Here is a 57,671-nt window from a genome sequence, read left to right on the forward strand (position 1 = left end):
TCGCGGCTCGCCCCGGGACAGTCGGTGCACCTGCCCGACGCGCCGTTCCTGCACCTGTTCGTGGCCCGCGGCGCGGTGACACTGGAGGGTGCCGGCCCGCTGCATACCGGCGACGCGGTGCGCTTCACCGCTACCGGTGGCCAGCAGGTCACCGCGAGCGAGCCCGCCGAGATCCTGATCTGGGAAATGCACGCCAGCGTCCAGTTCCGACCCTCGGTGCCCATCCACCGTCAGGGGAACCATTCCGCGCAGTACACCATCGGAGCCCGAGACGACAGATTCATCGACCGACGCAGCCGCTGCCACGGCGGCTCCGCCAGAACTACGTCCGCGTCACCGGGCCAGCGCGCCGAACCCACGTCTACCTGCTCTACAACGGCAGTACGAACTGTGTCGTCACGTGGAAGACGCGCTGGGTGGGAACAAAGACAGCGGTGGTGGCTACCATCCAGATCGCCAACGATGACAGCACCTACAAGAGGGACGACAACGCGTACGAGTACTACGCCGGCCCTACGAAGGTCAGTGCCCGCGGCAAGTGCATCTAGTATCAACCCGAGGTGGCAGGCCGCCGCCTTCGCCCGCCTGGCCGCGGCAGTGGCAGGAACTGATCCCGATAAAGCCATCCAGATTGCCAACCGCGCCGAATTCATCGCTGCCACAACCAGTACCAATCCAAAGCGTCAGGCCACCGCACTTGGACATATGGCCGAAGCAGTAGCGAACGTCGACCCTCGCCGCGCCGAAATGGTTGCCTCTGCCATCAGCGACCCAGAGCGACAAGCCATCACCCTCATTGACGTGGCTCTGGTGGTGGCTAGCGCCGAGCCGGACAGCGCTGATCGACTCGCCAGCCAAGCCAAAAATGTCGCCTCTACCGTGACCGGCCTGCGGGAGGCGGCTCATATCAAAGCCAAGCTGGCGACTGGCAAGCCAAGCCGAATCCATCGCCACCACCCTCACCAGCTCGTCACAGCAGGCCAATATCCTCACCCGAGTAGCCGCAGTTTTCGCCCCGAGACGGGCACACGCCCGGCAAGACAACGGCATCCCTCCTACAGTGGGTATTCGGCTTCGATCACCAATCGCCCACCGGAAAATCGCAGGTCATCACCGTTCCCATGTTCGACACGCCCCGCCCCAGGCGCCACAAAATTGGGCCGATCGACCAACGCCCGCAGGGGCGTAGCGATCCCTCAGACCGGATACGTACCCGCGATGACCAGGCGTTTCCCAGTTGCCCATGTTTGCGTGTCCTGCCCCTGCTACCAAGTGTCGTAGTCGGCATCCGACCGCGTCACGTTTTTCTCGGCTGGTCACGCACGGTCGATCACGGTTAGGTTTGCCGAGTAGATACGATCGCCGAAATAATCGTTGCGGTCACGGCATTCGGTCACGGCCCGCTCGGTGTACCGTTTTGCTTCCGCCATTTCGTTCAGTCGGAAGCAGTTGAGTCCGAGCAGCCCATATACCTTCCCGAGATAGCGGCGACCGGCCTTGCGGTCATCGGCGAGTTCGTCGAGCAGTTCGTGTAGTACGGCATTGCTGCCCTGGTAGCGACCCGCGTCGCTGAGATCCTGTGCGAACGCGATGCGCTCGCGGCAACGCGCCAGTTGTGCCCCGATGTCCGTTCCGGATTCGAGCTCCCTCGCGACGACGACCGTGTCGAGGTTCTCGGCGTAGATCCACGCCCCTTCCCGATCGCCTGCGTCCTCGCATCGTCGCAGGGCGTCCTCGGTGTAGTGGGCGGCTTCGCGGAATTCGCCGCGGCGCATCGCGTTGACGCCGAGCAGGCCCATGATCTTCGTCAGCAGATCGTCGATTCCAGGGCCAGTCGAACCGTGCAATTCCACAAGCAGTCGCTGTAGCGTCGCCGCGCTGTCCGCGTGCCGACCCTCGTTGCTGAGCTGTTCGGCCTTGACGAACTGGTCGTGCCAGGCATTGACCGGATTCGCGTGCCCGGCTGGCATGAGAGTCGCCATGGCCTGCGGATAGCCGTTCGCGGCGAGGATCTGGGCTATGGCCAGCAGCGTTCCCACCCACCGTTGGACCGCTTCCCGGTCCTCTCTGACAAATTCGGGGACTGTCTGCCACCTCGGGAACGACGCGACGATCGAGGTGCTGTGGTCACGGCACATGCTGACGAACGCCGCCATGTCACCCGCCTGATACGCAGCGAACAGTCGGCTGCGGAGATTCTCGTTCACGACGACCTCCCGGCTACCGCGTCGCGCATCTCGGCCAACAAGTGGCCAGCGAAGAGACCGCCGGGCCATCGGCCCACGCGCGCATGCCGAGCGGCGATCCGCACCGCGTCTCCTGAGGTTTCCGTCGGCTGGTACCAGGTGAGGTTGTTCGCCGGGAGATCGAGGGCGACCGTCGCGAATGGCGTTCCGGCCGCGGCGATTACGTTGACCACGGCTTTGGTGCCCGAGCAGACGTCGAACCGACCTCGCAGGCTGATCACCACCCACAACGCGGCTTCTATGGCGACGGTTCGCAGTACGCCTTCCGCGAAGTGGCCCACCGGCGCGACGTCGGCGGCGAGCCACGAGAGAGAACCGACATGCGTCCCGATCGTCCGCTCCAGCTCGTCCGCATGGGCCAGCACCCAGCCGCTGAAGAGCACGGCCTCGGCTTCGCAACTGCCGACGACCACCACGTGGCAGCCGGTGCTGTAGAACCTCTGGTAGGACACTATCCACGCCGGTCGTTCGCGCCCAAGGCGCAGTGCATCCATCCAGCTCAGAGTCGCGGTCGCGGCGGCCGGCGGCCGGTCCAGCCGCATCGCCGAGTCGGCGGGTATCAGCACGGTGTCCGACCGCACCACGGGTAGCGGGAAGGTGCCGGTGACGATTTGGCTTCCGTCGTAGTGGATCCGGGTGGGCGCGCCGAGACCGCACAGACCCGTGTAGATCACCGGCAAATCGGCCGGGTCGGTCGCAGTGACATCCAGACGGCGCAGGCACTCCAGTGGGGTCTGGACACCGAAGATCTCGGTGTCCAGTAACGCCCGCCACACGATGTCCGGCCGGTCCTGCAACAACATCGTCAGGTGATGTTCGGTCGAGCCGTTGGTCACCGTGGGCCGGTCCGCCCCGACCAGGACGTCGTAGTTCGCGATCCCGGCCGTCAATGCCTCGAGGGTGCACCAGGCTCGGGTGAGGTAGTCGTCGGCGTCATCGAGCAGAATCGCGGTTCGGCCGAGAAGTTGCAGTAGTCCGGTCAGGCGTATGCCCTGCTCGAACTCCGCCCGCTCCGCGAGGGTACGGGGTTCCTGGGGCAGGCAGCTGAAGTCGTACCAGAGGTGCATTCGCGCCAGCAGCACGGCCAGCAGCGGGCGACCGGCTACCAGGTCCCGGACCACGGTGAAACCGACGTCCGCGTGGGCGGCTGCAACGCCGTTGTCGGCGGTGATGCGCTCGAGGTCGCTGATTTCAGCGTGGACCTCGGCCAGGCCCGCCTCATCGAGTGTCTGCCGCAACACGTTCACCACGAGCGACTCCGCCAGCTCCGATCCCGCCGGGCCGACCGCGGTGTTCGAGTTTCGGAGAACCTTTCTCGGTGTGTGCAACCCCCGCCGCTCCGCGACGTAGATGGCCTCGCACATGGCTGCGACAAGTTGCCAGGCCGCCAGCCGAGCCTGCGTGCCGTCCGGGTCGGGAGCGGTGGGCGTGAGCCATCGGTGGGATAGGAAGCAGTAATAGTGGCCAGGACAGAGCTGGGTGGTCAGCTCATCCCGGCAGTCCTGCATGCGCTCGAAACGGCCGCGGCCGATGAGCACAAGCAGTGGCAACCAGCTCGTCGCCGGTACGTTGGACGGTCGATACTGAGTCACCAACGGTGGCACGTCTTCGTCAGCTGCCCAGCCGACAAACACCTCCGGTGGCGCGCTCAAAGGATACGACCAGACAATCCCGTCACCGCCGTCCTCCGAGGCGATCGTGGCATTGAGCAGATCACTGTCGAGGGTCCACTGGAGGTGTCCGTCGGGAAAGGCCAGCGGCCGATGCCTCAGTTTCGGCGCCTGCTCCAGCAATCGCGAAGTCCGAGGTGTCAGTTTGCGGAGCGGCTCGCGTTGCGCGTCCAGCCGGGCTTGGGCGAATGTCTGAAGGGGCACATGTCCTTTGGCCACGGCGGCGGCCAACCAGCGGAAGCCGATCTCGTCATATCGCCGGGCTCCGCTCGCTCTGGCGTATTTCAACGACCGGCCCGCGGACTCGCTCCGGCCGTGCCCCGCCAACAGCCCTGGGCTCGCGGCCAACGTCTCGGGAGGCACGTCGCGCCAAGGGCTGATGTCGATCGCATCGAGAATATGGCCAAGGGGGTCGTCGGTCGATGTCAAGACTTCCTCCCCGGTCCGATTCATTGCCCCTGCGTCGAGGGTAGCGGCAGGATGACGGGCATGGACTTGTCAGACGCGCTGTGGAACGAAGCCGTTACCGCCTCCGACTACACCGGGCCGGATGAGAAGTATCGGTTAGCGGTGTTCGAGCAGTACAAGCTGTGCGTGCAGATGGCCGACCAGGTCAGCGCGCGGCGCAACCTGGCAAACACGTTCTTCCTCTCGCTCAACAGTGCCGTCGCGGCCGCGCTGGTCGCGGCTGCGGGCGGGAAACTGGCCGATGCCTCGGTGTGGGCGTTGCTGGCCGGTGTGCTTGTTCTGCTGGCCCAGTGCACGGCGTGGTTTGTGATCGTGCGCTCGTATCGGTTACTGAATGCGGCCAAGTTTGCGGTGATCGGCGCGTTCGAGGAGCGGCTGCCGGCGTTCGCTTACTCCCGCGCTGAATGGAGTGCCCTGGGCGAGGGCCGTGACTGGCGCAGGTTCCTACCGCTGACCCACGTTGAGCAGTGGGTACCGGTCATCTTCGCCGTGGCCTACCTCATCGGATTCTTGGCACTGGTTGCGTGAGCCGGTCTTCGCACACTCCGACGCCATCCGCACAAACAGGTCCCACGCGCCCCGTAATGACCGAACCAAGCACCCAGACCAAAGCCCTACTCCCCTCGCACCGCATGAATTCGTCCTTCCCGACATCCTGCCCAGACTCGACGAGCCGCCACGGCTGTCGAGGTTCACCGGCGCCCTGTTACGCGCCCGCTGTCCCAGTGCAGCCAAAACGTTTGCGACGCAATACCGACGACATCCCGATCGAAATCCAGTGCTCGCACGTGATCGCGCTCCAGCCAGGACTCGTGGCCCACGTGCCGACTCGTCGTCGCCGTCCACCACCAGCCCGGGAAATGTCCCCGCCCGACCAGCGGAACGGGCGCACCGGCCGCGCATCCTCGAACCCCACTTCCGCGCACGAGGACAGCCGCAACCGGTGCCCAACACCGACCGCGTCGACAACATCCAGCTCAACCAACTCCGGGTGGGCGTGCAATGCCCCACGCCACCGCGCCGGTATGCCCGCAACGCAACCGATATTCGATACCAGACCGCGCGAACTGCACTGGTGACACGAGAACGAGCAAGATCCACTGACAAAAAGGAAGATCAACTGTCACAGGACACCGGCCGCCCCGGTACCAACTCGACATTGACACTCACCTGGCTGTCCGTTCTCGTGCGGACTGGCGTAGTGGGAGCGCACGATCTGCGGTTCGCCATTCGCCGTCTCGGTGTCATCAGCCGCACCTTCTCATCCGAGTTTGCGGATTTCTGGCCAATCATGACGGAGGCGGGAATGCGGTCGGGCGGCTCGTTGTCCGGAAACTGGACGAAATCTGCCAGCGGAGGCGGCGAAGCGATCAGGGCGGGTCCGGAACCCGCCAGGTCGTAGACCTCCAGCAAATCGGTGTGCTGGGCCTCCCGCGGCTCTGCCCGTTGGAACTGCGCGCGATTGAGGCGCACCGCGAGCCATCGACCCGTCTGGTCCCGGCCGGTCGACACTCCATTGGGTAGCAGGGGTGCGGACTTCGGCGCACGAACGGAGGTGGAGCCGGTGCGGTTTCGAACGTTCCAGACGGCGACCGCGCCATCCTCGGTCACCACGGCGAGTGCGTTGCCGTTCCGGCTGAGGTTCAGCGAGGAAATCTTCGCGGTGGTCGGCGGTAGCCGCCACGGCATCGGATCACCGCCGATCAGACCTGTCCAGCCCGTGACGTCGCGGCCCTCGGCGACCGCGAACTCGGACCCGTCCCCGTTTGCCGCCCCGAATGTCGCCTCATGCCAGAGATCGGTGCGGTAGTCGGTGACGGACGACATCCGCACCTGCTGATACAGCAGGGCCGTCCGCACCGCGGGGTTGTCGGCCGACAGCATCGCCGCGTCGGTCACCACCGTCAGCCGCGACAGCAGGTGCCGAGCCAGCAACGCCCGGATCACCGGCAGCATCGGCCACTTGTCCGCATCGAGGCCCTGACTGCCTTCGCCGCCGCGATCCGCACTGCGATTCAGATCACTCCAAAGGTCGGCGACAGCCAGGACCAATAATCTCCGAGGCGAGTACAGCGCCGCCGCAATTCCCGCCCAGCGGTGCGATCTCAATTGTTTCCAAGCGGTTCGGATAACACCTGGACCATGCTCACGGCGCCGAATGGGCCTCGTCATCGACCTCCTGGGCCGAGGTGCGCAGATAACACCGACGGGAAATCCATCGGAATGTAAAGACTTGATTTATTCGTAACATTTTTGGTCCGACCTATCCCCGCCCATGGGGATATTTGCCAGCTGCGCATGGGCATGGCAGTGCAACAATCTGACACTGCATGGCATGGCATGCCAAACGCCACCACGTAGCCCTTTAGGACCACCGCATGACCGTCAACGCGAACGTTTCCGAAATCGCCGAATTCGAGCTGCCGTCACTGGTGTTCCCCTTTCGATCGGCGCAAGTGCGGGCGGACGCCACGGAACTGCGAGCCCGCACTTGCACATGGGCGCAACGGCAGGGAATCATCGGACTCCGTGGCGCCGCCCGGCTGCAGAACTCCGATCTGCTCGACCTCGGCATCGGCATGACAGGGAGCGCGGACGCGGAACAGGCCTCCGTGCTGCTCGACTGGTTCCTATGGATGTTGCTCTTGGACGATCGCGTCGACAACGGGCCCTGGGCGTCCGACGGCGTACTCGAAGAGTTCACCAGATCGGCCAGGGCGATCGTCGAGCCTGGAGTTGTCGCCACTATCTCGACCGATCCGATGCTTCGGGCGTTGGCCGGCGATCTGTGGCCGCGAACTGGCGGGCTCGCCGGTTCCGCCACGATTGGACGGCTCGCCGGACATGTCATCCGACACCTGGATGCGCAGTGCGCCATGCAGGCCCATCATCGCGGTGAACGCGATCTCAACCTCGATGATTATCTCGAACTGCGTCGCGATCTGTTCGGCGCCGACGTGTTTTTCGACCTGATCGAGATCGTCGATGGCCTGTGGCTACCGATGGCGGGTGCCACCGGCGCACTCGTGACGCGGTTGCGGGCCTGCGCGGGGGACGTCGCGGCCTGGACCAACGATGTGTTCTCCGTCGAGAAGGACCTGGCACTGGAGGAACCCGCCAATCTGGCCATCCTGTTACGCCGGGACCGTGGTGGCTCATGGCAGGATGCCCTCGACACCGCCGGGACAATGATCCACGATCGGATCGCCCAATTCATCACGATACGTGGTGAACTATCGCGCACCGCCTCCGTTGCGCAAGCCCGGTCGCTGGAAAGCTTCGCCGATCGCCTGCAGGCCACCATGCAGCTGTGTCTGGACTGGCACCGGACGACGAGCCGCTACCACTGGCAGCACGCGACCGGGACACCGGCGAAGACACGAGAGATGATCAGCACCAGATCCACCCCGCCCAGCCTGCTGATGGCCGGATTCGAACGTGACCCCTACACGATGTACCGCCTCCTGCGAGACGAGTTTCCCGTTGTCCATGACGAACCCGTCGACGCCTGGCTGCTCAGCCGGTACGAGGACGTGCGATTCGCCCTGTGCGACCCACGATTCAGCTCACGCAACTATTCCTGGCAATTGGCTCCGATGCTCGGGCGCACTGTCTTTCAAATGGAAGGCCGTGAACACACCGCCCATCGGACAGCAGTGGTACCGGCGCTGCGCGGCCGCGGATTGGCCACCCTGGACCGCGCCATTCACACCGCCGCTCACGACTTGGCCGCCCGTGTTCGTGTCCGACTGGACCAGCGGGGCCGAGCCGACTTGGTGCAGGATTACTGCAGGCAGCTGACGCGCAACATCATTGTGGCAGCTCTCGGTCTGCCAGCGCAGGACGCGGCCCAGTTGCAGGAATGGTACGAGACCGGGTTCGCCTATGTGACCAATGCCCGCCAGGAGCCGACCATCCTGGCTGCCGGAATGGCCGCCGGCGCAGCGTTGTTCGCCTACCTTGCCCCGCACATCGCGGAACGTCGCGACCAGCCCGGGGACGACCTGTTGTCGATCCTTTGTCAGTATCGAATCGACGGTCACCTGCTGTCCGACGATACGATCAAGGGATACTGCGGCACCCTGCTCGCCGGCGGAGAGACCACCGACAAGGCGATGTCATCACTGCTGGCCAATCTGATCGACTATCCCGATCACCTGGCAGCAGCCCGCACGGATCCGCACTTCATCTCGGCGGCCTGGGCCGAATCGCTTCGGCGCAACCCGCCGTTCCACTCCGCCACCCGCCAGACCACCACCGAAGTCGAGCTGCCGTCCGGAGTGATCCCGGCGAACGCCACGGTCATATGCCTGCTCGGCGCAGCCAACCGCGACCCACGCCGGTTCACCGACCCCGACCTATTTTCACCAGGACGCACCGACGGCGCTGTCGACCGAGAATTCAACGCCGCCTCTACCCACGTGTCCTTCGGCGCAGGCCGGCATTTTTGCCTCGGTTCCCACTTGGCCCGCGCCATAGCCGAAACCGGCACCAAGGTCCTGCTCGACACCCTTCCTCGGCTGCGATGGGCCGAGGGTTTCACGCCGAAAGAGACCGGCCTGCTGTTGCGCTCTCCCGAGTCGTTACTGGTGCAGAACTGACCAGCTCTTTCCAGATGAGCGACATCGAAATCAGCGATCAGCTGGCCACCATCACTGCCTGCTGGCGGCTGCGGCACGTTCCCAGCGGGGACGTGTGCCCGGTCATAGGCACGGTTGTGCGGCACCGAGAGCAGCGGATTCATCGATGGTGACCGATGTTCCGTCGACGTGTTACAACCGGGCCGCCGAGCTTTTGACGCTGGCTCGCCAAGCATGCGAGCCGGTGCTGTGGGAGGCGGTCGGTTCACTACCGGAGCCGTTGCGCCGGATGGCGGGCTATCACTTCGGGTGGTGGGACGTAACCGGAGCCCCGGCGACGGGTGATCCTGGAAAGTCGTTGCGAGCCGCAATAGCGATCGCCGCGTCCACCGCGTCCACCGCGACCGGCGTTCGCCCGGCAGCGGCCGTGCACGCGGCGGCCGCAGTCGAGTTGGTGCACAACTTCTCCCTGATTCACGACGACGTGATGGACGCCGATCCCGTGCGGCGGGGGCGCGCGACCATCTGGAAATTGTGGGGGACCGCAGACGCAATCCTCCTCGGTGAGGCCCTGCACGCGCTGGCGATCCCAGTGCTGGTAGCTGGGATGCCGAAGACCGTGCTGGATGACGCGCTGGTCCGGTTAACCGCCGCGGTGATCGAGATGTGTCGCGGCCAACACGAAGATTGCTCATTCGAAACTCGCCGGACGGTCTCGGCGGAGCAGTACCTGCGGATGGCGGAGGGCAAGACCGGAGCGCTGATGGGAAGTGCAAGTGCACTGGGTGCCCTGTGCGCCGGGGCAGACGAGCTGACGGTGGCGGCGATGGATCGCTTCGGCCGCGAGCTCGGGCTGGCGTTCCAGTTCGCCGACGATCTGATCGGAATCTGGGGCGACCCGGCCGTGACCGGCAAACCCGCCGGCAACGACCTCGCCCGCCGCAAACGATCCCTGCCCGTGGTAGCCGCATTGGCATCGCGCACCGAGGCTGCTGTGGAGTTGGCCCAGTTGTACGACTCCGATATCCCGATGAGCCCCGCGGATGTCGTTCGAGCGATGGAGTTGGTCGAGGCAGCGGGTGGACGGCGCTCGGCGCAGCAGTACGCCGACCAGAAGATGACGGAGGCAATCGGCGTACTGCGCGACCAAAGGCGCGCCCGCGATCTGATCGCATTGGCCGACCTTGTGGCACACCGGAATCGGTGAACCAGACTATGTTCGTACGCCTGCCCTGCGGTCGCGGTCTGTGCACCGATACGGAATGCGCATTCGTTTGACATTCGACACAAAGGCCGCCATCAGTTCTCGATCAGCCACCGACCAGGCCGACGGCCTCCGCATCGCCTCGTGGGTGAACGTCTTCGCTCGGGCGCCGTAGAAGTCGAGCCGGTGGAAGACCAGCTTGGCGGTGTCTGGTATCGGCTGCCCGGAGAACACCTGGATGAGCGTGAACAGCAACTTGGTCCCAGGACGGTAACCGCGATCGAGGATGTCGAGTCGCATTATTCGGCCTCCCCGCGGAGAAACGATGGTAAGCGCCGCCTGCTGGAGCACCGCGCGCGCGTCGACGTGCTCGGGATCCGCGGAGTTGAAGGCGGCGACCAGACCTGAGGTGTCGCCGATCACGATCATCCAGCATCGGCTTCGGTGTTGGTGATCGCTTCTCGCACAGCGCTATCGATCTCATCCGCCGTCACCGCATGCCCGTAGTCGAGAACGGGGATATCCCATGCCTCATTCCATCGGCGAGTGCGTATCGCGGCCAGCACACAGCACTGCTCGCGCTGGCGAATCCCGCGCTGGACACGGTCGCCGGTCTGTTGGTCGGTGCGGGCAGCAGCGCGTTGGCAACCGATCCCGCCCTGCGGTGAGCCCGGTCCCTCGCGGCGAGGGCCACGAAAGGTGCCTGGTCGGGTGGTGGGACGACCCCGGTCGAGTGACCGCGAGACAAATCGGTCAACCGATGCCGAGCCCGAATGGGTGGTGGGGACCCGTGCCGGGTTCGGGAAAGGTCACGGTAGGTGATGAGCGAGGACGAGCTGGATCGGTGGGCGTTGGATCGGTTGCCGTTCCCATACGCGGAGGCGCTGCGGCTGCGCGCTGCCGGTGTCAGCGACGAGGTGATCGCGCAGGTGCTGGCCGTCGATGTCGATTCCGTGGGGTCGGTGTTGCAGATGGCTGAGATGAAACTCGCCGCGATCCGCACCCAGGAGTGAGGATGACCGTGCGTGTGCGCAACCCGCTCCTGTCGCTGGTCGCGATTGATTATTCTGAGACGATGGTGGCCGCGTGGCCGTTGATCGGGCGGGCCGAGGAACTGGACCGGCTGCGGGAATCCACCGCGCCCGCCGCCCGTGGTTTGGTGCTGGTTGGGTCCGCCGGGGTCGGAAAGACACGTTTGGCGGGTGAGATCCTTTCCTGCTGGCGAGGTCAGGGACGGCGGTGTAGGTGGTTCGTGGCCACTCGCTCGGCACGGTCGGTGCCGTTGGGGGTGTTCGCCGAGGTCGCCGAGACCGGCGACGGTGATTCGCTGCGCCGTATCCGTTCGGTGGTCGCGGCGCTGACCGACGGCGGGGGTGGGGGTCGGGTACTGCTGGTGATCGATGACGCGCACCTGCTCGATGAGCAGTCCGCACTCGTACTACACCAAATCGTGCGTCATGAGCGCGCCGATGTGCTGTTGACTATGCGCAGCGGCGAGCCCAGCCCGGATGCGGTGTCAGGGTTGTGGAAGGACCAGCTCTTGGCGCGGCTGGATCTACAGCCGTTGTCGCAGCTCGAGACCACCGACTTGCTCAACCGTGTGCTGGGCGGACAGGTCGAATCCTCTGCGGCAGTAGGGTTGTGGCGTTTCACCCGCGGCAACGTGCTGCACCTGCGGCACCTGGTCGACGGTGAACGTGCTGATGGCCGGTTGACCGAACGAGAAGGGGTGTGGGTCTGGGAAGGGCGCCCGGAGATCTCTGCGCCGCTGGCCGAACTGATCGACACCGGCATCGCCCGGCAACCGGCGCCCGTGCTGGCCGTGGTGGACATGTTGTCGGTAGCCGATCCGCTCGAGGTCGAGGTGCTGACGGCGCTATGTGATCCGGACGCGGTGCAACTCGCCCACCGAGCTGGTCTGATCACTGTCGACACCAGTGGCGCCCCAGCGCTGGTGCGGCTTGCCCATCCCCTGCTCGGCGAAGTACACCGGGCGCGCAGCTTGCCCGCCCGGTTACAGGCGCTGCGAAGCAAGGTCGCACGCGAGCTGGAACTCCAGGACAACTCTCGCGGGCCGATTACGCTGGTTCGGCGCGCTGTGCTGATATGTGAATCCGACCTCGCACCCGACAGCGACCTGCTGATCGAGGCTGCTCGCGCGGCGCTACGGCTGTCGGATCCGGTCACCGCGGAACGCCTAGCGCGCCGCGCCGTCGAGGCGGGCGGCGGCCGCCGGGCACACCGCGTGCATGTCGGTGGGTTGGTCGATGCGCAACGGTTCCGGGAGGCATACGAGGTCGCCGTCATGCTGACGGAGTCCGCTTCATCGCCGCGAGAACGTGTTCTCATGGCCATTTTCAGTGCCGTGGTCAAGGCCACGATGGTGTATAACGCGGCTCTGACGTTTTCGGCCGCCGCTCAGACCAAACCGGTGCTGGCGGTCGAGGCAGCACAGGCGGCGCTGAACTCAGCAGAACTGTTCAACGATGGCTACGAGTTATTCGCTGTCATCGGGCTCACCGCGGGCAACGCGATGCTCGGCCACTACAGCGCCATGGCGGCATCTGCCGAACGCGGATATGTGATGGGCCGAAACTCTCAGCACACTGCCACCACCGCACTCCTGCACGGCTTTTATCACCTGGGTGGGTCTGCACCGGCGGCTATCTCGCCCAAGCTACCCAGCTGGTCGAACGACTCACCCACGAATCCTTGGAGTTCCCCCTCGCCTATTCTTACTGGTCGTTCATCGACGGACTTGTCGCAACAGCCCGGGGAGATCTGGCCTCGGCTGTCCAACGGTGCCGAGAAGCGCGAGCGGTGAGCGTGTCCGCAGAGTCCACCTGGACACAAACCTCCGCGCTGCTGTACCAGGTCATCTCAGTCGCTATGAGCGGCGACGCCGCGACTGCGGCTGCGTTGCTGGAGGAATACCAGCCAGCGGGTCCAGTCGCTGAGGCTCTGCGTCCACGCAATGTCCACCTGCTCGCCCGGGCATGGGCAAGCTCTGCAGCTGGAGTCACCAGCCGCGCTGTCTCACTCGCTGTCCAGGCTGCCGAGATGGCGCATAAACAGCAGTTCCTCGCCCACGAAGTCCTTTGCCGCCAAACCGCGGTGCAGTTCGGCGACCAGAACCAAGCACGACGACTCACCGAACTCGCCGCGACCGTCGAAGGACCACGTGTCGCGGCCGCCGCACTACACGCCACCTCCCTCGAACACGGTGACCCCGACGGTCTGTGTGAGGCCGCCCAACTCTACGAGCAGTTCGGGGATCGGATCGCAGCCGCCGACGCTGCGGCGCAAGCGGCGAACTCGTTGCGGGCCCGCGGTCTTCGTGGCGCGGGCCTGACTGCGGCGGCATCCGCCGACCGGCTCGCCGCGGCAACGGGCGCCACCACCCCCGCGCTACGCGCGCTGCAGTGCCCGAGTCCGTTGACCGCGCGGCAACGCGAGGTGATCGCCTTGGTCGCCGCAGGCCTGAGCAACCGTCAGATCGCTGAGCAACTCTTCACCTCGGTCCGCACTGTGGAGGGCCACCTGTTCCGCGCTTCCCAACGCACGGGCATCAACAGCCGCGAAGGGCTTGCCGCACTGGTGGATCGCGGCCCATAACGATATTCAGCTTCGATCATCAATTGCCCACCCGAAAACCGCACGCCGTCCCCGTTCCCATGTTCGATGTACCCGCCGGGGGCACGAACCTGCGGCAACCGGACCAGAACCGTCACGCCACCGCTATTTCCCGATGACCAGCAGTGTTCGATGTTGCAGGAGGTTGGCGAACTGGTCGATACCCCCTCCGGACACCAGCGCTAATCCCACAGGGGGTCACACCAACGATTGCGAGCTGTTGTTGGTGTTGGTAGCGCACCTGGAGGTCGAGCGCTGCATACTGCTGGATCTTGTCGGAGGGATTCCCGGCGGTGAGGACAGCGCGGATGTCGCCGACAGATTCGATCAGTTTCCTGATCTCGGTTTCGGTGAGCCGGTCTATTTTGGGGAGATTCTGCAGCTCGGCTCTAGCGGCCGCTTTGTCGGCTTGTGCGGTGTTCATGGCTGTGACGAGGGCTTGCGGGTCAACGCCTGCTTCTATCGCGGCGAGATGGCGGGTGAGTCTGGCTTCGGCGTCGGTGGACGCGTTGTCGCAGTGTTTGGCGATGGGTGTCGGTGTCGTCGGTGTGCTGGGTGGCAACGAGGGCGGCGATGGTATCGGTCCAGCCGTTGGGTAGCGGGCCGCCCGGCAGCAGACGTTGCATCGGTTTCGTCGGGAATCGCGGATAGCACGATCAACCCGTCGTGGCAGGACAGCATCCAGTCGCTGATCTGGCTGATTATCCAAGCCCCGAGGTGGTGACCGCGTACCGACGGTGCGAGCTGCGCGGTCAGCACCACTAAACATCGTTGATCGGCGTCGCCTCGAGCTGGTGTTGCACCTGGTTATCGAGCCATTCCCGATCGAACAGCGGCGAAAACTCCGCAGCCCTTGGGAGTAGGATCCCAGGATGTCGGCACCGTGCACACCAGTCCATGCAAGCGTCGATTCGCTGGTGTTCATGCTGCGATAGCGCATGAGCGGCCCACTCAGACTCAGCGTCTCGTGTCCGTCGCTATGGGCTTGTTCGGCGATCTCTCGCAACGTCGGCATCGCTACAGCCCACAGGTATTGCCCATTTGCCGCACGGTCGAGCGAGGTGATCCAGAGCCCTGCACGGCCAACCGGTCACAGCGCGGGCCGAGCGGATTCGCGCATCCGATCCGCTGTTCCCGGCGGCAGGTAGAACAAGGAGTGGCCCGCCGGAGGCACGTGCCGCACCGGTGCCGACCGCGACGCCGACACCTTCGGCAGTGAGACCACCGCGCCTGAAGCACACCGGGACGCCGGACCTGATCCGTAGCGGGCAGGGAACCGATTCCTGTTGGCCGACATCCATATTCATGGCCTGGGCGATCTCGGCGGTGAATACAGCTTCGGCGACGAGCTCGGTGGCACGCGCCGAGCACACGGGACAGAGGATCGGCGAATTTGGTTGTGGCCCAGCACGGCGGTCCGCCGATCGGTGGTCGATTCTCGACCGGTCACCGGCACAGCGGCCGCACGGACGGCCTGCGGACGGGTGACCGCTTCCCGCGCGAAATGACCACCGATGCGAGTGATTCCGTGCACCACCGCGAGTGCGGGGTGCCGGGTCGGTGCCTCGGGCTGCAACGGATCTCCTCTGCTCGGCGGCCGCTCGGAGGTGCTTCAACCGGCAGATTCGCCGGACGCGGGCCGCCGACATCGGACCCTACGGCAGCCGCGCGGCGGGAACATCCGTCATAGCCCGTGGGAATATCCGCGTCGGACGGCGAAATCCCGCGACTGAGCGGGGAGTGTGCATTCTGCACAATGTCGTGCGGACGCATAGGATCTCCTGAGTGCAGGGTCCCCTTACCTCCGTATTCGTCGGTCGAGATGCCGAGGTCGAGCGTGTGGTAGCGCTCGGTCTGCAAGCGACTGCGGGAAAGGGGGTGGTGGTGCTCGTCGAGGGCGAGCCCGGTATCGGTAAGACCGCGTTACTCGATGCGGCCGTTGCTCGATATGCGGCCGAGGGCCTGAGTGTGCGCAGGGGAGCCGCGATGGAGTTGCAGCGGCAGGTGCCGTTCGCGGCGGTGTGCTCCTGGCTGGACAGCGATCGGGGATCCGATCCGGTGCGTGCACTGCTGCGCAGTGGGGATCGAGCGGGCGACGGTGCGGCGACGCACGAGTTCGCGATCAGCGAAGCGATCCTCGATCTGGTCGATACCTGGTGTGCCGCAGGTCCGGTCGCGTTGGTCATCGACGATGTGCATTGGGCGGACCGGCAGAGTCTGGCGGTGCTGCACCGGCTCTGTGGTGTTGTGGACGGTCTGCCCCTGCTGCTGATGCTCGCGGCGCGTCCACTGCCGAGGGACACCGGATTCGTCGCGTTGACGGCCGAACTCGCGGAACGTCGTGCACCGACGCTTCGGCTCGGCGCGCTGCCCGAACCTGCGACGACGGAACTGGTTCGGCATATGGTCGGTGCGATTCCAGGGCCGGGTTTGATGCGGCAGGTGGTCGGTGCGGGCGGGAATCCGCTCTACATCACGGAATTGGTGGCCTGCCTGTTGCGCGACGAGGCGATCACGGTGGTCGCGGATATTGCTGATCCCACCGATTCCGCCGATGATGAACGTCCCTCCGCATCGCTGGCGGAGGCGATCACGCAGCGGCTGGAATTCCTGTCACGTTCTGCGCGGCAAGTCCTTCCGATGGCCGCGGCACTGGGGCCGACGGTGTACGTCGCGGAACTGGCCGCGGTGCTGGACAGTCCGATCCTGGAAATCTGGAATGTAGTCACCGAGGCGACCGACGGCGGACTACTCACCCGTGCCGACTCCGAACTGGTCTTCCGGCACGATCTGATCCGTCAAGTGCTCGCCGATCAGCTGCCCGATTCGCTGCGCGCCGGATTGCTGCGCCGGGCCGGACAGATCCTGCTGGCCACCGACGCGCCGATCGAGCGGATCGCCTACTACCTGCTGGCGGGGGAGAACGAGTTCGACAAGCCGACGCTCGACTGGCTGGTCGCGGTGGCCGACAAGTTGATCGTGCGCGTGCCCGAGATCGCGGTGCGACTGTTGCAGCGCGCGGCCGGCACGGCGGACCTCGGCATGCGTCCGATACTGCTGCGGCTGCACACCCAGGCGCTGCTGTGGAACGGTCGCGCGGTCGAGGCCGAAGCCCTGGTGCGTACGGCGTTGTTGAGCCGGCCGGAGGACGATATCGAACTGCGGTGGTTGCTGATGCAGGCCTGCCATGCCCAGGGCGATCAGCTCGAAGTGGTGGCCGTTGCCGAAAAGACCCTGGTCACACCGAATCTCACGGATGCGGACGCGGGCCGATTTCACGGGATGAGCGGACTGCACAACTTCTTCCTCGGTCGATTCGATGCGGCGGAGGCGGCAGGTAAGCGGGCGCTGGCGATCGGTGAGGCCACCGGGAACCCGATCGCGACCGGCTACGGGCTTCTGACGTTGGGGGCACTGCGCTTTATCCAGGGCTATCTGGACGAGGCGCTGGAGCTGAGCAGCCGCATTCTGGCGGTCTTCAACAGCGGATTCGGAACCGACCAATTCGATCCCTATGTGGTCCACGCGCACTGCTTGATCGAGCTCGATCGGCTTACCGACGCGGAAGCGTTCCTATACAAGGCCATCGGACACAATCGCCGGATCAACGGTGTGTATCTCGGTACGAATCTGTCCGCCCAGGCACGGTTGTATCTACTGGATGGTCGCTGGGACGATGCGATGGTCGAATGCACCACGGGTCTGGCGGTGCCCGACATCCTCGGGTACACCCCGATTCTGCAGAGCCTGGCCGCGCTGATCGGAATCCATCGCGGCACCTTCCAACCGGATCCGGACGATATTCTGCCGCCGACCGACCAATTCGGGAGCAGCGGCTACGCGCAGTTCTATCCGTGGGTCAAGGCATTGCTGCTGGAGACGCGCGGCGATCCGCGTGGCGCGCTGGATCTCCTCGTCGATGCGCAGCGGCGATTGGTCGACGGTATGGCGGCGCCCGCGCTGTATTACATCTACCCGGATATCGCCCGGCTCGCCGCCGACCTCGGTGACGAGGACGCTGCCCGTACGGTAGTGGCAGCTTCGACAGAGCTGGTCGCGCGCTGTCCGACACCATCCCGAATCGGCACCGCTCTGCTGTGCCGCGGTGTCGCCGAGCGCGACCCCGCGCGCCTGCTCACGGCCGCCGCCGAATTCCGACAGGCGGGACGACCACTCTACGAGGCGCAGGCATACGAGAACGCCGCCGTACTGTTCGCCGCGGACGGGCACGGTTCGGATGCCCGCAGCGCCCTGGATGCTGCGGTCGAGCTCTACACCGGCCTCGGCGCGTCCTGGGACACCGCCCGCGCCGTCGCGCGCATGCGCCCGTACGGAATTCGCCGCGGCGTCCGCGGACCCCGCAACCGCCCCAAGTCCGGACGCGCCGCCTTGACCGATACCGAACGCAAGGTCGCCGCCCTGGTGGCCGAGGGCTTCTCCAACTCCGATATCGCCGCCCAGATGTTCTTGTCGCGCAGGACAATTCAGTCCCACGTATCCAACATCCTGGCGAAGCTCGGCATCGCATCCCGCCACGACATCGCCGCCGCACTGTCCGGAAAGTAACGCTGACCTCAAAGTCCTTGCGGCGTATAGCAGATCGACGCGGTGCGGATGAACACCGACCGGTCAGGATGTCAGTTCGTCCAGAGCCGCAAAGAACCATCTCCGACCGAGTCCTACGCCGGCGGTGCTGAGCAACGTAGCTTCCCACCTCTGGTTCGGCGTGGTGAACACGGCCTGGAACGGACCGTATCGCTCGTCGGTCCAGGCCAGCTGTATGTCGATGCCGCGGTGGCGGATCAGCTCCCGATGGCAGGGATGCGGTTCCGGGGCAGCGGGAATCCGGAGGCCCCCCTTGCCGGGCCGCTGGGCGATGAGCCTGAGTTCGACACCCCGATCCCGACCTCCGGCATAGACGACTTCGATCTCCGCTCCGCCGCTTTCGAGTTCGATATGCGCACCGCTGTCGAGGTCCAAGCCGGCCAGCACGACGGGGATGTCCTGATCGGCTCCCCACCCGGTGGACGACCAGCGTGCTCGGTGCGCGCCGCGCCGAAATTTCCAGTAGCCAACCGGTACGACCAGTTGCGCAGCAGCGGCGTGACGCGCCCAGTAGCTCAGCTGTGCATGTGGAGTCGCTGCGATCTCATCCGCTACAGCGGTGTCGACCGGATGCAAAGCCTGGTAAAGCTCCAGTATCTCGCGCTCGGTGAACGCGCCCTCCAGCACGGATAGTTCGATGGTTGTTCTACCCAATCGTGCGGAAGCAGCTCGATTGCACAGGAAATCGACTCCGAACCAGACGACATGGATGTCGTCGATGGGTACGGCATGCGTGTCGGATTTCCAGAGACTGGGTTGGTCGAACGCAGGGAATGCCCAATCGTAATAGAACTGTTTGACGCGCAGTTTGCGATCGATCCCGGAAACTTCGAATCGGTAGGAGGCCAGGTAGTTTCCGTCCCGCGGCCCACGGTCTTCGATCGGCTCGACTGGTACTCCGGGAGGAGCCTCACGACGCAGCGTGCCGGAGTGCAGTTGGCATTCGGCGGGCAAGTGTTCAGGCATCCATACGACGAAGTTGCACCAAGCCTGTGCCTCCGCGGGATTTACCGTTGGTGTCAGATCGTCAAGTTCGGACGCGTCCGTGCACGTACGGTGCTGCCACATCGGCTCGCAGTTCCTGTCTCATTCGAAGATCGCCGGCGTCGGCGTCATGATTGCGTCGGGATCGTATCGGCGTTTGGCTTGCTGGAACGTGTCGTAGTAGTCGGCGTACTGACACCGCCAATCAGCCGGACCGAACTCCGTCGCGCCGAGCGGATAGAGCGTGCCACCGATGTCTCGTGCCAACTCGTACCAACGGCGATTGGTCGCCTTTCGGGTTCGAACATATTCTGCGTCCACGGTCTTCCCGAAACTGTCCGAAGAAACCGCGACCATGCACAAGTGCCGACCCAGCGCAGGGTCGGGCAGGCGTAACCCCGGCAATCGAAAGGCGTTTCGATGTTTGCGGAACAGCAGCACAGTCGATGATGGGCTCCACTCACGTTCGCCGATCTCATCGAGTATCCCCAGGGTGACGTCCTCGAAACTGCTTCCCGGCCCTGGGTCGGGTACAAAATTGTCCGACCACAGTTTCAGGGAGTCGGCCCAACCGTGACGTTCGTATTCGGCATAAAGACGGTCGATCGAAGCGGCCCGATCCACATAGCTCAGCTCCGTGATCGCGGCTGGCTCCCGGCTCAGACCACGCATCAGGTACTGGTCTTCTGGCGGATTGCCGCTGGTGTAGTAGACGTGGGCGGTGAGCTCCGCGGTGGGCCCATCCGGCTGCCATTTCCAACGCAGCAACTGCTCATCGATTCCATCGCGATCGGCCAGGATGCGCTGGTCCGCGAAGGCTTGGCGCAGTTCGGCGTGCCGGTAGCGCAGCGCATAGCCACGGGCAAGTGGTGCGACCGGAACCATGCTCAACCTGGCACGAACGATCACCCCGAACTGCCCTAGCCCACCGAGGACCGCCTCGAACAGATCGCGGTGCCTGTCAGGAGAACAGGTGAGCAGTTCGCCCGCACCGGTGACGACCTCGAGTTCCTCGACGGAATCGGCGATCGATCCGCCGACCCGGCTTGTGCTGATACCGCCGACCGATAGGACGCCACCAACGGTGAGCCGCAAGACGGCGGGTACACCCGTTCGCACTCTCAGACCGTGCGCGAAGCCGACATCGACAACATCCTGCCAGAGCGCTCCACCCTGCACATCTATGCTCGCGGTGCCCGTTCGAGCGTCTTTGCCCACCTCTAGTATCCGGTCCAACGATCGCATGTCGATCGCGAGACCGTTCACCAGGCATTGGCCGAAGCTGGTGTGCGCGGTGCCGCGCGGCGCAACCTGGATATTCCGCCCACGGCAATATCGGATCATCCGAACGACGTCGTCGACCGTGCCTGGGCGCAGAATCGACGTCGGTCGAATCCGGACAGTGTTGCCCTGGTCGTGCGCCGCAGCATCGAGGGCATCGTCGTCGTTCACAAGAGCGCCGGTCAGCTCAGGCGTTGGTGGCCGGCGAGTGAATCGGACCGCAAGCGCGGCCGGTCCACGGCTGGACAGGCTGGGAATCCATTGCAGTTCATCGCTTGTGAGCTGCGGTTCGAGCGCGATGAGTGCCCGTAGTGCGGAAGTGACGATGAGCGGGGTCAGCGAGGCGCCGGAACAAAAGTGCCTACCGAAGCCGAACCCGAGATGCTGAATGCCGACGCGCGCCAAGTCGAGATGGTCGGGGTCGTCGAACACCTCCGGATCGTGATTGGCCGCGCGCAGCATGGCGAAGACGAACTGCCCCGCCCGAATCGTCGTTCCACCGATCTCGACATCCACCCGTGCGCATCGCAGCGATGCCATCGACGGCGAGTCGTAACGCACCAACTCGTCGACTGCCTGATCGATGAGTTCGGGACGGTCACGAAGCAACTTCAACTGACTCGGCTCACGCAGCAGCGCCACAAGGCCGTTGCCGATCATGTGGCGCGCGGCTTCGTGGCCTCCGATCATCACCATCGCGACGGACTTGGCCGCTTCTTCCGCGTCGAGGACCTCGCCTCGATCCAGACTCGCTCGCAGCCGGCCGGCGAGAGTGTCCCCCGTGGCATCCTCGACGTCGCCGATAAGCTTGTGGGCGTACTCGGTGCACTCCACAAGGCTGACGTGCGCGGCATCTACGATTTCTTCGGTCACGATCCCGGACCCGAATAGCCGGAAGACGTCGTCGCTCCATTGCTTGACCTGGCCGACCAACTCGGGAGGAAAGCCGACGAGCCGGGCGTTCACGAGCCCGGTGAGCGGCTCGGCGAGATCGGCCACGACATCGAACTCCGCGCCTACGCCTGCTTTCGAAAGCAACTCGTGCACCACCTGATCCACGAACGGCGCCACTAGGCGAACCGCGCCCGGAGTGTAGGCCGGACCGATGACGGTGCGGAGCCGACTGTGATCGGGCTCGTCGGTGAAGATCATCCATTTGGACAACAGGCGGTAACAATCCGCGAGTTTCTCCCGAGCCTCGGGCGGGGTAGCTCCGCGAATACGTCCGTTGCGATCGACCGAGAAGCGGGGGTCGTTCAGTACAGCGCGCACATCCTCATAGCGGGTGAGCACCCATGCCTCGAGGGTGGGCTCCCAGTGCACCGGAGCCTCGACACGCATTCGGTGGAAAACCGCATCCGGTGCACCGAAGAACGCGTCGCTGAACAAATCGTAGGTCGAACTCACAGGTGAGGACACAGCACACTCTCCGCATATGACGTATCCATGTACTCCCGTATCGCACTGATCTGTCCATCCCGAACCTGGAACACCATGCAATACTGGGTGTCGTAGGCGACGCCGGCAGCGCTGATGCCTTGCGCATGTACCTCGGCGACCACGTAATCGCCGTCGACCATCAAGTGCAACGGTCGCAGCTGCAACGTGCCGGGCTGGAACAACTTGCGAGCGCCGGGCATCAAGGACTCGACGATGGCTCGCTTGCCGGCCGTCGTTCCGGAAACCGGCAGCCGACCCCAGAGCGTGAAGCTGGCCTCATCGGCCAACAGTTCCATCACCGCCGCGCGGTTTCCGGTATTGGAAGCCGCGAGATAGCGCAGCACAACCTGCGCGCTATCGGTGCCTGCGCTCACCGATTGCTCATTCGACCGGGTATACACAGCGGAATCCGATCTCATTGTGCCTGTCGGTCAGCAGATCTTTGCCCCGGTAGTAAGTGGTCAGACAGACCGGCGGCGAAGTCCACGTACCCCCGCGAAGAACATAGAAGGCATCCTGACGGTTCATGAACTCGACTGGTCGGCGCCCTCGGAAGAACGGGTCCATGTCCTTGCGGGTGAAGAAGTTGGTCCGGGTCATCTCCCAGACGTTGCCTGCCATTTGCAGCAAACCGAACGGGCCGGCACCCTCCGGGAGACTGTCGGCCGGAAGCACCGGCCCGGCCGGGAAATCCGTTTCCATGACGGTGATTAACAACCGCTCCAGTTCGGCGAGATCGCCGACGGGCACACCGAAGGTTCGTTCAACGAAATTCGCACGCTCGGGCTCCCACTCGTCTCCCCATGGATATACCCGCCCGTCGCAACCGCGCGCCGCCTTCTCCCACTGGTCCTCGCTGGGCAGCATTCCGCCGGCCCAGTTGGCGAAGGCCCATGCGTCGTACCAGTCGAGGCCGACCACCGGCAGGTCAGGTCCGTTGAAGCGCGGGTCGTGCCGATGGGCTGGGCGATGGTGTTCTTGCCCGTCCGGCTGATCCGGATGGTCGAACGCCGTGCTGTCGGCGACGTCGTCGAGGAATTCCCGATAGCGCCGGTTAGTGACCGCGGTTCGATCGATGAGGAATGCCGGCAGATCGATGGAGCGCGGCGGATTATCGGAATCGTCCATATTGAAGGTGCCGATCGCTTGCGCGGGCGCACCAGCGAGGAACGGCCCGGCGGGAATCTCGACGACGTCCAAGTGCCTACGTTTCGGCCGAGCAGCGTCGGCTTTATCACGTAACCCGGCAAAATGTTCGTCTTCGAGTCGACGTAATTCGACCGGATCACGGCTACCCAGAATCGAGACCAGCGCATGCTTGGTGAAGGCTGCACCACATCCGACGGGTTTACGAGCATAGCCGTCCCGCATAAAATTACTCGGCCAACCCGAAATACGGATCAGATCCCGCAGAGCCTCTTTGATTCTCAGCTCCCCACACAGCCGAATAGCAGTGAACGACACCCAATCCGTCTGGTCATGAGTGGCTGCAATAATGGACTCGACGGCCGAATCATGTTCTCCGAATGCCTCGGCGAGATAGCGAATCGCCGCCGCGCGAACCGGCCAATCCGAATGTTGCGAGGAGATGGAGATCAATAGCGAGAGCGTGCCCTTCCCGAGGGGAAGGGCACGCAGTCGAGATTCAGCTTCCTCCACCGCAACCCAATACTCGGCATCATTGCAATCACCGATGCCGGAGAACTGCTTCACATCAGACTCTCTGCTATATCAACTGATAGAAGGGAGATCGGGTGAAGAAATCACCACTTGGTCGCGACTTCACCATCTTCGCGGGAGTTCAGGAATTGCTCATCCGACATGGCGACCTCCTTGTTCATATAAATATCTCAAATCCGACGACAACGGACGACATCAACTTAACGCACAGTCGCTGGCGTGTCAATATTTCGGCGCGAGACCCTGCATTTACAACAGGTTAGACTTATATAAAGAGCCGCTTGATATGTCAAATATTCAATCTCAATCTTATACAAAAATTAACTTGCCAAAGATCCCTTTTCTCGATTGCGGGAAGCAGCGAGTGGCTCTGGAGCCTCATGCCACGTTTGAGCGGCTCGCGGCGGGTCCGGCCTTGCTGGGGCGGACTCTCGATATCGACGGCAGACATGTCTATCGGCGGAGGCGGTCCGCGCTCTGAACTGGGCGACCGGGATTGCGGACTCCTCGGCGTCCAACATTGGGCAGTTGCGTTTTCTGGCCGCTTCGCTGCACTCGCTGGGCCACCTGCCGACTGCGCGTTTATCGATCGGATCGCGGTGGCCGGAAGCGGGCCCGCGGGAGATCGACGCTACCGCGGCGAACGCTCGCTGCAACGACCTGCTCGATCGGTTCGCGTACTTCTGGATGGTGCATGAGGTCCGTGCTGCTGTCTCGGCACCGACTGGCGCGGTCGCGGTCGCCGGGGGCGGATCATCTCGGTGCCGCGAAACTGGAGGCGCTGGCTCGTCACGCCAGCGGGTCGGGATGCGGTCTAATCTGATGGCACCGACGGTGTTTCAATCGCTGCTGGCGACAGCGTTCGTGAGGGTGGAGGCCGCGGGGGCCGTAGTCGCCGGTGGCCACCAAGTCCCGGTCCTGATGGAAGGCAATCCCCGGCTTCCCGCAGAGAATGCCTGGTGCGGTGGAATGCGCGGCATCGGCATGCCGCGATCAGTTCGCCCGGCACCGCGTGATGAACGACGCCACGCCTGCGCACGATGAATCCGGAGCCACTCACCTGAACGAGCTCGATCTCCTCGTGCACGTTGTTCCGATACGATTGCAAGGCGCGGCGACCACCATCACGTCGGACACGTCATCGGGTACGAACGTTGTTCCGTCAGTTCGCTGTAGTCCCATTCGGCCACCTTGCCAGGCATTGCGAAACGACCAACGGATAGTGCGGATATTTCCGGCTGCTGCGGCGGATGTTCCGGGTCGGCATGGGTCGTAGCGTGCTGATTCTGGAGAACTCGGTCGTATACAGCGCGATCGAAGCTCGCCGAATGGAGGATTCATCCATTGACGTCCTACGGCTTCACCCTCCGCCCGCGGCCAGAGTGCGCTCGCCGCGCACCCAGCGGCAGCAAATGTGCCGATAGCCACCGGGAACAGTAGCGATGAGGATCGCGAGGTGATCGACGTGTCGCTGACCGTCACCGGCCAATTCGCCGATAGCATCCGACACTTCCGGCGGCGTGCAGGTCTCGATCAACGTGGCGCGGCGGAACTCGCGGGGTTGAGCGTCGGCGGATTACGCGACATCGAGCAGGGCCGAGTCCTGCGCCCACGCGCGGCCACGTTGCGTAAGCTCGCCGAGGTATTCGGGCTGTCCCGCTACGAGTTCGATGATCTGGTACGCCTGGCCAACAGCGAATACCGCCAAGCCGGTTTGCGGGTGGAGATACTGGGATCACTGCGCGTATCGGTGGACGGCGCAGTGATTGATCCGGGATCGCAGGCCCAGCACGCACTGCTGGGATTGCTCGCGCTGACACCGAACGCTTCGGTGACTCGCGCCGCCTTGCTCGATGCGCTCTGGGAAGTGCGGCCGGAATATGACAACCCGAATCTGCTGCAGTCGAGGGTCTCCCGGCTCCGGCGGCGCCTGCAGCCGAGCGTTACCGAGGAACATCGAGTACAGCCGATTCCGGTGACTCGCAGCGGCTACCAGCTCACCGTGACCGAGTATCAGCACGATCTGCTGGTCTTCCGCCGGCTCGTCACCCGTGCGCGACAGGCCAGGAACGACAATGACCTCGGTACGGCCCGCACGCTGTTCGCCGAAGCCATCGGACTATGGCGCGGCGATCCGCTCGACGGAATCGTCGCGTTGCAGACCCACCCGATCGTGTTGGAGCTGATCCGTGAATACCGGACGGTTGTCGTCGAATATGCCTGCGCTGCTTCAGATTCGGGGCGGCACGAGGAAGTGCTTCCGCTCTTACATAAGGTGGCCGCCGCCGACCCGTTGCACGAGGCTGTACACGCGGCGTTGATGATCGCGCTCGCGGGCACCGGACAGCAGGCTGCCGCATTCAACGTCTTCGATACACTGCGGCGGCGCCTGGCCTCGGAACTCGGCGCCGACCCGAGGTCCGAACTCACTGCCGCGTATCAGCGGGTGTTACGGCAGGAAGTTCGGCGTCGAGAACTCGAGCCTCTCGGCGCACGTCACTATTTGCCGCAGAATATCGGTGATTTCGTCGGCCGCAAGGCCGAGCTGCGGGAACTGCTGGAAGGTTCTCGGGCACACAGCATCGACACCTCGGTGGCGGTTTTCGTGCTCGAGGGGATGGCTGGTGTAGGAAAGACTCGGCTGGCCGTGCACGCTGCGCACCAGCTACACAGGGCAGGCCGATACGGTGACTGCCAGCTCTATGTAGATCTACAGGGATACTCCGCGCAACCACCCGCGAACCCCTCGTCGGTGCTGACAACCTTCCTTCGGCAGCTGGGAGTGCCCAGCGAACAGATCCCGCCCGGCCTGGCCGAGCGAGCGGCCATGTACCGAGATCGCTTGTACGGCAAGAGCGCCCTGATAGTGCTCGACAACGCGGCGCTGGCGGATCAGGTGCTGCCGCTGTTGCCTGCCAGTCCTACCAGTCTGGTTCTGATCACCAGCAGGAGAACGTTGGCTTTGGACGGCGCCAGGACACTGCATGTACCGACATTCACACCTGTCGAGGCAAGGGAAATGCTGCAACGCGCGGTGGATGCGAAGCAGTTGCAAGCCGACCCTGACGCGACCCGTCGACTGGTGGAGCGGTGCGGCTGTCACCCGTTGGCGTTGGCGGTCGCCGCCCGCCGCCTGCGTTCCCGGCCGACGTGGACAATTGCGGATCTCGTTGAGCACTTCGAGGGCAGTGGGTATCCGGTCGACGAACTCGGCGCTGGAAGCGAGCAGTTGCGGTCGTCGTTCGAGCTGTCCTATCGATCGCTCGGTGCGGACGAGCAACGGATGTTTCGTTTCCTCGGTCTGCTGCCTTGTGACGGCTTCACCACGGAGGACGTTGCCGTCATGATGCGGCTCACCACCTCGCATACTCGTCACCTCCTCGACCGGCTGGCCGACGAGCATTTGGTCACCGTCGGGACCCGCGATCATTACCTCCTGCATGGGCTGCTCAGGGATTACGCGTGCACACTATTGCGTGACAAGCAGCCATCATCCGAGGCTGCATCCTGAACAACGACCGGCTGTGGGTTTCGGTATCGACGGGCCGCCGCCGATACCGAACAGCACCTGCGGCTTATCAGGCGGCGGCTCGCCCGAGTCCACGGACCGCCCAACCGGCCGCGCGCCAGGAATCCAGCGACAGCGCATTGCGCCCGTCGAGAAGGCGCGGATGACTTACCGTCTTGGCGAGCTCCGCCGGATCCAGTTCCCGGTATTCCCGCCATTCGGTCAGATGAAGCACGATGTCGGCATGCTCGCACGCCTTGGTGACCTCTCGCGCGTAGTCGAGCCCGGGAAACACCGCACGCGCGTTGTCGAGGGCTTCGGGGTCATGCACTCGTACACGACCACCGCGCAGTTGAATCGCGGCCGCCACGTTGAGTGCCGGTGAATCCCGGACATCATCGCTGTCAGGTTTGAACGCCGCACCGAGCACCGCAACCGTGCGACCGAGGAACGAACCGCCGACGAGCTGGCGTGCCAGCTCGACTACATGTTCACGTCGCCGCATATTGATCTCGTCGACCTCTTTCAGAAAACCCAAGGACTGACCGACGCCCAGTTCATGAGCGCGAGCCGTGAAAGCACGGATATCCTTCGGCAAGCAGCCACCCCCGAAGCCGAGTCCCGCAGACAGGAATCGGCGTCCGATACGCTCGTCATGACCGATCGCATCGGCGAGCGTGACGACATCGGCGCCAGCCGCATCACACACATCGGCAATCGCGTTGATAAACGAAATCTTTGTCGCCAGAAAGGCATTCGCGGAGACCTTGACCAGCTCGGCAGTAGCCAGATCCGTCGAGATATACGGGACGTTTTCGGCCAGGATCGGCGCGTATACCGAACGCAGAATCGCGTCGGCCTCGGCCGACTGGACACCGACTACCAGTCGGTCCGGGCGCAGCGTGTCCTGGACCGCGAACCCCTCACGGAGGAATTCCGGGTTCCAGGCCACCTCGGCGCCGACGGGCGAAAGCCGAGCCACCCGGGCCGCCAGCGCGGCCGCGGTGCCGACGGGCACCGTGGACTTGCCGACAATCAGGGTGTTTCTGTTCAAATTTGGTGCCAACCCGTCGATCACATCGTGAACAAAGCGCAGGTCCGCGGCATATGATCCACGCTCCTGCGGGGTGCCGACACAAATGAAATGAACATCGCCGAATTCGGCGGCCTCGGCGAGCGATGTCGTGAATCGCAGCTTTCCGGCGCTGACATTGCGTTCCAGCACCTCAGAAAGACCGGGCTCGAAGAATGGTGCTCGGCCGGCGGCGAGTACTTCTATCTTTTCGAGATCGTGGTCGACACCGAGCACGTCATGACCGATTTCGGCCATACAGGCGGCATGGACCGCGCCCAGATATCCTGTTCCAATTACCGTAATCCGCATGTCGATCTCCCGGGTGGAAATTTATTTATTCAATTTCGAATCACGAACAGGGCCGTTGCCGCAGCGACGGGAAGAATTGTTAGCACCGCCATGGACAACGGTGCCGCTACGTTTTCGATCGCAGCGCGAAAGCTCACTCCGGCCGCCTCGACGGTTTCGGCGGCATGCAGCACGCACACTGCCAGCATTACCGCGTTAAAAATCGCCGCGCCGGACAGAGCGAGAACGATATAACTTGCCGTCGCACCGGAGAATTCACCTATGAATGCGGCAACGGCTAGCAGCGTGCCCAGTACGGCATGCGGTGCGATCAGTCGTGACGGCAGCGGCTCGAGCCCGTCCACCTCTTTGGGCGTGACCCTGATCGTGATCGGGCTCGGCCGCAACAGTTGCCAGACCGCCGCACCGACGCCCCAGGCGATGAATGGCCACCTGGTCATGCGATATAGCCAGTTCTCCCAGCTCAGAACCGGCGTATCGACCGGCCGGAGCAGTCCGGCGTGCCGCAGCACCCCGGTGAGCAGGACGAGCCAGAGGGAATTCGCCAGCCAGTACAGAAGTACTAGAGCCGGGTCGGCGGTGAACCATTGCGACCCAGTGACGGTACTGATGACCAGGGCGGCCAAGCCGCACCCGACGGCCACGATGAATGCGGTGTGAAATAGCATCGCGTACAGATACCGCAGCCGCAGTCGCCAACTGAACCGGCCGAAATGTAGTGGCACTACCCGTAACAGCAGTGTCGTCAGGCTTCGTGTCCATTGGAATTCCTGGACGAGCATCGCTGAGAATGTCATCGGCCCGTTGCCGTGCGTACTGGCCGCGCTGGCGAAAGCGCCGCGCCAGCCCACTGATTCGAGCAGGAAACCGGTTGAGAAGTCTTCCAGAAGCTCTGGACCGATTCCGCCGATGTCGGCAAGTGCCTGTGTTCTGATCGCCCAGTGCGAGCCGATGGGGATGGGTGCCAGTCCGCGATTGTGACCGAGCTGAACGGGACCGTGGAAGTAGGCTTCGTGATGCACCCGGCCCCGGGCCGACCATGAACTCGCGGCATTGCGGTCGCAATTGTTCGGGGCCGCGACATAGCCGACGGCAGGGTCGCCGAATGGCCGGACCATCTCGGCCAGCGAGGTCGAGTCGGGGACATGATCGCAGTCGACATGGACTGCGATGTCGTAATTCGCGTATCCCAGTTGATCGTAGAAGTACGCGAGATTGCCCTCTTTGCACCGAGTGCGGCGGGGCCAGGTGTCACAATGATATTCCTCGATACCGAATCGACTGGATATGTGGACGCCGTGCGCCGCACACCAATCGGTCCCCTCCGCGGTCGGCCGCTCATCGCAGAGCCATACGTCGTAGGGATACGGAAAGTCTTGCGCCAGCATCGATGTCAACGTTGTCTTCGCGACCTCCCATGGTTCCGATGGTGCGCGGGTGACGACGAACGCGACTCGACGCCTGGGCACCGGCAATCGCGGATCGACTCGCCACAGGCGGTTCGCGGCGGCGAGATAGGGCAGCGGTTCACACGAGAGATACAGCAATACCGTGCTGCTGACCAGGAACCCGATCCATCCGACCCGGTGCTCGGGCTGCAGCCACCACCACCAGAAGCCCAGGACGCCTACGAGCCAGCCGACGGTCAGGCCGACGACGAGCGCCCGCTGCCCACCCGCCAACGCGGGCACGAAGGTTTTCCGATCGAGGATATGTCGCGGTTTCCGGCCGCGCCCGAAGATCGGTCCGCGCGAAGAGATTTCGATGACGTTGCCATCGGAGAGCCGACGGATCGCCGCTGTGCGGTCTCGGTCAACGATGTCCTGGTGCGTCCGGTTTCGCGGTTCGGCGGGGCCGAGCGAGTTCATCGCTGTTCCTGATATGCGGGGATCAGGTTGTCGCATTGTCCGCCGGCGACGGTGGCGGCCGCCGCGGCCACCTCGTCGGGCCTGGCGCGGAACCACTCCACGGTGCGGCGCAAACCGTCCTCGATATCGACTCGCGGTGACCAGCCGAGGGTGGACAGCGCCTTGGCGATATCCGGACGACGTCGAGTCGGATCGTCGGTGGGGAGCGGGTGGAACTCGACGGATGAGCGGGCACCGGTGATCGACGAGACCAGCTCGGCGAGTTCGGCCACGGTGCGTTCATTCGGGTTGCCGAGGTTGACCGGCCCCGGCTCGGACGAGTCGATCATGGCGACGATGCCGCGAATGAGATCATCGACGTAGCAGAAGCTTCGGGTTTGACTTCCGTCGCCGTAGATAGTCAGCGGGTCACCATTGAGCGCCTGCGTGATGAAGCTCGTCACCACCCGGCCATCGTGGGGGCGCATGCGCGGGCCGTAGGTATTGAAGATCCGAATCACCCCGGTGTCGACGCCGAGCGTCCGTCGGTAGGCCGCGGTAATCGCCTCGGCGAACCGTTTGGCTTCGTCGTACACACTGCGTGGGCCGATCGGGTTGACGTTGCCCCAATATTCCTCGCGCTGCGGATGTACCAGTGGGTCGCCGTAGACCTCACTTGTTGATGCCAACACGAACCGAGCTCTGTGCCGGTGCGCCACCCGCAGCGCGTTCTCGGTGCCGCGGCTTCCGACCGCGAGCGTCTCGAGCGGTAGCCGGTGATAGTCGGGTGGGGAGGCCGGGCTGGCCAGGTGCACGACGGCGGAAAGTTCGCCCTCGATTTCCAGTCCGGCGCTGACATCGGCCTCATAGAATTCGAAGGCGGGATTTTCCAGCAGATACTCGACATTGGTTTTACTGCCGGTCGACAGGTCGTCTACACATACAACTTGATCACCTCGATCGAGGAGTAACACACACAGATGAGAGCCGATAAATCCAGCGCCGCCCGTTACTAGAACACGCATCGATACACCTCGGTGAAATACAGACCTTGGATTGGCATCCCATCGCCGACCCGATACCACAAGAATAAGCCCCGAACTGGCTCCGATGCGTGACAGACCAGCTGGTTTCGTTTCATGGAAACCCGTACCGAACCCGCGCTGTAGCGTCTTCGCCCGCCGAATCTTATCGATTTATCTGTGCTTTTACCTTCCGTTAACGTTCGCTGCCGCGTCGCATTTCTGTCAGCTCGTACGCCCACTATGTCACCTGACTCAGAAATAGCAGCGATGACACTCGGCTCTGCCATGTGCACAGGAAAATGAACGAAGGTTGAATTTCATTGAGCGCCCATTCCGTCGGACTGGACGGTGCGTTGCAATCACGAACCGTCCAGCTCGAACCTGCCGAGACGACAGACCGCAGTTTTTCGGTGCCAAGGCTGGTACGCGATCGCGTCACCTGGCTGCACTATGCACAGCAAGGCGCGCTGGGATATTTCCAATTCGGATTCGGACCGGCTGTACTCCTCTTCCGCCAAGAGGCGGATATCAGCCGCACCGTCGCCGGCCTGTACGGACCGGCACTGGCGATCGGCGCGGTGATCGGAGGTGCGCTCTTCCCACATCTGACCCGGCGGCTGCCACCAGCCGTCGTACTCTCGATCGCCCTGGGCGGACTGGCCGCCGGTGTTGCCATGTTCTGTCTGATCTCGTCGGTGGCAGGCACACTCATCGCCGCGGTAGTCGCGATGACCTTCGGTATCTTGGTGCTCAGCGGAGTGTCCACCGGACTCGCTGACCACCATGGCACAACGTCCGCGGCCGCAATCAGCGAAGCCAACGCCGCTAGCGCCGGCATGGGGATCATCGCCCCGTTGCTGATCAACGTCGCGGTGGATTCCGGACTGAATTGGCGTGCCGCACTGGGCATTTCGATCATTTTTGCCGGTGCACTGGCGGTGGTTACCGCGCTGTCCCACCGGCGTTCCACGGCTGCGGTCCGCCTCGTTGTCGATCGGCGACATACGGAAAGCGCGGGCCTGCCACGGCGTTACTGGCTGGCGTGGATTTGCCTGCTGGCCACCGGCTCCGTCGAGGCGGGCCTGATGCTGTGGGCACCCGAGCAACTCCGAATGCAAACCGGAATGACCGCGGACCTGGCTGCCATCGGCGTTTCCGCTGTCCTCGGTGGCATGCTCGCCGGCCGGTTGGCGGGCGGACGGGTGGTAACGCGGGTGCCCACGGTACCGCTGATGTTTGCCGCGCTGGCGGTCGCGGCGGCGGGATTCGCGGTGTTCTGGTCCGCGGCCGATCCGAAAATCGCCATAGCCGGCCTCATCTGCTGCGGATTGGGTATCTCGTTACACTTTCCGCTCGGCGTGGCACTGACGATGCGGGCATCGAATCAGCAGTCCGAACTCGCCATGTCGCGTAACTCCTACGGCATCGCATTCGGTTTCGGGGCCGCTCCCTTCCTCCTCGGCGCCTCGGCGGATCAGCTCGGGATTCGGGCGGCATTCGGGTTGATACCTCTGTGCCTGGTCATCGCGGCCGTGTCGGTCGGACAACTGACGCGCCTGGAGCGACGCGACCTGATGTGATGCGGGTGGTACCGACGTAGAAGCGTCATGGACAGTGACCGAGATCGAAACATCCCACGAATCCGTACGCGAGAATCCGGAGCGAAGTTGAGCAGATCGACTCCGCTCGGGATCGTCCGACGAGCGGAACTTCGAATACGGGCTGTGCCGCATCCTCGACCACATCGGCCGGCTGATCGAACGCAATGCCGCGGCCCGCGCGGATTCCGCTGCGCCGCACCGGCTGGGCGACGCAGCGGACTCCTAGAGGCCGGGACTGCTGCAGACAGCACCGGCTCCGATCCCGCGGACCCGGGCGATCAGGCTTCGCGTACCCGGCCACCGGGCCGCGCGATACCCCGCACCGACAGACCGCTGTCCGCGGTGACGAGCGTTCCGGTCATCGCGGCCGCTTCGGAGCGAGAGGCGAGCAGGGTGAAGATTCCGCTGTAGGCGTCCACGGACGGAACCTCCTGCAGAGGAAGCTTTTCCCGTGTTCCGTCCAAGACCGAATCGGCGGCCGTCTGACCGAGCGAGGTGGTGCCGCGCAGCCGGGTCGGCGCCACACCCGGCGCCACCCCGTTCACGCGGATATCGGGCGCCAGCTCGTAGGCGAGTTGCCGTACCACACCGTGGACGGCGTGTTTGGACGCGGTATAGAGGACGCCGCCGCCTGCGGCATTCGTACTGGCATACGAACCGGTGATGATGACACTGCCACGAGTGGCCACCAGCGCCTCCAAAGCGGCCCGCACACCGAGCAGCGGGGCCAGGACGTTCACTCCGAACAACTCGGTGAACGCTCCGGTCAGCTGATCGCCAGGGATCTCTTCGATCGGCCGCGCCCCATCGGTGATGCCCGCGTTGCCGACGAAGACGTCGAGCCGACCCCATTCACTTACGGCGGCATCCACCGCCGCGACATTGCCCTCCCAGGTGGCGACGTCGGCCACCATCGGCCGGACCGAATCCCCAAGTGCGCCACGCAACTCCAGAACCCGATCCGCGATGTCGACCGCGACCACGCGCGCGCCCTCCGCAACATATCGTTCGACCACCGCCCGGCCGATTCCCGCCCCCGCGCCGGTGAAGACGACGACCTGACCATCCAATGCACCCATCGGGGCTCCTTTCCGGGCTCGGTGCGGCACCACCACACCATTTGTACACATAATTGGATACACTTCTGGGCGACGGCGGAATGCGGCGTTCACCGGTGACCTTAGGATGATGCTGATGACTACCTCTGCTCGACGGATCCGCGCCGGTACCACCGTCGACGCGCTGTACCGGACACTGCGGGACCGCATCATCACAGGCGTCTACGCACCCGGGTGGCGTATGTCCCAGGAGCAACTGGCAAACGAACTCGAGGTGAGCCGCACTCCCCTGCGGGAGGCCTTGCAGCGGCTGGAAGCGGACGGCCTGGTGGTGGCGCACGCCAACCGCGGCATGCATGTGGCTCCGCTGGTGAATTCCGAAACCGAACAGAGCTATGCGCTGCGCCTGCTGCTGGAGCCGCCGACCGTGGGGGCGATCGTCGAAATACTCGGCGACGACGATATCGAGCAGATGCGAAACCATCTCGAGGACATGCGTACTCATCGCTCGCACAGTCGCCGTTTCCAAGATGCCCACCAACTGTTCCACGACGTGGCGCTGACACGGTACCCGTCGAATTTCGCCGAGATCACCAGTTCGCTGCACACCATGATCTACCGGCATCAGAGCGTCTATCTCTCGCATGCCCGCACCCCGGACGATTTCATCGACAGTGATCAGTTCTTTCTGGACGCGATCGGCAATCGCAATGCGGCTTCGGCACGCCGGATCATGGAGTTCCATTTGATCGATGCCGCGTTGGGCCTGGTACTCGATGCCGATCCCGATCACTGCTTCGATTCCCTGCTGCTGGCGATGCGCGGCCGCGACATCGTGATCGAACACGACGAACATGGACGTATCGAACGTCCCGCGCCGATCTACTGGATCGATTCCGATCCGGTGCTGCCGGATTTCGCCACCTCCAACCTGATTCTCATGGCGCCGCCGGAGCCGTCGGCCTGAGGACCGGCCGCCCCGGCGGCATTCGGTCATATGATCCGCGCGGCGAAGAACGCGGTGTGGATCGCGTCGTACACCCGTCCCGGTCGCAGCGCCGAGCCGACCACGTTGCACATCGATTCCGGCGCAGCGCAATTCGTCGGCGAGTTCGTTCGACGCGGCAGTGCGGCCCAGCGCCGGCACTACTGCGTCGGCGGGCAGCACCTCGACGCCGTCCGCGGTACGGAGTGAGACACCCTCGGCGGTCACCTCGCTCACTCGCACGCCGGTGCGAATACGCACCCCGGCCTGCCGCATGAACTGCGGCAGCTTCATGGCGTCGTAGACCACCTCGTCGCCGGTGAGCAGCGAATCCTGTTGCTCCACAACCGTTACCTCGGCATCGCCCATCTCGGCGATGCGCAGCGAGGTCTCGCAACCCTGCATCCCGCCGCCGATCACCACGATCCGCCCGTGCAGCGGAGCATCGGCGCGCACCTGCGCCGCGGGTATCACCGGCACGTCCGCGGCGATCGGGAAGTCCGGTTCCCGCAAGGGTGCTCCGGTGGCGAGCACCACCGAATCCACTCCGCTCGCAACCAGTTCCGCGGCCGTGGCCCGGGCCGGCACCACCGCGATATCCCGGCGCCGGACCTCGTGTACGAGATGGTCCACCAATGCCGCGATGTCCTGTTTAACCGTGGATCCCAGCGCGTGGGTGAGCAGACCCCCGAGCTCGCCGGGTTCGAACAGTCGCACCTCATGTCCGCGGTCGCTCAATACGGCGGCGCTGCGCAGACCGGCGGGTCCGGCACCCACGACCGCAACCGACTTCCTGGTGCCGGCCACGGTGATCGGGAACCGGCCCTCCTCGGTCACGGACGGATTCACCGTGCACCCGACCGAGCGGCCCTTGTCCACGCCGCGATGCAGGCAGCCGTCGTTGCATCGGATACAGGGCACGATCTCGAGCGCCCGCCCCGCCTGCGCCTTGCGCGCCCAATCCGGATCGGCGAGCATGGCACGGCCCAGCGAAACGAAATCGGCTGAGCCGGAGGCGATGACATCGTTCGCAACCTCCGGGGAGACCAGCGAACCCGAACCGATCACCGGGATCGACAGCTCCGGGCGGAACTTCTCCCAGCCCCAGCGGTGCGGTGCGCGAGTGTTGAACCAGGGGCTGACCTCCCATTCCATGGTGGCGTGGTGGCCGCCGGAGGCATGGATGACATCGACCCCGTGCGCTTCCAGCATCCGGCACAACTCGACGGTCTCCTCGATCGGAATGCCGTCGGGCTCGTAGTCGGTGACCGAAACCCGCACGCTCAGTGGAAAATCGCGCGGCACCGTGGCGCGGATGGCGTCGACGATCCGGATGAGGATGCGGGAGCGGTTCTCGAAGCTGCCACCGTAGTCGTCGGTGCGCGAATTCGTGTGCGGGGACAGGAAATTGGTGATCAGATATCCGTGCCCGGCATGCACCTCGACCAGGTCGAAGCGGGCCTTCCACGCCCGCAGCGCAGCCTGGGCGAAAGCGGTGACGATATCATCGATCTCGGCGACAGTCACCGGCTGCGGGATCACCCCGGCCACCGCCTCGACGTAGTCCCAGGAACTGTCGGTGGCCGATTTGATCGGCGCGGTGCCGAGGAATTTCTGGCGGCCACCGTGGGCGAGCTGAAGGCCGATCTTGGCGCCGGTGGCATGCACCTCGTCGACGAGCCATCCCCATCCGGCGATGTGCTCGTGGCGGCTCATCCCGGGCTGATTGTGGATCGCTTTGCTGGCGTCGTCGTCGATGTAGGTGTACTCGGTCATGATCAGGCCGACGCCACCCTCGCCGAGACGGCGATAGTGGTCGACGGTCCGTTGGCTGATCGTGCCGTCCATATTGGCGGTCGCGCTGCTGTTCGGTGATTTCACCACGCGATTGCGGAACTCGACCGGCCCGATGCGGCCCGGCTGGAACAGAGCATCGAAGCTCATGGGATCTCGATTCGTGATGTGGGCTGTGGGAATTCGAGAAATTCGGGAGGTGCGGGAGGTGCGAAAATTACGGGGCGAGTAGTGCGCCGGCGCGCGGAACGACCGGGTCGAGGTCGAGACTGCGCAGCAATCGCCAGGTGGTCGCCGCGGCGGCCGACAGCACCGGGATCCGGAACTGCCGTTGCAGCTCGTCGAGGATCGGCAGCGACGGCATCTGCACACAGGCGCTGATGACCAGGGCCTCCGCGCCGGACGTGTCGACGGTGCGGGCGTGTTCGAGCAGATTGCGCGGATCGAGCCGCCCGACGGCCAGATTGTCGGCCACCTCGAGACTCAGCGAATCCACCACCTCGAAGCCCTCGTGCTCGATGTAATCGCACACTGTCGCTGTCAGCGGCTTCATATACGGCGTGACGACGGCGATCTTGCGCACATTCAGGTGGGCCAGCGCCTCTGTCAGCGCGCCTGCCGAGGAGAGCACCGGAATGGCTTCGCCGCTCTCTTCTTTCGCGACCTGCGCCAGTTTGGATTCCGAGACGACGTGATAGCCGCGGCTCTGCGCCATGATCGCCACCAGGCAGGCGTAGGCCATCGCGTCGACGCGGGCGTCGGCGAGCTCGGCGGCACAGCGCAGCGAGTCGGCATCCATCTGCGTCAGCTGCTCCGGCGTCACATGCTGCATGCGCATGCGCGAGGAGTGGAAGGTGAACTGCTCCTCGGGCCGCACCTCGGCGCGGGCCCGCAGCATGGCCGGAATCTCCGTTTCCATGGTGGTGTTGGAGCTGGGCACGATCATGCCCACCCGTGTGGTCGTCATCGACTCTCTACCTTCGTGTCGAGTGGTGGAAATGGTCATTCCTCCGCCGAGCCCAGCCCCTCGGCGATCAGCCGGGTGAAGAACTCGGGTGTCTGCCCAGCAATGACCTCGAGGGCCATGGCATCGAGCAGGATGCGTGTTCCGGTGCGCGGGACGCGGATCTCCAGGCGTTCCCCGTTGCGGGTCCACACCTTGCGGAATTGGGCGCCGGTGAATTCGTTTCCGACTCCGGACCATTCCTCGGCCCGGACCACACCGGCCGGCAGATCGGATGCAGTCGATTCGCTCATCGCCTATCCCCCGCAGTCACACCATCCGCACTCCGGGTGGCGAGACTCAGCACACGCGGCTGGGCGTTGTACTCGTCGATGCGGCGGCGACCGGCCAGCACCGGAAGGGTGGACCGGGCCCGGGTGACGGCCTCGAGATCGAGTTCTACCACCCGGACGGCCTCCGGGGCCTCACCCAGATCGGCGAGCACCTCACCCCACGGTGACACCACGAGCGCGTGCCCGTAGGTGGCGAACGCCTCGGCGAACTCCGGGTCCGGCGAATGCACGGTCGCCGGCGCGACCACGTAGGCCAGATTCTCGATGGCCCGCGCACGCAGCAGCGTGTGCCAGTGCGCGGCCCCGGTCGACTGGACGAACGCCGCCGGAACCAGCAGCACCTCGGCGCCGGCCGCGGCCAGTGCCCGCGACAGTTCGGGGAATCGCGCGTCGTAGCAGATGGTCAGGCCGATGCGGATGCCGTCCAGATCCAGCAGTACCGGTCCGGCGCCGGGCCGCTCCACCGTCGAAGCTTCGAAGGACTGCCCGCCGATGGTGGCGTCGAACAGGTGCATCTTGTCGTAGCGTCCGACGAGCTCGCCGGCGGCGTCGATCACCAGCGCCGAGTTGTAGGTCGCCTCGGCGGTACGGTTCTTCATCCCACCCAGCACCACCGCCACCCCGTGAGTGGCCGCGGCGAGGCGCAACTGCCGCACTTCGTCGGAATCCTCATGCAGAGCCGCCTCGCGCATCTGCGCGTTGGTGCCCAGCATCAGGCCGTTCTCCGGCAGCGTCACAAGCTGTGCGCCGGCGGTCGCGGCCTGATCGATCAGCCGAAGGGCGGTAGCCAGATTGGCGGTGATATCGGTGGTCGCGTGCCACTGCGTCACGCCCACCCGCAGCGTCCGCGGTGTCATGATGCTTGCCCTGCCGCGACTGCCGCCGCACTCTCGCTCCGGGCGCGAGCGAGATCCATATTCACCACGGTCCAGCCGCCGCCGGAGGCTTCCATCGGCTCGTAGGTGTACACGGTGCCGTGCACGCCGGGACCGATCAGCCCGAGCATGATCATCCAGTTCTGGATCTCGTACTGGCCGTGCTCGAGCAGCGGATACGGCTCCAGCGAGCACAGATCCAGACCGCGTCCGGTTTCCAGCAGCTTCAGGATGTAGGTGTCGAATTCGACGTCCACGCCACCGAAATGCCCGGGATCCAGCCAGTGCGACAGTCCGCCGGTGGCCAGGAACGCCACCTTCAGGCCCGACCGCGCCACCACCCCGCGCAGCGCCTCACCGAAACGGCGCGCGTTGAAAGGGGAGAAGCTGCGGTGCGGCTGGGTGATGATCGGAATCACCGGCAGGTCCGGGCGCGGCAGCACCAGGCGCAGCGGAACGATCAGCCCGTGGTCGAGATCGACACGCTCGGCCAGTTCCACCTCCAACCCCGCCTCGCGCACCGCGGCAGCCAATTCGCCTGCGAAATCCGGCATTCCGGTGAGGTTCAGATCCAGATCGCCGCGCTTGAAGAACTCCATCGAACCGGTGTGGCCCGCGCCGGTACCGATCACGGTGTGACCGGTCTCGAAGCTCTGGAAGTGGCAATCGGCGGTCACCAGAACGACATCCGGGTCGGCGGCGACGAGATCGCGCCGCAGGCGTTCGTAGCCGTCGAGCAGCCGGGACACCGCATCGGCCGGATCGATCTCGGGCCGGGCCAGCAGATCCGGTACATGCGAGCAGCCTCCGGCGAAGACCACGCCGGCGGGCACTTCGGGGTCGGCCGGCGGCAGGGTGTCGTCGACAATGAATCCGCCCCGGCTGGCGGCATCGCCCAGATCGTCGTTGAACCAGCGGCTCACCAGAATGGTCAGGCCGTCGTTGAGTCCGATGGCACGCAACCGATCCCGGTTACCGGAGAGGATGGTCTCGGCCCACTCCTGATCTACGCCCAGCAGTTCCGGCGCGCGGGAGGGCTGCGCCTTCACCTGCTCGAGCAGTTCGGTATCGCGGGCCATCGCCAGCACGGCCTGTTCGATCGCGTTCTTGTCCACGGTGCTCACTCCTGTCCTACAAGGGCGCCGTCGCGGACCACGGCCACACCGTCGATCTCCACGGTGCAGCCGCGCATCGGCACGTCCAGGTGGGCGGGCGTCTCCCGGTCGGCGAACCGGTTGGATCCGGTCGACCACATGAAATTGCCTGCGGTGGAACGTAGTTCCTGGCCGTAGAGCGAACGCGAGTCGTAGACGTCGAACGCCGACCAGCGCGCATGCGGCAGCACACCCCAGCCCATGTGGCTGGTGGCCCACACCTCGTCGTCGCCCCAGGCTTCGAAGTAGTCGTTGAGCACGTGGGCGTCGGCACCGGCGCCGGAGATCTTCCTGATGTAGCCCTTCTCGACCTCGATGGTCACCGTGTCCTGGACGTAGCGCTGCCAGGGAATCAGCGCGTCGCCGGGCTGCAGCACGATGCGGCCCTCGGCGGTGCGGTCGTTCGGGAAGCACGCGACGAAACCCGAGGGCCAGTGGTCCCAGCGGCCCGGCTCGTCGACGTAACCCCATTGGTGGGTGATCGGCAGGTCCGCGCCGGAGATGTCGGCGGTCAGATCGGTGCCGGCGGCGCTGGTCACGTGCAGGGTCGATCCGGCGCGCAGTTTCCGGCCGCCGGCCTCCACGGTGGTGCGCAGGTCCTCATCGCCCATCAGGCGTTCCAGCACATCGTTCGGTTCGGCGACGAACAGCATCCGCTTGCCGTTCCCCGTGATCCGGGTGCGCACGTCGGAGTGGATCAGCCCACCGACGGTGACGTCGACGACGAAATCGCACTCCCCCGCCGCGGCAAGCAACGGCGCGACCTCGCGGCCGTCGGGCTGGTACGGCGGCAGCATCGGATTGGACAGGCTGGACGCGTGCAGCACCAGGACACCGGCGCCCAGCTGTCGCGCCGCCGCCACCGCAGATTCGACATACTCGGTCTTCTGGCCGAGTTCGGCGATCACCGCCACGGTTTCGCCGGCGGTGACCTTGCACAGCCGGAACTGTTCGACGAAATTCTCGGTCAGGGTCTTGGGCATCGATACTTCCTTCTCGATTGGTGAAAAATATGCTCTGAGTGGGTGTCTCACTCGGGATGCAGCGGCTCAGTGCGCGGCGCGCACCGCTCCGCCATCAACGGCCAGCGCGGTACCGGTGATGAACGACGCCCGCGTGGAGGCGAGGAATGCGACCACGTCGGCGATTTCGCTCGCCTCGGCCCAGCGGCCCGCCGGAATATCGGCGACGACGCGCGCGATCTCCTGCTCGACGGTGGTGCCGTTGCGACCCGCCTTCGACTCGACGATCCCCTGCATCCGGTCGGTTCCGGTGGCGCCGGGCATGATCTGGTTCACGCGCACGCCCGACGGCGCCAGTTCGCCGGCAAGGGTTTTGACGAACGCCGAGGCGGCCGAACGGTACGAGGCGGACAACACACCACCCGCGGCGGGCTGACGTACCCAGGTCGAGGACAGCAGGATGATGGCGCCCGTACCTTTGTCGCGCATCACCCGCGCAGCCGAGGTGCCCAGCTGCACCACCGGACGCAGCAGGGTGTCGTGGGCGGCGGACCAGTCGACCCATTCCGCGTCCAAGGCCGGAATGATCTGTGGCCCAGGGGTATTGAGGACCACTACGTCCAGTGCACCGTAGGTGGACACCACGGTGTCGACAAGGGCCGCGGTGGCTTCGGCGTCGCTCAGATCGTGGGCGAACGGCACGATGGACCCGTTGCCGACGGTCTCGGGCTCCCCGGTGGCGGTCCGGGCGGCCGCGATCACCGTCATTCCTTCGGCGGCAAGCCCTTCGGCCGTCGCCCGGCCGATTCCACGCGAGGCCGCCGTCACCAGTGCCACACCGTTTTCCAGACCCAGATACACACTTACTCCTTCAGCTGATCGATCGTCGTGCCGCCGCTGCCCACGGCCGGGCCTCCGGCATCGCAGGGTTCAGATCTCGCGGATCGCGCTCTCCGCACACAGCGAGATCACCCGGCGCACCAGCGTCTCGTCGGACTCCGGGACGCTGCCGTCTCCGACGACCGCGGCGTAGCCCCAGTCATCGGAGCGAAAGACGCTGGGGCACATGTCCAGGCACGTGCCGTACCCATCGCATTTGGTGTTGTCCACGATCACCCGCATGCTCACTGCTCCTTCCGTGCATCACGACGCGCGAGTTCTTCCGCGCCGCTTCGAGCCAGCGCCGCAGCGCCGTCGATGAGGCCGCAGACGCCGCGGCCGGGCAGATCCGAACCCCAGCGGGTCAGATCGGCCAAATGACCAGCTGCGTCCTCACCGCGCAGGATCTGCCGCAACGCCCGCGCGATCGCCTTGGTGCCGGTGAAACACGAACCGCACTGCAGCGCGCTCTCGTTCTGAAACCAGATACTGAGTTCCCCGGCCAGCGCGACCAGGTCGTCGTCGGGCCCCAGGACCGTGATCGCGCCGCAGCCGAGGCCGGTGCCCGCCGCACGCATCGCGTCGTAGCAGCACGACAGCGCACCGATATCACCGAGTGCGATGCCGTTGAACCAACCGCCGAGCAGCGCGCCGGTCATCGGTACGTCGCCTCCGCCGGCCGCGGCGGCCAGCTCGGAAACTGTTGCTCCGAGCGGCATTTCGTACACTCCGGGCTCCGCCACCCGGCCGGTGACGGTGAACAGCGCGGTGCCGCACGAGGCCGCGGTGCCCGCCCGGGCGAATTCGGCGGCACCGTACCGGCGAATCCACGCCGCGTGGGCGAAGGTCTCCACGTTGCTCACCAGCGTGGGCACACCTCGCACTCCCACCTCGAACGGGCGAGGCGGCTTGCTCGTCGGTTTGGCCGGGAGGCCGTTGATCGACGCGACCACAGCCGATTCCTCACCCGCCACATAGCCCGGCGGGGCCTCGTGGACCCGCAGCGCCACACCGTGCGGAACCATTCCGGCCTCGACGATCTCGGCGACGGCCGCGCGGACCGATGTGAGGACCGCGGGTTCGGAGGCGTAGACGACGGCTTCGCTGGATCCGGTGACGACCGCGGCAGTCAGCAGGCCGTCGAGGACCAGATGCGGTCGGCGGGTGAGCAGCCACGCATCCTTGCCCGATGCGGGTTCGCCCTCGTGGCCGTTGGCGACGACCACACTGTCCGAACTCGCCGCCACCGCCGACCATTTGCGGTGCGCGGGGAATCCGGCGCCGCCGCGGCCACGCAGACCCGACCGGGCCAATTCGGCGAGGAATTTCCCGGAATCGATTGCAGGCTCGAAGAATCCGAGCTCCCGTTCCTGGTTCAGTCCCCAGTCGGGAGATTCGACGCCGGGCACGACCAGCCTGCCCGGCACGTCTCCGGCCGCGCGGGCCGGAATCTCGAGGGCCGGCGCCAGATGGAGCGAGGATCGGACAGCGGTAGTCATAGCAGCCCCTTGACGATTGCGTGGGCGGTGGCGAGTGGGATCACGTCCCCGTATTTGGCATCGATATCGAGCAGGGCGGCGCGGTGCGGTCCGTCCTCGCGGTCACCCACGCATTCCCGGACAACGAAGGCGGGCAGATCGGCGGCGCAGGCGTCCACAACGGTCGCCCGGACACAGCCGGAGGTCGTCGCACCGGCGACGAGCACGGTGTCGATACCGGCGACGGTCAGCTGTTGCGCCAGATCGGTACCGGCGAATGCCGAGGCGGCCTCCTTGACCACCAGCGCCTCGTTGTCACGCCGGCCGAGCCGGTGATCGATGTCCACGCTGCGGTCACCTGCTCGCAGTTCCCGCATCGCGGGCATCTTGCGCAGCCAGGTGCCGGCCGTTCCGTCGCCGTGGACGGGGAAGGCGATGGTCGTGAAGTAGACCGGTACGCCGTTGTCGCGCGCCGCGTCCACCAGTTCCCGGGCCGCGGCGATCACCGCGTCCATCTCGAAACCGGGACCGTATTGCGCCTCGGTGAATCCGTACTGCAGATCGACCACGACGAGCGCGGGACGCGTCCCCGGAGTGAGTGTCCCGAGCAGGCCACCGTCTCGATACCTGGCGCGGACCTGCTCGTCCGCGGTCGCGGCGTCGTCGCGGCTCAAAACTCGTGCTCCGGCCACTGCCCCGGCTCGGCGCGCATCAGGTCCGCGTAGTACGCGTACATGTTGCGCTGGACGCCCTCCTCGTAGCGGGTCCAGAAGACCTTGCCGGGACCGGGCCAGTCCCGCACCGGATGGGCCATGCCGATGCCGGGCATGCCCATCTCGTAGTTGAGTTCGAAGTCCAGCAACTCCGCCGCGACCGAACGACCCGTGCGCCCCACCGTGATCCACGGTTCGGTGTCGTCCATCTCGAACGCGCCGCCGAGGGAGAAGGTGCCCAGCCCCGCGCGGTAGGCGCGATCCTTCTGTTCGGGTGTCATATTCTTGTAGCCGAGGAACCAGTTCCACATCTCGACCTGCCCAGGCCCCTTCGGCTGCCAGCACCGCACGGTCAGCACGCCGGTCGGCGGATGATGCGACCCGTCCTCGGTCATCGGCAGCGCGAGAATGGAGAAGTTGGGGAAGACGTTTCCGACGATCACCCGCGAACGTCGTGCCACTTCGAGCTGCGGTGCGGAGATATTCGCGGTATCGAAATTCTCGGCGAGGCTTTCCGGAAATCCGAAGAAGTTCGGTCCGGGTTCGTCGGCATCCTCTGCCATGGAGAACGACAGCGAATGTCCGGGCGAGGCCTGGATATGGTATCCCATCATGTTCTCGCTGAAGGGAATCGGGAACGCGCCGATGGCATAGACCGACTTGTGCAGCGTGCCGAGGTGGTAGTCGTCGCCGGAGAAATTATCCGCACCGGATTTCCAGTTCGCATCGAGAACGAAGCGCTGCGGCTTACCCAGCACCTCCACCCCGTCCTTGTCCAGCCCGAACAGCAGGTCCAGATACCAGGCCATACCGCCGAGGTATTCGCGCAGCGGCGGCGCCGTCGAATCCAGTGTCGCGAAGATCAGCCCATGGAAGGATTCGACCTGCGCGGCCTTGGCCAGCCCGTTCTCCTCCTTGCGCATATTTCCGAAGGCGTTCTTCCACAGCGGCGCACCGACCAGACTGCCGTCGGAGGAATAGGTCCAACCGTGGTACGGGCAGCGGAAATGCGAGGTATTGCCGGAATCAGCCCGGCAGATCTGAACCCCGCGATGTTTGCAGGCATCGAACAGGACGTGAACATCGCCTTCCTCGTCCCGGGTGACGACGAACGAATCCTCCCCGATCCGGCGCACGACATAGTCGCCGTTCGCCTCGATCTCGGACTCGTGTGCCATGAAAACCCAGGCGCGGCCGAATATCTTGCGCAATTCCGTCTGATGTACCTCGGGATTTCCGAATATATTTGCGGGAATCCGCCCGGCAGGCAGTCCTGTCTCGATCCGGTCCATCAAGGTCCGGACTCGCGGCGAAAGCAAGGGTTCCCGTATCGCAGTCATAGATGTACTCCTGGGCTGAAATCGAGCGATTGAACGACCCGGCGAACAGGGTCGCTCAGAAGAAAAGAGACAGATTGTGGGTGCCGATCACCGTCAAGTCCAGATAGACCACGCGATGCAGCAGTTTGAGGCGGCCGTCTTCGCGGCGCAGGATGTCGCGGCGCTCACCCGAGAGCATCTGGGGAGTCGTCTGATCCTGCCGGGTCCGATAAAGGAGGATATTGCTGCGTCCAGTGAGCAGCTGCGTATCGCCGCTCTCATGCTCCCGCACCCGGATATTGGTGACGAAATGACGCACTCGTGAGGGCGGATCCTCGGCCCACGCGTACTTGGTCTCCCCACGCGCGACCCGCGATTCGAGCGACCCCAGATTCTCGTTCAGGTGAAAGGCGGTCTCCGAGAAGCCGAAGCCACGGGCTCGTTCGACGGTCTCGCGGATCGGCACCTGGTACACGATGTCCGGGCTGACCAGGTCGGTCAGCCACTGTCGCTCGTTCAGGTCGTCGAGCAGCTCCGCCTCATAGAAGTAGAAGTCCACGACCTCCGCATACCGCGGGTCATTCGCTGCCAGTCGGCGCTGTGTCACCGTCTGCTGCTGAGTCATACGATCCCCTCAAAGTGCATACACTTTTGGATGCAGATCAGTGTTGCCTATGACGCAAGGCAGCGCAAGGGGTGAATCGAACTGGTTACTCGGGCGCAACATCAGCGCAGGACGACGACCGCCGGAACGGGTCGTTCACAGCCCTACAGGCGATCTGGGAACCAGGCAGGCCCGCCGAGCCCCCGGCGCTGCCCGACAGTTGCCTTACAGAATCGTCAGTTTGATGCGGGCCCAAGCGTTGTTGCCGTATCCGCGGGGATTCCATATGGATGCTGGGGATTCGGGTTGCGTGGCTCCGGCGTCGTCCCAGGCGCGCGCCGTGATGTTCAGTGGCCCGGGTGGCATATCGACGGTCAGCGACCACGGCCGCCACGCCCACCGGCTGGGCGCGGGGTGCAGGTCGGCCTGCCGCCAGCTGCGGCCATCGTCGACCGAGACGTCGACCCGTCCGATGCCGTGGCCGTCGCCGGCGATTGCCCAGCCACGAACGGAACGGGAGCCACGCGGAATCTGATCGCCCTCGGTGGGCACGAGGATGTCGCAGTTGAGCGCCAGCGACGATAGCGAGATGCCCTCGCCCGGTGCGACCGCCTCCGGGTCGGCCTCGGGCGGAAGAATGCGGTAGTCGAGGGCCTGAAAATAGTTCTGTGACGGGACGGATTGCACGGTGACGGCGGTGACCCATTTGACGCTGCGAGCCCCGATGTAGCCGGGCACCACCACACGCACCGGGCCACCGTGAGCGCGCGGAAGTGGCTGAGAATTCATCTGCCAGGCCAACAACACCTCCTCGCAGAGCGCCTTGGACAGCGGGATGGAGCCGCCGTAGGGCTGGACCGGCCGGGCCTCTTCGGCCACATCGGGCGCAGCGAAGGCGACGTGCAGTCGGTCATCGTGGTGCACCCCGGCCGCCTGCAGTACATCGGCCAGCCTGGGCCCGGCCCACTCGGCGGTCGAGATCGCGCCGTGCTCCCATGGCTCCTTGCCGGGGATCGGGCGCACCGCCAGCAGTTCAGCGCGCCGATTGCCGGCACACGCCAGCGTCGCTACCACGCTGTGTTGCTCAAAACCAGTCGTCAGCTGGTCGTAGGTCACGGTGAGCGGATTGTCCACCCGCCCATCGACGCCCAACCGCCACCGCTCGGTGGGGATGTCGGGGAACGGACCGTGATTGCGCGCATAGAACGCGTCCACCGCGGTGATTTCGCTGCTCGCAAGCACCGATGGCGGCGGCTCGGCGTTGAACGGCAGCCGTCCCCGCACGATCATGTCCTCGCGCTTACCCCACATCTCACCGCCCCGGCAACGAGTCGTCGTGGACTGCGACTTCAATCCTATCGCCGGTGTCGGCGCTGGTGGCCACGTCCGCCAGACCCAGAACGCCTCCTGCGGCCTCGGTGCAATGCGCGTACGCTTATGTATCTACGCTGGCCAGTAGGGTGTGCCACCGGTTCGCCGGGAGATGGAGATGCTTTGCATCACCGAGGAGTTCAGCACCGAACGCGCCCCGTGCGGGAAACTGAGGGGCGGGGCTCGCCACCGCGAAGACGACGAAGCGGGCCTGGTTATCGACGATCTGCATTACGAATGTGGCTGCTGCAAGATTCGGCATGAATACCACGACGGCAGCGTTCGGATCGAAACGGTCCGCCATGACGGCAAGGTCCTGATGGACGAGCGCAGTGCCGACTTCGAGGCCTGACCCACGACGGTGGTGCCCCCATGACCGCTTCTCACGATGTCGTGATCGTCGGCGGGGGCGGTGCGGGCCTGCGTGCGGCCATCGCCATCGCCGAACACAACCCGCGGTTGAGTATCGCGATCGTTTCCAAGGTCTATCCGATGCGCAGCCACACCGTCTCCGCCGAGGGTGGCGCCGCCGCTGTCGCTGGTCCCGGCGACAGCTTGGACGAGCATGCATACGACACGGTCTCCGGCAGCGATTGGCTCTGTGACCAAGACGCTGTCGAGGCCTTCGTCGAGGAGGCACCGCGGGAGCTGCTGCAGCTGGAGCATTGGGGCTGTCCATGGAGCCGTCGATCGGACGGGCACATCGCAGTACGGGCGTTCGGCGGGATGACGAACAACCGCACTTGGTTCGCAGCCGACAAGACCGGTTTCCACTTGCTGCACACCCTGTTCCAGACCGCGCTGTCGTATCAAGACATCGTCAGGTACGACGAGTGGTTCGCCACAGCATTGCTCGTCGACGACGGCAGGGTGGGCGGCATCGTGGCCATCGAACTGGCCACCGGACGCGTCGAAACCATTCTCGCCGGCGCTGTCATCGTGTGCACCGGTGGCTGTGGCCGGGTGTATCCATTCACCACCAACGCCAATATCAACACCGGTGACGGTATGGCGTTGGCCTACCGGGCAGGCGCACCGCTCAAGGACATGGAGTTCGTCCAGTACCACCCGACCGGTCTTCCGTTCACGGGCATCTTGATCACCGAGGCGGCGCGGGCGGAGGGTGGCTGGCTGATCAACAAGGACGGTTACCGCTACCTCCAGGATTACGACCTCGGCACACCATCACCGTCGCCGGTGATGCGGAGTATGGAACTCGGGCCGCGCGACCGGCTGTCACAGGCCTTCGTACACGAACTCGACAAGGGCCGAACCGTCGGCACCCCGTACGGACACGTGGTCCACCTCGACCTACGCCACCTCGGTGCGGAGCTCATCGACACGAAACTGCCGTTCGTGCGCGAGCTGTGCTCGAAGTACCAGAACATCGACCCGGTCCGGGAACTGATCCCCGTACGACCCGTCGTCCACTACATGATGGGCGGCATCCATACCGACATCCACGGCGCGACACCTCTGGAGGGCCTGTACGCCGTCGGAGAGGTCGCCTGCGTCAGTATCAACGGCGCCAACCGGCTCGGGTCGAACTCCCTGCCCGAGTTGCTGGTCTTCGGGGCGCGAGCGGGTCGTGCCGCCGCCGAGTACGCGAGCTCGGCCACGGCTCGCCAGACGTCGGCGGTCCTGACACGCGGCCGTGCCGAACAGGACCGGCTGGAACGAGGCCTCACCCGGCATGCCGAGGGATCCGAACGCATCGCCCACATCCGCACCGAGATGCAGGAGACGCTGGAGACCAGTGCCGGGATCTACCGGAATGGCGACTCCCTCGCCGAGGCGGCCGACAAGGTGCGCGAGCTTCGCGATCGATTCGGCCGCGCTCGCCTCGACGACCACAGCCGGGCATTCAACACCGAACTGGTGGCGATGCTGGAACTGTCCTGCATGCTCGATGTGGCCGAATGCATCGTTGCCTGCGCGCTGGCACGGAAGGAATCCCGGGGTGCGCACCAACGGACCGATTTCCCCGCCCGAAACGACCAGCGGTTCCTGGCCCATTCGGTGATCCATCGACAGCCGGACGGTTCGGGCCGCGTCTCGTACATCCCGGTAACGATTACTCGCTGGCCTCCGGGCGAACGCGTATATGGGAGGTGATGGCGATGGTGGAGCAGATAAGCCTGCAAGTCGCGCGCTATCGACCAGATCGAGATGACGAACCGGTACTGCAGCTGTACGAAGTTCCGCTGCGCAAGGAATGGACGGTGCTCGACGGCCTCAACTACATCAAGGACTACCTCGATGGAACGGTGTCGTACCGGTGGTCGTGCCGGATGGGCATCTGCGGTAGCTGCAGTATGACCGTCAACGGTGACCCACAACTGAGCTGCGCCACTTTCCTGACCGACTACGCGCCGGGGCCGGTGCGGGTCGAGCCATTGCGCAACTTTCCGGTGATCCGGGATCTCGTCATAGAGATCAGCGACTTCATGCACAAGCTGACCGCGGTCAAACCATGGCTGATCACGAAGGAAGATCGGCCGCTCGATGACGGCGAGTACTTGCAAACACCGTCCGAAATGGACGACTACAAGAAGTACAGCATGTGTATCAACTGCATGCTCTGCTACTCGGCCTGTCCCGTATTCGCACTCGAGCCCGAGTTCATCGGTCCGGCCGCGATCGCGCTGGCCCAACGCTACAACCTCGACTCGCGCGATGAGGGAGCCGCGGATCGGCGGGACGTGCTCGCCTCCGCCGAGGGCGTATGGTCGTGCACCTTTGTCGGCGAGTGCACCACCGCCTGTCCCAAGGGGGTCGACCCGGCCGGCGCGATCCAACGCTACAAGCTGACCGCGGCCACGCAATCGCTGCGAGATTTCCTCATGCCTTGGCGGGCACGATGACCACGACGCCCCGGTTGTACCGAAAGCCGGTCTCCGCGTTCTGGTGGCTGCGACGCCGCTCGTACCTGATCTTCGTCCTGCGCGAACTCAGCAGCGTGTTCGTCGCCTGGTTCGTGGTATTTCTCCTGCTTCTGGTCCATGCCGTCAGTTCCGGAAGCGAGGAGTACCAGCGGTTTCTGAGCTGGAGCGCAAGTGGGTGGGTGGTTGCACTGAACACGATCGCCTTGCTGTTCGTGCTGCTGCACACGGTCACCTGGTTCGACCTCACACCCAAGGCGATGGTGGTGCGGGTACGGAACCGACCTGTTGCACCGGTTGTGATCGTTGGGCTGCACTACCTGCTGTGGGGTCTGCTGACGGCGATCGTGCTGTTGGTGGTGCTGCGATGACGAACAGAAGGTCCCTGGAACCGTTGGCGTGGCTGCTCTTCGGCATCGGCGGAATGGCCGCAGCGCTGCTCATACCGGTGCTGCTGTTCCTGTTCGGCCTCGCCTTCCCGTTGGACTGGCTGCCCGCGCCGGATCACGCACACCTGCTCTCGGTGTTGCGTCATCCCGTCACCCGGCTGGTCCTTTTCGGACTCTGTGCGCTGGCTCTGTTCCATTGGGCACACCGCTTCCGGTACACGCTGGAGCACGGCTTGCGGCTCCAGCAGTTCAGTACGTTGATCATCCTGGTCTGCTACGGCGGCGCCGTCATCGGCTCGGGAACCGCTGCCTACTTCCTGCTGCGCGTGTAACACGGCGGCGAGCCAGTGTGACCAGGGCTCGAACCCCTGCCCCTCCGGACACAAAGTTGTGGCAAGTGTGCCTCAGCGATCTTGTCCAGGCACGGCCTGGACAGTCATCATCTCGGAAGATCGCAGGGCGCGGCTGACCCGCCCGAGCCATCTGGCTTCGTCGAGCAGTGTGTGAGCGCCGCTGTGTTCGACAGACAAGGTCATCGTCGTGTTGTGGCGAGGCGGTAGGCCTGCCTGCTTCGCCTGGATCGCGGCCGCGATGACGGCCGCCTCGATCACCGGGCCGCGCTCATGGTCCGGCAAGCCGAGCGCATCGGACCGTTCGACGGCCAGTCGCCGCACCTGTGGATCGGCATACCCGCGCAACGCCAGCTGCGCGTCCCGAATGTCGATGACCCGGCGATAGAGCCGGAATTCGGCGTCCCGCAAAGGATTCCATTCGCGGCCGACGGGGAGGGGAACAGCACTCGCCGCGCCGGTGGCGGATGTCAGGTGCCAGCTCAGCCCGCTGAGTTGTCGTTCGGTTCGGTGGCATCGGTAAGCGTGAAGCAGCGACCCGAGAGCCTCACCGCCCGAGGGCAGTGCCAGGCCCACGATGACGATGAGCAGTCCGGTTACGGTGAGCAGCCCGTCTACGACGACATATATCGGTCGGGGTGGGTGTCCGAGATCGGCGGCGACGAGCACGTAGCCGAGGAAGGCCAGCCGCGCCATCACGGCAATGCCGCCTATTGCGATAACACGGAATCCGATGCGTAGCCACGGCTTGGCGGTGAGCGCGGCGTAGCGGAACCCGAATACGATCGCAGCGACAGCACTGACGCCGACGTAACAGATGAACAGGTACCGATACCGGGCATTATTCGCGGACATCGGCGGGAAGGTGGCGAACAGTGCGATGACTGCGCCGACGACGACAACGAATCCGGCGTAGCACAGCGGCGTTCTGTTGCGTGCGATCTCGGTCCGTGTCGTGAGGTACACAAACCATATTTGGCTCGCGCACACCGCGAGCATCGCGGTGATGTCGCTGAGCAAGATGCCTAGTGTCGGAATATGGGTATGGCCGTCGATGGCATCGGATTCGAGCCAGATCATCATGGTCGCCAGGATCGCGCCGGTGAAAAGCGCACTCGCGCGGTGCATTCCGTTGTCCGGATCGCGCATGATGTCGCGAGTCTTGATGGCCAGGACCGCGCCACAGGCGAATGCCGTCAGCAAGATGAGCAGAATCGGGTCGGGGGTCACAGTGAGTTGTCCAAGCGACGAACTATGTCGGCGATCGCCGGATCGGCGGCGACGGTGACCGGCTGGCTCGACCGGTGCGCGCGCTGAAGGAGCAGCGTCGCCGTCATCTCCGCTTCGGTCTCCTGCTCGGTCGATCCGCAGGAACGGGCCAGAACCTGTCCCTGGATCTCATGGGCGATATGCACGAACATGCAGTGCCGTCGGTCATCGCCGATCGGCTGACCTGTATGACCGAAGAGCAGATGCGCGAATTCGTGGAAGATGATCTGCTGGCGGTGAATCAGACTGGCGGACTCCTCGTAGATGACGGAATGCCCGCGTTCGTCGGTGAGCAGCAAGCCGAGTGGACTCGCCGGCGGCAAGGCCATCGGGATCAGTTCGATCCGGCTGCCCACATGACTCGCCAGACGCTCGCACACTTCGTCGATACCGAAACGAGCCGGTAGCCAGAGCGTGTCGATTCGCCGTTCGCAGCGCTTCCGCAAATCAGTAGTCCGCATGGCAGTCCTTGCTCGGCTGAATTCTTCGCGCGCTACTGGTCGCCGGGCGGGCCTGCGGGCAGTCGCTCCAATCGGCGGAAACGGTTGATCACGTCGGTGACCGCCGACAGGCTCTCAGCGGACAGGCCCGCCGCCCGCAGCGCCACATCACGCACGCCCGCGTCCCGCATGGCAGCCAGCAGACCCAACTCGGCGTCGACCTCGCGACTGGTCTCGTCGTCGAAGAAGTAGGCAGGGGGAACCCCGAAGAATCGAGCCAACGCGCTCAAGTGCCGAAAGGTCGGATTGTCTCGTTGACCGGTACGCAAGTACCAGACATACGAGCCCGACATCTTCACCCCCTGATCGCGGGCGACCGCGGTGGCGACCTCCTCGTTGCTGAACTCGCGACCGTCAGGCCTGCGCACGACGTCGAACAGATGGGTCAATTTCGACGCCAGTGTCGAGGCTGTTTCGTCCACCGATCGCCTTTCCGTCAACTGGAATGGTTGCGAACCATTATCGCTTGACAACCGTTGACAGACAACGCCGGGCGTGATGCAATCAGGTCCATCAACTGATGTGAATGACAGGTGGCTCAATAATCACACATGTTGACATGGACTGGCACCATGCGCGGGCGGAGGTTCCGGAGGGAGATCATGTGGGTCAACCGTTGTGGGGCGATCCCTGGATGTCTCTGGTCCTGGCCTATTCGTGGTTGCGAACATGCCGGAGTGCGCGATGACCAGTTCGGTGGGTGAGGATCTCGCGGCGTTGGCCGATCGGATCGCGGATGGGCTGCGCGAGCATGCCCCGCCCGGGTGGCATCGGTTGGAGGCGTGGTTCGCGATGACCGTGGTCGCCGAATCGGCGCTGCTGATGGTCGACGATGGCAGCCGGTCGATTCGGTACCAGGTGCCGGATGCGGTGTGGGAGACGGTGCGTCGGCATCGGCGGCTGTCCGCGGATTCGGAATGTGGGCCGTGGTGGCGGTTGCTGGTGCGCATCGACGCGGACGGTGTCGAGGTCGTCGCCGATCAAGGTGCGGAGGAACCGTTCCCCGGTGAGCAGTTGTTCGCACCGGATGCCTATCTGGCTGACGTGGAACGCTATCCGCGCGGTCGATTGCCCGTGTGGTTGGCGGCTTACATCGGGCGCGGTGAACGCCAGTCGAGGCCACCGCAGGCTGCCGTGGACGGGATGCGGGCAGACCGGCGTGCGGGTGTGCGGGCGGTGGCCGTGGATGGCGAACTGCCGGAGCTGGCGGTGTTGTGGGCTCGGTGGGCGGTGCTGGCTGCGGCCTTCGTGGCGGTCGGATCGAGGCGGGGTCCGCGGATCGGACCGTCGGTGGGCATCTTCGAAAGTGCGGGACGCGGCGGCTCGACGTTGACTCTGCTACCCGGCGGCCGGGCGGTGCTGTCGGGCGGCGTGTGGGATGCGCCGGTCTTGGACGCCGCGTACAACGGGAGTGGCGCGATGCCGAAATTGTTTGCGGGAGCACCGGATTGGGTGGCGGACCCGGTGCTCGATCCGCGTGCGGTAACCGGATTGCTGTCGTTCTGTTACTGGTGGGATGGCGATCGATGGTACCGAGGCGAATCCGCTCCGATACCGGAGTGCGCGCCGGCGCTGCCCGCGGTGTGGACGGTCTCGACGGTTGCGGGAGTTGTCGGCAGCCTGCTGGGTGACCGGTCGGGTGAAAGCCCGCAAGCCGCCGAACTATTGGTGTTGGCGGCGCAGGCGAGCGCGGTGACTCGCGAGGCGATGGTGCAGGCGGTCGGCGACGGCGACGGAGTCGACATCGACGGTGGACTATTCCAATTGATGCTCGCGGATCTGGTTGCCGATCATGTCGCTGGGATCCGCCAAGCGGATGCGCTCGATCTGGTCCGGGATCACATCCGTCAGCGGAGTTACGACACCACCGGATACTCGCTGTCGACGTTGCGGGCCGATCGCATCAGCGTGGGCTGGTTGGTGCGTTCGCCGGTGCCGGACGGTGAAATGGCGTTGGACCGTGCGGTTTTCTATGTCGCTGACGATGGCGTCGTGGAGCGCTCTACCTCTTCGGTGCCGCTGTCGGTGTTCGTCACCGATTTCGAGCGACGGTTCCGGATACGTAGCAGCGGCCGAGTCTGACCGACGGGGTGGGACGTGAACAGTGAAGTTCGATTGGATCCGGACAGTTTGCGAAATCGGGGAGCGCGGCTGGCCGAACTCGGTGACCGGGTGGGGCAGACCTATGTGGACTTGCGGGATTGCCTGGCACAGTCCGAAGGCAGCTGGGGCGACGACGATATCGGCCTTGCGTTCGCCAAGGACTTCATACCGCACGCCGATCAGTTGCTGGCCAATGTGCGGGCAACGGAGGAGAGCTTGCACGGCACGGCCGCCGGAATCATCGACGCCGTACGCCAATTCGAGGCGCAGGACGCCTACTTTGCCAGCCACGTAGGCACCACAGCCGGGGATGTGGACCCGAACATCGGGGAGCCGGCTCCGCAGCGGGCAGACGGCCCCGACGGCACGCCTGCGCTCGCCGGCACGCACTCACCGGTGACATACGACCCTGCGTCGGCAGCGGGAGGTCAGGCGTATCCCACCGACCGGGTGCAGCCCACCGAACGATCCGCGCCCGGTGGCCCGGGATCGCCGGACGCTTCCACGGGGCGGTCCGCGCCGCAGGACGGTCCGCGGCGCCCGGATTCTTCGGATCGAACAGGCCAGGGGTCGGATCGGGCAGGCCGAGAGGACGGTGGCAAATCCGGCAACCGTGCCGGCGATTCCGGTCGGCCCTCGTCCTCCCCCGTGTTCCCCCCGTCCTCCCCTGTGTTGCCCCCGACTGCCACGCGGAATGCGGTCCGGTTGTCGGGCACGGCGTCCGGACCGCGGCCGGCGGTCGATGTCGGGCGGCGAGACACCCCGTGGACCGGGCAACGGCCCCGGACACCCGGCTCGCCTGCGAGTGCCCAGCCGAGTCCCCCGAGCCCTCGGTACGGTTCCCCGCCACGATCGAACAAGACCGCCGATGAACCGCAGCGCGGGCGTGATCGGCGCGGTTCCGACGGGCGACCGGTTTCCGATCCCCTGGTCGGGTGGCTGGCGCGGAGGTTGGCCGAGTACCACGGTGTGCATGTGGCCGGATTCGATACACCCGGCCTACAGGTGTCGGCGGTGCGGGAATTCGTGGCCGCGGTGGACCGGGTGCTTACCGAATACCCGATGATCGTCCTGGATGTCGTCGCGGTGGCAGAACTCGGCGCCGAATCGGGACTCGTGCGGTGGAGTTCCGAACCGCGCGACTCCCGGGGCGCAGCCCATTCGATCACGCTCGACCAGCGGACCGCGCAGGAGCCGAGGGAAGTTACCGGAACCGCGGGAACCGATGCCGAGCCGGGTATATACGCGGCCACGTTGCGTGAATTCGGCCAGGCGCTCGATGGCGCCGGTGGCGGTCTCGGGCGCAGGCAGGCGCAGCGCGTCCTGCTCGCGGAGTACCTACGTCGGGAGCCGGGACGACACCGCACACTCGCCGAGGTGGTGCGCGGTTACCAGCACTGGCGTGCCGAGTTGACCGGGGATGCCGCGGTCCCAGGCGGATTCGACGTGAGTCGGGCCTTCGGCGCCGCGTTCGCCGAGGTAGTGCTGCGCGGTGAGGAGGCGGGCGTCCAAGCGAAAACACTGCGTGCGGTGCTGGTCGCCGCGGCCTCTCGGCCGGGGTAGGCGGTGCCGGTGGACGGTTCGCGGTCACTGAACCCGGTCGTGGAGTTGCGCAACGCGTTCGAGGGTTTGCCTACTGTGGTGCGGCGTCCGATCGAAATGGTGGTGTTCGGCGGAGAGCTGCCGCGTGCCGACATTTCCGGGATGCGTCGGATAGCCGCGGAGTTCCGGTCGAAGGCAGCCGCGCTGAGCGACCATTCGGAGGACGCGGAAGATCTACTGGCACAAGAGGATTCGGTGGGCGTGCTCGGCGAACGGCTGCGCGAGACGCTGCGTTCGCACCGCGATGGGGCGGCCAGGCTCGGTGACGATGCGTTGGCCCTGGCCGATCAGGCGCAGGCGGCCGCCAACGACGCGGAGAAGACGCTGTGTGTGATGTTCGTCTTCGGGATCGAGTTGGCGTGGCGGATCTTCGGTGTGCTGTCCGGTGCCGCCGCGGCTGGTCCTGCCGGGGAAGCGGCGGCGATGCCGGTGGTGGAGTCGATGCTGGTCGAGGGGCGGGCCAGTGTCGCGGTGATGCGTGCGGGCCTGGAGCAGGCATTCCGGACGGGTGCGGCGCGGACTGCCGCCCGGCTGTCGGCGCTGGGGGCGCTCCGGTTGCCTGTCACGTTGGGTAAGGCCGCCGCGCTGCCGGTGGGTGTCGACGCGGGCGTACAGGCGCTGCAAATCGTGTCCGGTGATCGAACCCTCGCCGTGATCGGACCGGACGGTAAGAATCCGACAGGCATCGATCTGACATCGATCAAGGTTGCGGCCTTGTCAGGTGCGGGTGGTGCGGCGGGTGGCATGGTCGCGGGCCGGGTCGCGCCGAAGGTGTTTCCCCGGATCGAGGGCAGCCGGTTGGCGCTCGGGTTGGTGCACGGCACTGCGGGCGCGGTGGCGGGTTTGGGTGCGGCGGCGTTGGTGACCGGTTGGCCGGAGCATTTCGATCATGTGCTGGCGCCGTTGCTCAACGGCGGTTTCGCCGGGGCCGT

49 protein-coding genes and 2 pseudogenes (1 of these 51 running past the window's edge) are annotated in these 57,671 nt (G+C 65.0%); 21 read left to right on the forward strand and 30 right to left on the reverse strand.

The features are described 5' to 3' along the window. A pseudogene (locus ON44_RS53245) lies at window positions 1–201 on the forward strand (pirin family protein); the annotation flags it as partial. A 321-nt stretch (window positions 202–522) separates the two neighbouring features. Here the strand turns inward: ON44_RS53245 and ON44_RS51570 are convergent. The 3 genes from ON44_RS51570 to ON44_RS42445 all read right to left on the reverse strand — a co-directional run bounded on the left by ON44_RS51570 (window position 523) and on the right by ON44_RS42445 (window position 4,345). Next, a complete protein-coding gene (locus ON44_RS51570; RefSeq protein WP_169338166.1) occupies window positions 523–948 on the reverse strand; it encodes a hypothetical protein in 426 nt (141 codons plus the stop codon). A 368-nt stretch (window positions 949–1,316) separates the two neighbouring features. After that, window positions 1,317–2,207 carry a hypothetical protein gene (locus ON44_RS42440; protein WP_040700741.1) on the reverse strand — a complete coding sequence of 297 codons (891 nt, stop codon included), beginning with the start codon at window positions 2,205–2,207 and terminating at the stop codon, window positions 1,317–1,319. Then, window positions 2,204–4,345 (reverse strand): hypothetical protein, encoded by a 2,142-nt coding sequence (locus ON44_RS42445; RefSeq protein ID WP_157187604.1) that lies wholly within the window; start codon window positions 4,343–4,345, stop codon window positions 2,204–2,206. The genes ON44_RS42440 and ON44_RS42445 overlap by 4 nt, the downstream gene beginning before the upstream one ends. A 51-nt stretch (window positions 4,346–4,396) precedes the next feature. Here ON44_RS42445 and ON44_RS42450 point away from each other — a divergent pair, with 51 nt between their 5' ends. Next, on the forward strand, window positions 4,397–4,912 hold the full coding sequence (locus ON44_RS42450) for a RipA family octameric membrane protein (RefSeq protein ID WP_174415267.1): 516 nt from the start codon (window positions 4,397–4,399) through the stop codon (window positions 4,910–4,912). 588 nt (window positions 4,913–5,500) lie between these two features. Here ON44_RS42450 and ON44_RS42455 read toward each other — a convergent pair. After that, window positions 5,501–6,436 (reverse strand): hypothetical protein, encoded by a 936-nt coding sequence (locus ON44_RS42455; RefSeq protein WP_040700745.1) that lies wholly within the window; start codon window positions 6,434–6,436, stop codon window positions 5,501–5,503. Window positions 6,437–6,762: 326 nt separating this feature from the next. Here ON44_RS42455 and ON44_RS49260 point away from each other — a divergent pair, with 326 nt between their 5' ends. Both ON44_RS49260 and idsB read left to right on the forward strand, forming a co-directional pair. After that, window positions 6,763–8,985: a cytochrome P450 gene (locus ON44_RS49260; RefSeq protein ID WP_083898515.1), complete on the forward strand. Its 2,223-nt coding sequence runs from the start codon at window positions 6,763–6,765 to the stop codon at window positions 8,983–8,985. A 145-nt stretch (window positions 8,986–9,130) separates the two neighbouring features. Beyond that, complete coding sequence (gene idsB, locus ON44_RS42465) at window positions 9,131–10,171, forward strand: geranylgeranyl diphosphate synthase IdsB (protein ID WP_040700747.1); 1,041 nt, start codon at window positions 9,131–9,133, stop codon at window positions 10,169–10,171. Window positions 10,172–10,177: 6 nt separating this feature from the next. Here the strand turns inward: idsB and ON44_RS52205 are convergent, their stop codons facing one another. Further along, window positions 10,178–10,597 (reverse strand): hypothetical protein, encoded by a 420-nt coding sequence (locus ON44_RS52205; RefSeq protein ID WP_051183286.1) that lies wholly within the window; start codon window positions 10,595–10,597, stop codon window positions 10,178–10,180. Between the two features lie 68 nt (window positions 10,598–10,665). On the opposite strand from ON44_RS52205, the gene ON44_RS51145 reads away from it, so the two are divergent. From ON44_RS51145 to ON44_RS42485, 4 genes are all read left to right on the forward strand, one after another. Continuing rightward, on the forward strand, window positions 10,666–10,836 hold the full coding sequence (locus ON44_RS51145) for a hypothetical protein (protein WP_157187605.1): 171 nt from the start codon (window positions 10,666–10,668) through the stop codon (window positions 10,834–10,836). A 153-nt stretch (window positions 10,837–10,989) separates the two neighbouring features. After that, entirely contained in the window at window positions 10,990–11,181 is a 192-nt protein-coding gene (locus ON44_RS42475) for a hypothetical protein (protein WP_040700749.1), read from the forward strand. Between the two features lie 2 nt (window positions 11,182–11,183). Beyond that, window positions 11,184–12,992: an ATP-binding protein gene (locus ON44_RS42480; RefSeq protein WP_051183287.1), complete on the forward strand. Its 1,809-nt coding sequence runs from the start codon at window positions 11,184–11,186 to the stop codon at window positions 12,990–12,992. A 236-nt stretch (window positions 12,993–13,228) separates the two neighbouring features. Then, entirely contained in the window at window positions 13,229–13,783 is a 555-nt protein-coding gene (locus tag ON44_RS42485; RefSeq protein ID WP_051183288.1) for a helix-turn-helix transcriptional regulator, read from the forward strand. A 112-nt stretch (window positions 13,784–13,895) separates the two neighbouring features. Here the strand turns inward: ON44_RS42485 and ON44_RS51150 are convergent, their stop codons facing one another. Next, on the reverse strand, window positions 13,896–14,363 hold the full coding sequence (locus ON44_RS51150; protein ID WP_157187606.1) for a hypothetical protein: 468 nt from the start codon (window positions 14,361–14,363) through the stop codon (window positions 13,896–13,898). A 1,223-nt stretch (window positions 14,364–15,586) separates the two neighbouring features. Here ON44_RS51150 and ON44_RS42500 point away from each other — a divergent pair. Next, on the forward strand, window positions 15,587–18,367 hold the full coding sequence (locus ON44_RS42500) for a helix-turn-helix transcriptional regulator (RefSeq protein WP_040700755.1): 2,781 nt from the start codon (window positions 15,587–15,589) through the stop codon (window positions 18,365–18,367). 63 nt (window positions 18,368–18,430) lie between these two features. Here the strand turns inward: ON44_RS42500 and ON44_RS42505 are convergent, their stop codons facing one another. From ON44_RS42505 to ON44_RS42520, 4 genes are all read right to left on the reverse strand, one after another. Further along, window positions 18,431–19,372, reverse strand: coding sequence for a hypothetical protein (locus ON44_RS42505; RefSeq protein ID WP_157187607.1), 942 nt, complete (start codon window positions 19,370–19,372; stop codon window positions 18,431–18,433). A gap of 120 nt (window positions 19,373–19,492) precedes the next feature. After that, on the reverse strand, window positions 19,493–22,090 hold the full coding sequence (locus ON44_RS42510; protein ID WP_157187608.1) for a cytochrome P450: 2,598 nt from the start codon (window positions 22,088–22,090) through the stop codon (window positions 19,493–19,495). Further along, a complete protein-coding gene (locus ON44_RS47555; RefSeq protein WP_157187609.1) occupies window positions 22,075–22,485 on the reverse strand; it encodes a nuclear transport factor 2 family protein in 411 nt (136 codons plus the stop codon). Before ON44_RS47555 ends, ON44_RS42510 begins: the two co-directional genes overlap by 16 nt. A gap of 7 nt (window positions 22,486–22,492) precedes the next feature. Then, the gene (locus ON44_RS42520; RefSeq protein WP_051183290.1) at window positions 22,493–23,824 is read right to left on the reverse strand and encodes an SUMF1/EgtB/PvdO family nonheme iron enzyme; all 1,332 of its coding nucleotides are present in this window, start codon (window positions 23,822–23,824) and stop codon (window positions 22,493–22,495) included. Between the two features lie 1,423 nt (window positions 23,825–25,247). On the opposite strand from ON44_RS42520, the gene ON44_RS42530 reads away from it, so the two are divergent. Then, window positions 25,248–27,302 (forward strand): BTAD domain-containing putative transcriptional regulator, encoded by a 2,055-nt coding sequence (locus tag ON44_RS42530; RefSeq protein ID WP_051183291.1) that lies wholly within the window; start codon window positions 25,248–25,250, stop codon window positions 27,300–27,302. 67 nt (window positions 27,303–27,369) lie between these two features. Here the strand turns inward: ON44_RS42530 and ON44_RS42535 are convergent, their stop codons facing one another. Genes ON44_RS42535 through ON44_RS42545 form a run of 3 tightly spaced genes read right to left on the reverse strand, consistent with a single transcriptional unit; the run spans window position 27,370 to window position 31,555 of the window. After that, complete coding sequence (locus tag ON44_RS42535) at window positions 27,370–28,683, reverse strand: UDP-glucose dehydrogenase family protein (protein ID WP_040700766.1); 1,314 nt, start codon at window positions 28,681–28,683, stop codon at window positions 27,370–27,372. 29 nt (window positions 28,684–28,712) lie between these two features. Continuing rightward, the gene (locus ON44_RS42540) at window positions 28,713–30,551 is read right to left on the reverse strand and encodes a glycosyltransferase family 2 protein (protein ID WP_218007769.1); all 1,839 of its coding nucleotides are present in this window, start codon (window positions 30,549–30,551) and stop codon (window positions 28,713–28,715) included. Further along, window positions 30,548–31,555: a UDP-glucuronic acid decarboxylase family protein gene (locus ON44_RS42545; RefSeq protein WP_083898518.1), complete on the reverse strand. Its 1,008-nt coding sequence runs from the start codon at window positions 31,553–31,555 to the stop codon at window positions 30,548–30,550. Before ON44_RS42545 ends, ON44_RS42540 begins: the two co-directional genes overlap by 4 nt. 320 nt (window positions 31,556–31,875) lie before the next feature. On the opposite strand from ON44_RS42545, the gene ON44_RS42550 reads away from it, so the two are divergent. Beyond that, entirely contained in the window at window positions 31,876–33,135 is a 1,260-nt protein-coding gene (locus tag ON44_RS42550) for an MFS transporter (protein ID WP_051183292.1), read from the forward strand. Window positions 33,136–33,434: 299 nt separating this feature from the next. On the opposite strand, the gene ON44_RS42560 is transcribed toward ON44_RS42550, so the two are convergent. After that, complete coding sequence (locus ON44_RS42560) at window positions 33,435–34,427, reverse strand: SDR family NAD(P)-dependent oxidoreductase (protein ID WP_306306540.1); 993 nt, start codon at window positions 34,425–34,427, stop codon at window positions 33,435–33,437. Here ON44_RS42560 and ON44_RS42565 point away from each other — a divergent pair. Then, window positions 34,351–35,181: a GntR family transcriptional regulator gene (locus tag ON44_RS42565; protein WP_083898522.1), complete on the forward strand. Its 831-nt coding sequence runs from the start codon at window positions 34,351–34,353 to the stop codon at window positions 35,179–35,181. The two genes, ON44_RS42560 and ON44_RS42565, sit on opposite strands and share 77 nt — an antisense overlap. A 30-nt stretch (window positions 35,182–35,211) precedes the next feature. Next, window positions 35,212–35,409, forward strand: a complete 198-nt coding sequence (locus ON44_RS53870; protein WP_306306541.1) for a hypothetical protein — start codon at window positions 35,212–35,214, stop codon at window positions 35,407–35,409. On the opposite strand, the pseudogene ON44_RS42570 reads toward ON44_RS53870, so the two are convergent. The 13 genes and pseudogenes from ON44_RS42570 to ON44_RS42630 all read right to left on the reverse strand — a co-directional run. Beyond that, window positions 35,341–37,143: pseudogene (locus ON44_RS42570) on the reverse strand (oxidoreductase); the annotation flags it as partial. The gene ON44_RS53870 and the pseudogene ON44_RS42570 sit on opposite strands and share 69 nt — an antisense overlap. Window positions 37,144–37,210: 67 nt before the next feature. Further along, window positions 37,211–37,960 (reverse strand): maleate cis-trans isomerase family protein, encoded by a 750-nt coding sequence (locus ON44_RS42575; RefSeq protein WP_040700778.1) that lies wholly within the window; start codon window positions 37,958–37,960, stop codon window positions 37,211–37,213. A 35-nt stretch (window positions 37,961–37,995) separates the two neighbouring features. Then, window positions 37,996–38,250 (reverse strand): hypothetical protein, encoded by a 255-nt coding sequence (locus ON44_RS42580; RefSeq protein WP_040700779.1) that lies wholly within the window; start codon window positions 38,248–38,250, stop codon window positions 37,996–37,998. Then, window positions 38,247–39,146 carry a nitrilase-related carbon-nitrogen hydrolase gene (locus ON44_RS42585; protein WP_051183293.1) on the reverse strand — a complete coding sequence of 300 codons (900 nt, stop codon included), beginning with the start codon at window positions 39,144–39,146 and terminating at the stop codon, window positions 38,247–38,249. The genes ON44_RS42580 and ON44_RS42585 overlap by 4 nt, the downstream gene beginning before the upstream one ends. Further along, on the reverse strand, window positions 39,143–40,279 hold the full coding sequence (locus tag ON44_RS42590) for a DODA-type extradiol aromatic ring-opening family dioxygenase (RefSeq protein ID WP_040700830.1): 1,137 nt from the start codon (window positions 40,277–40,279) through the stop codon (window positions 39,143–39,145). The genes ON44_RS42585 and ON44_RS42590 overlap by 4 nt, the downstream gene beginning before the upstream one ends. Window positions 40,280–40,284: 5 nt before the next feature. Next, window positions 40,285–41,301: a 2,5-dihydroxypyridine 5,6-dioxygenase NicX family protein gene (locus ON44_RS42595; RefSeq protein ID WP_040700781.1), complete on the reverse strand. Its 1,017-nt coding sequence runs from the start codon at window positions 41,299–41,301 to the stop codon at window positions 40,285–40,287. 66 nt (window positions 41,302–41,367) lie between these two features. Further along, window positions 41,368–42,141: an SDR family oxidoreductase gene (locus ON44_RS42600; protein ID WP_040700783.1), complete on the reverse strand. Its 774-nt coding sequence runs from the start codon at window positions 42,139–42,141 to the stop codon at window positions 41,368–41,370. A 69-nt stretch (window positions 42,142–42,210) separates the two neighbouring features. Beyond that, window positions 42,211–42,402 carry a ferredoxin gene (locus tag ON44_RS42605; protein ID WP_040700785.1) on the reverse strand — a complete coding sequence of 64 codons (192 nt, stop codon included), beginning with the start codon at window positions 42,400–42,402 and terminating at the stop codon, window positions 42,211–42,213. Window positions 42,403–42,404: 2 nt separating this feature from the next. Next, complete coding sequence (locus ON44_RS42610; RefSeq protein WP_051183294.1) at window positions 42,405–43,658, reverse strand: NADH-ubiquinone oxidoreductase-F iron-sulfur binding region domain-containing protein; 1,254 nt, start codon at window positions 43,656–43,658, stop codon at window positions 42,405–42,407. Next, window positions 43,655–44,311 (reverse strand): isochorismatase family protein, encoded by a 657-nt coding sequence (locus ON44_RS42615; RefSeq protein WP_040700787.1) that lies wholly within the window; start codon window positions 44,309–44,311, stop codon window positions 43,655–43,657. The genes ON44_RS42610 and ON44_RS42615 overlap by 4 nt, the downstream gene beginning before the upstream one ends. Beyond that, on the reverse strand, window positions 44,308–45,690 hold the full coding sequence (locus ON44_RS42620) for an aromatic ring-hydroxylating oxygenase subunit alpha (protein WP_083898519.1): 1,383 nt from the start codon (window positions 45,688–45,690) through the stop codon (window positions 44,308–44,310). Before ON44_RS42620 ends, ON44_RS42615 begins: the two co-directional genes overlap by 4 nt. Window positions 45,691–45,745: 55 nt before the next feature. After that, on the reverse strand, window positions 45,746–46,294 hold the full coding sequence (locus tag ON44_RS42625; protein WP_051183297.1) for an aromatic-ring-hydroxylating dioxygenase subunit beta: 549 nt from the start codon (window positions 46,292–46,294) through the stop codon (window positions 45,746–45,748). A 204-nt stretch (window positions 46,295–46,498) separates the two neighbouring features. Continuing rightward, the gene (locus tag ON44_RS42630) at window positions 46,499–47,584 is read right to left on the reverse strand and encodes a sulfite oxidase (protein WP_040700791.1); all 1,086 of its coding nucleotides are present in this window, start codon (window positions 47,582–47,584) and stop codon (window positions 46,499–46,501) included. A 178-nt stretch (window positions 47,585–47,762) separates the two neighbouring features. Between ON44_RS42630 and ON44_RS42635 the strand changes: the two genes are divergently transcribed. From ON44_RS42635 to frdD, 5 genes are read left to right on the forward strand one after another with little or no spacing between them, the layout of a single operon-like run. Continuing rightward, window positions 47,763–47,996 (forward strand): hypothetical protein, encoded by a 234-nt coding sequence (locus ON44_RS42635; protein WP_040700836.1) that lies wholly within the window; start codon window positions 47,763–47,765, stop codon window positions 47,994–47,996. A gap of 20 nt (window positions 47,997–48,016) precedes the next feature. Continuing rightward, complete coding sequence (frdA, locus tag ON44_RS42640) at window positions 48,017–49,759, forward strand: fumarate reductase (quinol) flavoprotein subunit (protein ID WP_040700792.1); 1,743 nt, start codon at window positions 48,017–48,019, stop codon at window positions 49,757–49,759. A 5-nt stretch (window positions 49,760–49,764) separates the two neighbouring features. Next, the gene (locus ON44_RS42645; protein ID WP_040700837.1) at window positions 49,765–50,508 is read left to right on the forward strand and encodes a succinate dehydrogenase/fumarate reductase iron-sulfur subunit; all 744 of its coding nucleotides are present in this window, start codon (window positions 49,765–49,767) and stop codon (window positions 50,506–50,508) included. Beyond that, window positions 50,505–50,897 (forward strand): fumarate reductase subunit C, encoded by a 393-nt coding sequence (locus ON44_RS42650; protein WP_040700794.1) that lies wholly within the window; start codon window positions 50,505–50,507, stop codon window positions 50,895–50,897. Before ON44_RS42645 ends, ON44_RS42650 begins: the two co-directional genes overlap by 4 nt. Next, window positions 50,894–51,247, forward strand: coding sequence for a fumarate reductase subunit FrdD (gene frdD / locus ON44_RS42655; protein ID WP_040700796.1), 354 nt, complete (start codon window positions 50,894–50,896; stop codon window positions 51,245–51,247). Before ON44_RS42650 ends, frdD begins: the two co-directional genes overlap by 4 nt. 72 nt (window positions 51,248–51,319) lie before the next feature. Here frdD and ON44_RS42660 read toward each other — a convergent pair whose 3' ends face one another. The 3 genes from ON44_RS42660 to ON44_RS42670 are packed head-to-tail and all read right to left on the reverse strand — an operon-like array spanning window position 51,320 to window position 53,456. After that, a complete protein-coding gene (locus ON44_RS42660) occupies window positions 51,320–52,495 on the reverse strand; it encodes an MAB_1171c family putative transporter (RefSeq protein ID WP_040700798.1) in 1,176 nt (391 codons plus the stop codon). Then, window positions 52,492–52,995, reverse strand: a complete 504-nt coding sequence (locus tag ON44_RS42665; RefSeq protein WP_157187611.1) for a hypothetical protein — start codon at window positions 52,993–52,995, stop codon at window positions 52,492–52,494. The genes ON44_RS42660 and ON44_RS42665 overlap by 4 nt, the downstream gene beginning before the upstream one ends. Before the next feature lie 32 nt (window positions 52,996–53,027). After that, window positions 53,028–53,456 (reverse strand): helix-turn-helix domain-containing protein, encoded by a 429-nt coding sequence (locus ON44_RS42670; protein WP_040700802.1) that lies wholly within the window; start codon window positions 53,454–53,456, stop codon window positions 53,028–53,030. A gap of 262 nt (window positions 53,457–53,718) precedes the next feature. Here ON44_RS42670 and ON44_RS42675 point away from each other — a divergent pair, with 262 nt between their 5' ends. The 3 genes in view from ON44_RS42675 to ON44_RS42685 are tightly spaced (at most 15 nt apart) and all read left to right on the forward strand, a layout consistent with a single transcriptional unit that may run on beyond the window. Next, window positions 53,719–55,116, forward strand: coding sequence for a hypothetical protein (locus tag ON44_RS42675; protein ID WP_245567549.1), 1,398 nt, complete (start codon window positions 53,719–53,721; stop codon window positions 55,114–55,116). A 15-nt stretch (window positions 55,117–55,131) separates the two neighbouring features. Further along, window positions 55,132–56,700 (forward strand): hypothetical protein, encoded by a 1,569-nt coding sequence (locus tag ON44_RS42680; protein ID WP_040700805.1) that lies wholly within the window; start codon window positions 55,132–55,134, stop codon window positions 56,698–56,700. Between the two features lie 9 nt (window positions 56,701–56,709). Further along, window positions 56,710–57,671, forward strand: the beginning of a protein-coding gene (locus ON44_RS42685; protein WP_157187612.1) for a helix-turn-helix domain-containing protein. It continues 11,014 nt past the right edge of the window; the window shows 962 of its 11,976 coding nt (coding positions 1–962); it begins with the start codon at window positions 56,710–56,712; the stop codon falls past the right edge of the window.

This window comes from Nocardia vinacea NBRC 16497 (genome assembly GCF_000308835.1).
In the GTDB taxonomy this organism is placed as follows: Bacteria; Actinomycetota; Actinomycetes; order Mycobacteriales; family Mycobacteriaceae; genus Nocardia; species Nocardia vinacea.

What these genes read in the sequence shown, in the direction of transcription:
- ON44_RS51570 (WP_169338166.1), bottom strand. Translation starts at nt 948, where the DNA reads ATGGATTCGGCTTGGCTTGCCAGTCGCCAGCTTGGCTTTGATATGAGC.
- ON44_RS42450 (WP_174415267.1), top strand. Translation starts at nt 4,397, where the DNA reads ATGACGGGCATGGACTTGTCAGACGCGCTGTGGAACGAAGCCGTTACC.
- ON44_RS49260 (WP_083898515.1), top strand. Translation starts at nt 6,763, where the DNA reads ATGACCGTCAACGCGAACGTTTCCGAAATCGCCGAATTCGAGCTGCCG.
- idsB (WP_040700747.1), top strand. Translation starts at nt 9,131, where the DNA reads ATGGTGACCGATGTTCCGTCGACGTGTTACAACCGGGCCGCCGAGCTT.
- ON44_RS52205 (WP_051183286.1), bottom strand. Translation starts at nt 10,597, where the DNA reads ATGATCGTGATCGGCGACACCTCAGGTCTGGTCGCCGCCTTCAACTCC.
- ON44_RS51145 (WP_157187605.1), top strand. Translation starts at nt 10,666, where the DNA reads ATGCCCGTAGTCGAGAACGGGGATATCCCATGCCTCATTCCATCGGCG.
- ON44_RS42475 (WP_040700749.1), top strand. Translation starts at nt 10,990, where the DNA reads ATGAGCGAGGACGAGCTGGATCGGTGGGCGTTGGATCGGTTGCCGTTC.
- ON44_RS42480 (WP_051183287.1), top strand. Translation starts at nt 11,184, where the DNA reads ATGACCGTGCGTGTGCGCAACCCGCTCCTGTCGCTGGTCGCGATTGAT.
- ON44_RS42485 (WP_051183288.1), top strand. Translation starts at nt 13,229, where the DNA reads ATGGCGCATAAACAGCAGTTCCTCGCCCACGAAGTCCTTTGCCGCCAA.
- ON44_RS42505 (WP_157187607.1), bottom strand. Translation starts at nt 19,372, where the DNA reads ATGCCTGAACACTTGCCCGCCGAATGCCAACTGCACTCCGGCACGCTG.
- ON44_RS42535 (WP_040700766.1), bottom strand. Translation starts at nt 28,683, where the DNA reads ATGCGGATTACGGTAATTGGAACAGGATATCTGGGCGCGGTCCATGCC.
- ON44_RS42540 (WP_218007769.1), bottom strand. Translation starts at nt 30,551, where the DNA reads ATGAACTCGCTCGGCCCCGCCGAACCGCGAAACCGGACGCACCAGGAC.
- ON44_RS42545 (WP_083898518.1), bottom strand. Translation starts at nt 31,555, where the DNA reads ATGCGTGTTCTAGTAACGGGCGGCGCTGGATTTATCGGCTCTCATCTG.
- ON44_RS42565 (WP_083898522.1), top strand. Translation starts at nt 34,351, where the DNA reads ATGACTACCTCTGCTCGACGGATCCGCGCCGGTACCACCGTCGACGCG.
- ON44_RS42560 (WP_306306540.1), bottom strand. Translation starts at nt 34,427, where the DNA reads ATGATGCGGTCCCGCAGTGTCCGGTACAGCGCGTCGACGGTGGTACCG.
- ON44_RS53870 (WP_306306541.1), top strand. Translation starts at nt 35,212, where the DNA reads ATGATCCGCGCGGCGAAGAACGCGGTGTGGATCGCGTCGTACACCCGT.
- ON44_RS42575 (WP_040700778.1), bottom strand. Translation starts at nt 37,960, where the DNA reads ATGACGACCACACGGGTGGGCATGATCGTGCCCAGCTCCAACACCACC.
- ON44_RS42580 (WP_040700779.1), bottom strand. Translation starts at nt 38,250, where the DNA reads ATGAGCGAATCGACTGCATCCGATCTGCCGGCCGGTGTGGTCCGGGCC.
- ON44_RS42585 (WP_051183293.1), bottom strand. Translation starts at nt 39,146, where the DNA reads ATGACACCGCGGACGCTGCGGGTGGGCGTGACGCAGTGGCACGCGACC.
- ON44_RS42595 (WP_040700781.1), bottom strand. Translation starts at nt 41,301, where the DNA reads ATGCCCAAGACCCTGACCGAGAATTTCGTCGAACAGTTCCGGCTGTGC.
- ON44_RS42605 (WP_040700785.1), bottom strand. Translation starts at nt 42,402, where the DNA reads ATGCGGGTGATCGTGGACAACACCAAATGCGATGGGTACGGCACGTGC.
- ON44_RS42610 (WP_051183294.1), bottom strand. Translation starts at nt 43,658, where the DNA reads ATGACTACCGCTGTCCGATCCTCGCTCCATCTGGCGCCGGCCCTCGAG.
- ON44_RS42620 (WP_083898519.1), bottom strand. Translation starts at nt 45,690, where the DNA reads ATGACTGCGATACGGGAACCCTTGCTTTCGCCGCGAGTCCGGACCTTG.
- ON44_RS42625 (WP_051183297.1), bottom strand. Translation starts at nt 46,294, where the DNA reads ATGACTCAGCAGCAGACGGTGACACAGCGCCGACTGGCAGCGAATGAC.
- ON44_RS42630 (WP_040700791.1), bottom strand. Translation starts at nt 47,584, where the DNA reads ATGTGGGGTAAGCGCGAGGACATGATCGTGCGGGGACGGCTGCCGTTC.
- ON44_RS42635 (WP_040700836.1), top strand. Translation starts at nt 47,763, where the DNA reads ATGCTTTGCATCACCGAGGAGTTCAGCACCGAACGCGCCCCGTGCGGG.
- frdA (WP_040700792.1), top strand. Translation starts at nt 48,017, where the DNA reads ATGACCGCTTCTCACGATGTCGTGATCGTCGGCGGGGGCGGTGCGGGC.
- ON44_RS42645 (WP_040700837.1), top strand. Translation starts at nt 49,765, where the DNA reads ATGGTGGAGCAGATAAGCCTGCAAGTCGCGCGCTATCGACCAGATCGA.
- ON44_RS42650 (WP_040700794.1), top strand. Translation starts at nt 50,505, where the DNA reads ATGACCACGACGCCCCGGTTGTACCGAAAGCCGGTCTCCGCGTTCTGG.
- frdD (WP_040700796.1), top strand. Translation starts at nt 50,894, where the DNA reads ATGACGAACAGAAGGTCCCTGGAACCGTTGGCGTGGCTGCTCTTCGGC.
- ON44_RS42665 (WP_157187611.1), bottom strand. Translation starts at nt 52,995, where the DNA reads ATGCGGACTACTGATTTGCGGAAGCGCTGCGAACGGCGAATCGACACG.
- ON44_RS42675 (WP_245567549.1), top strand. Translation starts at nt 53,719, where the DNA reads ATGACCAGTTCGGTGGGTGAGGATCTCGCGGCGTTGGCCGATCGGATC.